General features: G+C 57.1%; 60 protein-coding genes, 2 tRNA genes and 1 pseudogene (2 of these 63 running past the window's edge). 37 read left to right on the top strand and 26 right to left on the bottom strand.

Going from position 1 to position 54820, the window contains the following annotated elements:
* From ASF13_RS22675 to ASF13_RS22660, 4 genes are all read right to left on the bottom strand, one after another.
* A protein-coding gene (locus ASF13_RS22675) for a replication protein (protein WP_072166479.1) crosses the window boundary here: on the bottom strand, positions 1 to 270 show its 5' end (the start). Its footprint begins 546 nt before the window's first position; 270 of the gene's 816 nt are visible here — the first part of the coding sequence; it begins with the start codon at positions 268 to 270; its stop codon lies beyond the left edge, outside the window.
* Positions 267 to 1100 (bottom strand): DNA-binding protein, encoded by an 834-nt coding sequence (locus ASF13_RS22670; protein ID WP_056242260.1) that lies wholly within the window; start codon positions 1098 to 1100, stop codon positions 267 to 269. The genes ASF13_RS22675 and ASF13_RS22670 overlap by 4 nt, the downstream gene beginning before the upstream one ends.
* A gap of 35 nt (positions 1101 to 1135) precedes the next feature.
* On the bottom strand, positions 1136 to 1408 hold the full coding sequence (locus ASF13_RS22665; RefSeq protein ID WP_056242257.1) for a CII family transcriptional regulator: 273 nt from the start codon (positions 1406 to 1408) through the stop codon (positions 1136 to 1138).
* Between the two features lie 135 nt (positions 1409 to 1543).
* Positions 1544 to 1759, bottom strand: a complete 216-nt coding sequence (locus ASF13_RS22660; RefSeq protein WP_056242255.1) for a helix-turn-helix domain-containing protein — start codon at positions 1757 to 1759, stop codon at positions 1544 to 1546.
* Between the two features lie 98 nt (positions 1760 to 1857).
* Here ASF13_RS22660 and ASF13_RS22655 point away from each other — a divergent pair, with 98 nt between their 5' ends.
* From ASF13_RS22655 to ASF13_RS22645, 4 genes are all read left to right on the top strand, one after another.
* Positions 1858 to 2499 carry a LexA family transcriptional regulator gene (locus ASF13_RS22655; protein ID WP_056242252.1) on the top strand — a complete coding sequence of 214 codons (642 nt, stop codon included), beginning with the start codon at positions 1858 to 1860 and terminating at the stop codon, positions 2497 to 2499.
* Between the two features lie 117 nt (positions 2500 to 2616).
* Positions 2617 to 3045, top strand: coding sequence for a hypothetical protein (locus ASF13_RS24580; protein WP_156365646.1), 429 nt, complete (start codon positions 2617 to 2619; stop codon positions 3043 to 3045).
* Positions 3035 to 3487: a helix-turn-helix transcriptional regulator gene (locus ASF13_RS22650; RefSeq protein WP_056242249.1), complete on the top strand. Its 453-nt coding sequence runs from the start codon at positions 3035 to 3037 to the stop codon at positions 3485 to 3487. The genes ASF13_RS24580 and ASF13_RS22650 overlap by 11 nt, the downstream gene beginning before the upstream one ends.
* Positions 3487 to 3987, top strand: a complete 501-nt coding sequence (locus ASF13_RS22645) for a hypothetical protein (protein ID WP_056242246.1) — start codon at positions 3487 to 3489, stop codon at positions 3985 to 3987. The genes ASF13_RS22650 and ASF13_RS22645 overlap by 1 nt, the downstream gene beginning before the upstream one ends.
* 85 nt (positions 3988 to 4072) lie before the next feature.
* Here ASF13_RS22645 and ASF13_RS22640 read toward each other — a convergent pair.
* A pseudogene (locus ASF13_RS22640) lies at positions 4073 to 4276 on the bottom strand (DUF2767 family protein).
* A 382-nt stretch (positions 4277 to 4658) separates the two neighbouring features.
* Here ASF13_RS22640 and ASF13_RS22635 point away from each other — a divergent pair.
* From ASF13_RS22635 to ASF13_RS22550, 18 genes are all read left to right on the top strand, one after another.
* Positions 4659 to 5015 carry a hypothetical protein gene (locus tag ASF13_RS22635; RefSeq protein ID WP_056242243.1) on the top strand — a complete coding sequence of 119 codons (357 nt, stop codon included), beginning with the start codon at positions 4659 to 4661 and terminating at the stop codon, positions 5013 to 5015.
* A gap of 7 nt (positions 5016 to 5022) precedes the next feature.
* Positions 5023 to 5313 (top strand): hypothetical protein, encoded by a 291-nt coding sequence (locus tag ASF13_RS24575; protein WP_156365645.1) that lies wholly within the window; start codon positions 5023 to 5025, stop codon positions 5311 to 5313.
* Positions 5314 to 5885: 572 nt separating this feature from the next.
* Complete coding sequence (locus ASF13_RS22620) at positions 5886 to 6905, top strand: hypothetical protein (protein WP_235515100.1); 1020 nt, start codon at positions 5886 to 5888, stop codon at positions 6903 to 6905.
* Between the two features lie 20 nt (positions 6906 to 6925).
* On the top strand, positions 6926 to 7099 hold the full coding sequence (locus ASF13_RS24820) for a hypothetical protein (protein WP_200929803.1): 174 nt from the start codon (positions 6926 to 6928) through the stop codon (positions 7097 to 7099).
* Positions 7096 to 7383: a host nuclease inhibitor GamL gene (gene gamL / locus ASF13_RS22615; RefSeq protein ID WP_056242233.1), complete on the top strand. Its 288-nt coding sequence runs from the start codon at positions 7096 to 7098 to the stop codon at positions 7381 to 7383. Before ASF13_RS24820 ends, gamL begins: the two co-directional genes overlap by 4 nt.
* Entirely contained in the window at positions 7383 to 8195 is an 813-nt protein-coding gene (locus tag ASF13_RS22610; protein WP_056242230.1) for a PD-(D/E)XK nuclease-like domain-containing protein, read from the top strand. Before gamL ends, ASF13_RS22610 begins: the two co-directional genes overlap by 1 nt.
* Positions 8196 to 8197: 2 nt before the next feature.
* The gene (locus tag ASF13_RS22605) at positions 8198 to 9085 is read left to right on the top strand and encodes a RecT family recombinase (protein WP_056242227.1); all 888 of its coding nucleotides are present in this window, start codon (positions 8198 to 8200) and stop codon (positions 9083 to 9085) included.
* A gap of 82 nt (positions 9086 to 9167) precedes the next feature.
* Positions 9168 to 9689, top strand: coding sequence for a hypothetical protein (locus ASF13_RS22600; protein ID WP_056242224.1), 522 nt, complete (start codon positions 9168 to 9170; stop codon positions 9687 to 9689).
* Positions 9682 to 9966 carry a hypothetical protein gene (locus tag ASF13_RS22595; RefSeq protein ID WP_056242221.1) on the top strand — a complete coding sequence of 95 codons (285 nt, stop codon included), beginning with the start codon at positions 9682 to 9684 and terminating at the stop codon, positions 9964 to 9966. Before ASF13_RS22600 ends, ASF13_RS22595 begins: the two co-directional genes overlap by 8 nt.
* Entirely contained in the window at positions 9959 to 10186 is a 228-nt protein-coding gene (locus ASF13_RS22590; RefSeq protein ID WP_056242217.1) for a hypothetical protein, read from the top strand. Before ASF13_RS22595 ends, ASF13_RS22590 begins: the two co-directional genes overlap by 8 nt.
* A gap of 2 nt (positions 10187 to 10188) precedes the next feature.
* Positions 10189 to 10668 (top strand): class I SAM-dependent methyltransferase, encoded by a 480-nt coding sequence (locus ASF13_RS22585; RefSeq protein ID WP_056242215.1) that lies wholly within the window; start codon positions 10189 to 10191, stop codon positions 10666 to 10668.
* A complete protein-coding gene (locus ASF13_RS22580) occupies positions 10665 to 10859 on the top strand; it encodes a hypothetical protein (protein WP_056242211.1) in 195 nt (64 codons plus the stop codon). The genes ASF13_RS22585 and ASF13_RS22580 overlap by 4 nt, the downstream gene beginning before the upstream one ends.
* Entirely contained in the window at positions 10856 to 11272 is a 417-nt protein-coding gene (locus ASF13_RS22575; protein WP_156365644.1) for a hypothetical protein, read from the top strand. Before ASF13_RS22580 ends, ASF13_RS22575 begins: the two co-directional genes overlap by 4 nt.
* Positions 11262 to 11489 (top strand): hypothetical protein, encoded by a 228-nt coding sequence (locus ASF13_RS22570; protein WP_056242205.1) that lies wholly within the window; start codon positions 11262 to 11264, stop codon positions 11487 to 11489. The genes ASF13_RS22575 and ASF13_RS22570 overlap by 11 nt, the downstream gene beginning before the upstream one ends.
* Entirely contained in the window at positions 11489 to 11821 is a 333-nt protein-coding gene (locus ASF13_RS22565; protein WP_056242200.1) for a hypothetical protein, read from the top strand. The genes ASF13_RS22570 and ASF13_RS22565 overlap by 1 nt, the downstream gene beginning before the upstream one ends.
* Positions 11822 to 11863: 42 nt before the next feature.
* Positions 11864 to 12091 (top strand): hypothetical protein, encoded by a 228-nt coding sequence (locus ASF13_RS22560; RefSeq protein ID WP_056242198.1) that lies wholly within the window; start codon positions 11864 to 11866, stop codon positions 12089 to 12091.
* Between the two features lie 488 nt (positions 12092 to 12579).
* Positions 12580 to 13530, top strand: coding sequence for a phage N-6-adenine-methyltransferase (locus ASF13_RS22555; protein ID WP_056242196.1), 951 nt, complete (start codon positions 12580 to 12582; stop codon positions 13528 to 13530).
* A complete protein-coding gene (locus ASF13_RS22550; protein ID WP_056242193.1) occupies positions 13527 to 15554 on the top strand; it encodes a DNA cytosine methyltransferase in 2028 nt (675 codons plus the stop codon). Before ASF13_RS22555 ends, ASF13_RS22550 begins: the two co-directional genes overlap by 4 nt.
* Positions 15555 to 15760: 206 nt before the next feature.
* Here ASF13_RS22550 and ASF13_RS22545 read toward each other — a convergent pair whose 3' ends face one another.
* Positions 15761 to 16957, bottom strand: a complete 1197-nt coding sequence (locus ASF13_RS22545) for a site-specific integrase (protein ID WP_056242481.1) — start codon at positions 16955 to 16957, stop codon at positions 15761 to 15763.
* A gap of 282 nt (positions 16958 to 17239) precedes the next feature.
* Complete coding sequence (locus tag ASF13_RS24570) at positions 17240 to 17413, bottom strand: YciY family protein (protein ID WP_146005466.1); 174 nt, start codon at positions 17411 to 17413, stop codon at positions 17240 to 17242.
* Between the two features lie 172 nt (positions 17414 to 17585).
* Here ASF13_RS24570 and cls point away from each other — a divergent pair, with 172 nt between their 5' ends.
* Together cls and ASF13_RS22535 are read left to right on the top strand one after the other, a co-directional pair.
* Complete coding sequence (cls, locus tag ASF13_RS22540; RefSeq protein ID WP_056242190.1) at positions 17586 to 19046, top strand: cardiolipin synthase; 1461 nt, start codon at positions 17586 to 17588, stop codon at positions 19044 to 19046.
* 45 nt (positions 19047 to 19091) lie between these two features.
* Positions 19092 to 19415, top strand: coding sequence for an HI1450 family dsDNA-mimic protein (locus tag ASF13_RS22535; protein ID WP_056242186.1), 324 nt, complete (start codon positions 19092 to 19094; stop codon positions 19413 to 19415).
* A gap of 183 nt (positions 19416 to 19598) precedes the next feature.
* Here ASF13_RS22535 and oppF read toward each other — a convergent pair whose 3' ends face one another.
* The 7 genes from oppF to ASF13_RS22500 form a co-directional block, all read right to left on the bottom strand.
* A complete protein-coding gene (oppF, locus tag ASF13_RS22530) occupies positions 19599 to 20600 on the bottom strand; it encodes a murein tripeptide/oligopeptide ABC transporter ATP binding protein OppF (protein ID WP_056242183.1) in 1002 nt (333 codons plus the stop codon).
* Positions 20597 to 21595, bottom strand: coding sequence for an ABC transporter ATP-binding protein (locus ASF13_RS22525; RefSeq protein WP_056242180.1), 999 nt, complete (start codon positions 21593 to 21595; stop codon positions 20597 to 20599). Before ASF13_RS22525 ends, oppF begins: the two co-directional genes overlap by 4 nt.
* A gap of 11 nt (positions 21596 to 21606) precedes the next feature.
* Positions 21607 to 22515 (bottom strand): oligopeptide ABC transporter permease OppC, encoded by a 909-nt coding sequence (gene oppC, locus ASF13_RS22520; protein ID WP_056242176.1) that lies wholly within the window; start codon positions 22513 to 22515, stop codon positions 21607 to 21609.
* 14 nt (positions 22516 to 22529) lie between these two features.
* Positions 22530 to 23450, bottom strand: a complete 921-nt coding sequence (oppB, locus tag ASF13_RS22515; RefSeq protein WP_056242173.1) for an oligopeptide ABC transporter permease OppB — start codon at positions 23448 to 23450, stop codon at positions 22530 to 22532.
* Between the two features lie 83 nt (positions 23451 to 23533).
* Complete coding sequence (gene oppA, locus ASF13_RS22510) at positions 23534 to 25165, bottom strand: oligopeptide ABC transporter substrate-binding protein OppA (RefSeq protein ID WP_056242170.1); 1632 nt, start codon at positions 25163 to 25165, stop codon at positions 23534 to 23536.
* 168 nt (positions 25166 to 25333) lie between these two features.
* Complete coding sequence (locus ASF13_RS22505) at positions 25334 to 26965, bottom strand: ABC transporter substrate-binding protein (RefSeq protein ID WP_056242167.1); 1632 nt, start codon at positions 26963 to 26965, stop codon at positions 25334 to 25336.
* 606 nt (positions 26966 to 27571) lie between these two features.
* The gene (locus ASF13_RS22500) at positions 27572 to 28219 is read right to left on the bottom strand and encodes a YchE family NAAT transporter (RefSeq protein WP_056242164.1); all 648 of its coding nucleotides are present in this window, start codon (positions 28217 to 28219) and stop codon (positions 27572 to 27574) included.
* Between the two features lie 462 nt (positions 28220 to 28681).
* On the opposite strand from ASF13_RS22500, the gene adhE reads away from it, so the two are divergent.
* Positions 28682 to 31360: a bifunctional acetaldehyde-CoA/alcohol dehydrogenase gene (gene adhE, locus ASF13_RS22495; RefSeq protein WP_056242162.1), complete on the top strand. Its 2679-nt coding sequence runs from the start codon at positions 28682 to 28684 to the stop codon at positions 31358 to 31360.
* Between the two features lie 128 nt (positions 31361 to 31488).
* Here adhE and tdk read toward each other — a convergent pair whose 3' ends face one another.
* Complete coding sequence (gene tdk / locus ASF13_RS22490; protein WP_056242158.1) at positions 31489 to 32103, bottom strand: thymidine kinase; 615 nt, start codon at positions 32101 to 32103, stop codon at positions 31489 to 31491.
* Positions 32104 to 32389: 286 nt separating this feature from the next.
* On the opposite strand from tdk, the gene hns reads away from it, so the two are divergent.
* On the top strand, positions 32390 to 32797 hold the full coding sequence (hns, locus tag ASF13_RS22485) for a histone-like nucleoid-structuring protein H-NS (RefSeq protein ID WP_056242155.1): 408 nt from the start codon (positions 32390 to 32392) through the stop codon (positions 32795 to 32797).
* 136 nt (positions 32798 to 32933) lie between these two features.
* Here hns and ASF13_RS22480 read toward each other — a convergent pair whose 3' ends face one another.
* The 5 genes from ASF13_RS22480 to rssA form a co-directional block, all read right to left on the bottom strand.
* Positions 32934 to 33941 carry an NAD-dependent epimerase gene (locus tag ASF13_RS22480; protein ID WP_056242153.1) on the bottom strand — a complete coding sequence of 336 codons (1008 nt, stop codon included), beginning with the start codon at positions 33939 to 33941 and terminating at the stop codon, positions 32934 to 32936.
* Positions 33942 to 33955: 14 nt separating this feature from the next.
* Complete coding sequence (locus ASF13_RS22475) at positions 33956 to 35296, bottom strand: UDP-glucose/GDP-mannose dehydrogenase family protein (protein ID WP_056242150.1); 1341 nt, start codon at positions 35294 to 35296, stop codon at positions 33956 to 33958.
* A 25-nt stretch (positions 35297 to 35321) separates the two neighbouring features.
* Complete coding sequence (gene galU / locus ASF13_RS22470) at positions 35322 to 36230, bottom strand: UTP--glucose-1-phosphate uridylyltransferase GalU (RefSeq protein ID WP_056242148.1); 909 nt, start codon at positions 36228 to 36230, stop codon at positions 35322 to 35324.
* 191 nt (positions 36231 to 36421) lie between these two features.
* A complete protein-coding gene (gene rssB, locus ASF13_RS22465) occupies positions 36422 to 37435 on the bottom strand; it encodes a two-component system response regulator RssB (RefSeq protein ID WP_056242145.1) in 1014 nt (337 codons plus the stop codon).
* Positions 37436 to 37530: 95 nt separating this feature from the next.
* On the bottom strand, positions 37531 to 38430 hold the full coding sequence (rssA, locus tag ASF13_RS22460; protein ID WP_056242141.1) for a patatin-like phospholipase RssA: 900 nt from the start codon (positions 38428 to 38430) through the stop codon (positions 37531 to 37533).
* A gap of 96 nt (positions 38431 to 38526) precedes the next feature.
* Between rssA and ASF13_RS22455 the strand changes: the two genes are divergently transcribed.
* The 5 genes from ASF13_RS22455 (at position 38527) to xthA (ending at position 41332) form a co-directional block, all read left to right on the top strand.
* Entirely contained in the window at positions 38527 to 38988 is a 462-nt protein-coding gene (locus ASF13_RS22455) for a YchJ family protein (RefSeq protein WP_056242138.1), read from the top strand.
* A 40-nt stretch (positions 38989 to 39028) separates the two neighbouring features.
* On the top strand, positions 39029 to 39877 hold the full coding sequence (purU, locus tag ASF13_RS22450) for a formyltetrahydrofolate deformylase (protein WP_056242134.1): 849 nt from the start codon (positions 39029 to 39031) through the stop codon (positions 39875 to 39877).
* 147 nt (positions 39878 to 40024) lie between these two features.
* Positions 40025 to 40109 (top strand) — tRNA-Tyr (locus ASF13_RS22445).
* Between the two features lie 130 nt (positions 40110 to 40239).
* Positions 40240 to 40324: transfer RNA gene (locus tag ASF13_RS22440), tRNA-Tyr, on the top strand.
* A 201-nt stretch (positions 40325 to 40525) separates the two neighbouring features.
* Positions 40526 to 41332 carry an exodeoxyribonuclease III gene (xthA, locus tag ASF13_RS22435; RefSeq protein ID WP_056242131.1) on the top strand — a complete coding sequence of 269 codons (807 nt, stop codon included), beginning with the start codon at positions 40526 to 40528 and terminating at the stop codon, positions 41330 to 41332.
* 8 nt (positions 41333 to 41340) lie between these two features.
* Here the strand turns inward: xthA and ASF13_RS22430 are convergent, their stop codons facing one another.
* The 3 genes from ASF13_RS22430 to ASF13_RS22420 are packed head-to-tail and all read right to left on the bottom strand — an operon-like array spanning position 41341 to position 44126.
* Positions 41341 to 41643, bottom strand: coding sequence for a DUF1496 domain-containing protein (locus tag ASF13_RS22430; protein ID WP_056242129.1), 303 nt, complete (start codon positions 41641 to 41643; stop codon positions 41341 to 41343).
* On the bottom strand, positions 41640 to 43562 hold the full coding sequence (locus tag ASF13_RS22425) for a DNA topoisomerase III (protein WP_056242125.1): 1923 nt from the start codon (positions 43560 to 43562) through the stop codon (positions 41640 to 41642). Before ASF13_RS22425 ends, ASF13_RS22430 begins: the two co-directional genes overlap by 4 nt.
* Before the next feature lie 12 nt (positions 43563 to 43574).
* Positions 43575 to 44126, bottom strand: a complete 552-nt coding sequence (locus ASF13_RS22420; RefSeq protein ID WP_056242122.1) for an NAD(P)H nitroreductase — start codon at positions 44124 to 44126, stop codon at positions 43575 to 43577.
* 188 nt (positions 44127 to 44314) lie between these two features.
* On the opposite strand from ASF13_RS22420, the gene sppA reads away from it, so the two are divergent.
* Positions 44315 to 46177 carry a signal peptide peptidase SppA gene (gene sppA / locus ASF13_RS22415; RefSeq protein ID WP_056242119.1) on the top strand — a complete coding sequence of 621 codons (1863 nt, stop codon included), beginning with the start codon at positions 44315 to 44317 and terminating at the stop codon, positions 46175 to 46177.
* Between the two features lie 92 nt (positions 46178 to 46269).
* The gene (ansA, locus tag ASF13_RS22410; protein WP_056242117.1) at positions 46270 to 47283 is read left to right on the top strand and encodes an asparaginase; all 1014 of its coding nucleotides are present in this window, start codon (positions 46270 to 46272) and stop codon (positions 47281 to 47283) included.
* Positions 47284 to 47382: 99 nt separating this feature from the next.
* Here the strand turns inward: ansA and ASF13_RS22405 are convergent, their stop codons facing one another.
* Positions 47383 to 47661 carry a YeaC family protein gene (locus ASF13_RS22405; protein ID WP_056242114.1) on the bottom strand — a complete coding sequence of 93 codons (279 nt, stop codon included), beginning with the start codon at positions 47659 to 47661 and terminating at the stop codon, positions 47383 to 47385.
* Positions 47662 to 47671: 10 nt separating this feature from the next.
* Complete coding sequence (msrB, locus tag ASF13_RS22400) at positions 47672 to 48082, bottom strand: peptide-methionine (R)-S-oxide reductase MsrB (RefSeq protein WP_056242111.1); 411 nt, start codon at positions 48080 to 48082, stop codon at positions 47672 to 47674.
* 340 nt (positions 48083 to 48422) lie between these two features.
* Between msrB and gapA the strand changes: the two genes are divergently transcribed.
* A complete protein-coding gene (gene gapA / locus ASF13_RS22395) occupies positions 48423 to 49421 on the top strand; it encodes a glyceraldehyde-3-phosphate dehydrogenase (protein WP_056242109.1) in 999 nt (332 codons plus the stop codon).
* A gap of 68 nt (positions 49422 to 49489) precedes the next feature.
* On the top strand, positions 49490 to 50380 hold the full coding sequence (locus ASF13_RS22390) for a D-hexose-6-phosphate mutarotase (protein WP_056242105.1): 891 nt from the start codon (positions 49490 to 49492) through the stop codon (positions 50378 to 50380).
* A 156-nt stretch (positions 50381 to 50536) separates the two neighbouring features.
* Here the strand turns inward: ASF13_RS22390 and ASF13_RS22385 are convergent, their stop codons facing one another.
* Complete coding sequence (locus ASF13_RS22385) at positions 50537 to 51262, bottom strand: MipA/OmpV family protein (protein WP_369814412.1); 726 nt, start codon at positions 51260 to 51262, stop codon at positions 50537 to 50539.
* A 560-nt stretch (positions 51263 to 51822) separates the two neighbouring features.
* Here ASF13_RS22385 and yeaG point away from each other — a divergent pair.
* Together yeaG and ASF13_RS22375 are read left to right on the top strand one after the other, a co-directional pair.
* Complete coding sequence (gene yeaG, locus ASF13_RS22380; protein ID WP_056242098.1) at positions 51823 to 53757, top strand: protein kinase YeaG; 1935 nt, start codon at positions 51823 to 51825, stop codon at positions 53755 to 53757.
* 84 nt (positions 53758 to 53841) lie between these two features.
* On the top strand, positions 53842 to 54820 hold the 5' portion of the coding sequence (locus ASF13_RS22375) for a YeaH/YhbH family protein (RefSeq protein ID WP_056242095.1). 302 nt of this gene lie beyond the right edge of the window; only the first 979 of its 1281 coding nucleotides appear in the window; it begins with the start codon at positions 53842 to 53844; its stop codon lies beyond the right edge, outside the window.

Here is a 54820-nt window from a genome sequence, read left to right as displayed (position 1 = left end):
CTTAGCCGAGCAAACGTGAGTGTGATGAATCCCTGTCATCGCCGCTATCTGCGTGTTTGTAATGCGATCCATTGGCTTGTTAAATCCGTAGGTTTTACGCATGACAGCCAGCATTATTTTCATCTGGCGGATGGTTAAATCCGCCATCAGGATGCTGTCTGTAAGCTCATTGGCTACGCGCATGAAACCATCATCGGTATCGGCCACGCGTTGCTCCACGGCCCGGAGATCGGGCCTTAAGGGTGTTACGTTGTCATAGGCGAGGTTCATGATTCTCCCCCGTCTGCATTGGTGCTGATGCCAGAACGGTATTCAGCGAGAATGCTGTTTATTTCTTCAGAAGTATCCATGTACAGCAGCAGATGATCGCCATCGCCATCACGGTGAAATTCCGAGTCAACCAGCAACTCCACCAGACGCCGAGCTTTACGGGCGCTGAACTGCTGCATGGCCGCGGATTTGGTCAGCTTCGACTTGCCGGCAGCTTTGGCTTTTGCCAGCCCCTCTGCAGCCACTGAGGCAGCTTTGGGACCGTGCTCACGCGACAGCGCGACGGCGGTACTTGCGGCCACTTCGCCAGACTCAACCATGCCGATCAACACCTCTCCAGACGACAGCAGCTGCAGGTGCGATTCAACATCAGCAACCGAACGTCCGAACGCCTTAGCGATTTCCGCTGAGGTGTGCCCCTGGTTGCGGGCACGGTTGTATGCGCCGGCGCGCTGAATTGGCGTGATCGGCTTACCCTGTGACGATTTCGCCATGTGGGCCAGCTTATCCAGCTCGGTACCCACGAAGTCTTTGCACTCGATACGCGGGATGCTGTGCCCCATAGCGATAGCCAGCTGCGCGCCGATAAAGCGGTGCTGGCCGTCGATCACCTTGATGCCCTTCTCCGTCACTTCAACCGACAGCGGCGGCAAATCAGACCCGTCAATCCAGCAGTCACGCATGTATTCTGCGTGCTCCTGGTCAACGGAACGGATGTTGCTGCCCTCTTCCAGGAAAATCTCACCAATCGGCACCATGTAGGTTTTTTTGGTGGTCATGTCGCTGCCGATTTTGTCTTTTTGCTTGTACCGCTGGGAAAGCGTTGTCATAATTACCCCTGTGAATTGATCCAGTCTTTTCGCAATCAGGCCTCGAAGCTGTTCGCGCAGCTCGGGGCCTTTTCTTTGGTCATTACCGCCTCAACCGCCTGGCGGGCCACTTCGGCGATCAGGCTGGTCTCCCACACCTTCTCCAGCAGCACGAAAACCGTCGCCATATCTCGCAGGTTCAGGCGGCTAACCTTCGATTCGTGCCAGCCAGCTTCAGCGGCCAGAACGCGCTGCCCTTTGTGGGTCAGGCGTGAACGCAGTTCGGTTTCCACCTGGTTAATCAACTTGCTGTTGTTTGCAGTTTCCATAGTTAACACTTGTCCTTATTGATTAGTTATTTAGACGTGACAAAGCCGTAGCGAGTGCCACGTTTAGTAATGGTTTTTTATGAAATTCGCTTTTCAGCGACGTAGGCGGGTGCCGTTTTAGAGAGCGGGTGTTGATTATGCGGCGTGTGTACTGCCGCTGCCGTATTGCAGCCAGACAGGATCACAGTGAAGAGCTTTGGCGATCTCAAACAGGAAGCGTGGGCGTTTGGTAATGCCTGCTTCAATCTGCTGAATTGACTGCTGTTTCACCCCAGCTCTGGTTGCGAGCTCCGACTGAGTTAGATTCAGTTCGGAACGCTTCTGTTTCAGGCGGTCAGAGATAGTTTGCATATAGCCTCCTTGACAAACTTTCTTGTATTTTAAATACAATTTAGTTTGTTTGTCAAATACAGCTTTTCTTGTAAACATCTCAGTAAATGAGGTGAGAAATGACGATAGCAGCCCGTGTGTTAGCCAAGAGAACTGAGCTGGGTTTAACCCAGACAGAACTGGCAGAGAGAACAGGGACGACGCAGCAGGCGATTGTCCAGCTTGAGAGCGGTAAAACCAAACGCCCACGCTACCTGCCGGAACTGGCCAAGGTATTGGGTTGCGATATCGACTGGTTACTCGACGGGAAAGAAGCCATCATTGGCGATAACGTTGGGGGTTATCGCCCTTACACCCCAGGCAACAAATACCCGGTAATCAGTCGCGTTCAAGCTGGGTCATGGGCTGAAGCATGTGAACCCTACACGCTAAAAGATATTGATTTATGGCTTGAGTCCGACGCTCACACGCAAGGTGAAGCTTTCTGGCTGCTGGTAGATGGTGAATCGATGACCTCGCCAGTCGGTCTCAGCATCCCGGAAGGCACTTTCGTGCTTTTCGATACGGGACGTGAGCCGGTGAACGGCAGCCTGGTGGTTGCGAAGCTGATCGATGACAACGAAGCCACGTTTAAGAAGCTGGTGATCGACGGCAGCCAGAAGTACCTGCGCGGGCTAAACCCGCAGTGGCCTATGGTGCCGATCAACGGTAACTGCAAGATTATTGGTGTGGCGATTGAAACTAAGCTGAGGCTGGTTTAGCGTATAAAATGAGCTTTTTGTGGCAGTTGGTTTGTGCATAACGTGCTTTTGACTTTGGATGCAACTTGCGTCTTGACATGATTAAGTTAACATATATATTAACCGCCGAGGTGAAGATTGGAGCCATCTACTGAGGATGTAGTTTGCCCTAACGAGATTACTGGTCAAAAGCTAACAATTGTTCACTGCCTTGGGGCTTGGGATACTTTTACTGAATCTCTAAACAGTGTAAAGGTCTCTAGGAGAGAGTCGATTAAGCACCAGATGGATTCGCTGGTTAAGCGTCTATCGAATGGTTCAAGACTATCTAAAGACTCTTTTCCTCCTGAAGGCCCCCTTCCAAGCTTAGCTGGCAGGCCTTCAAAGCAATTTTATGCTTTTAAAAAGATACCGATCAGAGCTTATGGTTGGTTTTCGGAAACGAAGCCAAGAAAATTTTTTATCAGTCACTACACTTACAAAAACACCGGAAAGTTATCTAAAAGTGACACCACAATCGTTCAAGCTAATTGGACAAGAATAGAGGTAAACGGCGATGAGAAATGAAAGCCTATACTTTACTGAAGTTGAATCATCTACGGATGACCATGCTCGGGTTGCTGCTGGCGAAGAGCTCACGTTCGATGTTACTGAAGATATCCTTATAATTATGGAAGATAAGGATATCTCGAAAAAAGAACTTGCAGATAAACTTGGAAAAACTAAAGCATATGTTTCTCAGCTTCTGAGTGGTTCCAAGAACATGACCTTGAGAACTTTATCAGATGTGTGCCATGCAATTGGAATAAAACCAGCTGTACACTTTCAAGATAATAATGAAGATATTATCTCTGACAATATGTCCGCAAGGCTGTTTAATTGTGATTGGCAAGAATATTTTACCTTGGATGACCGAGACACTATGAGCGATACTGCATCCGATGTCGTTACAAAATCCAACGTGATTTATAAAACTGAAAAAGCTCACTGGCAGAAGGTTGCAGCTTAATGAATGAAGATTTGAAAGAGGCCCAACGGCTACTTAATATATCTGAAGTTCATACGCGTGAGGCATTGCTAAAAATTCATGCCGATGAAAATTTCATGTCAATCAGCAAGATAAAGAAAATTCTACAATCTTATCGTTCAATGGTGAAGATTGAAGAGATCGCGATATCAGCTGAGGATGGGTCTAATAAACGATACCATTACATCTTTACATATGCTCTTGGTATCAGGCTAATCCGGGAGGAAGATAAAGATAATGAAAGCTCCGAATCATTAGTTGTTATAGAGGCTGAATTTGACGCTTGTTATTTATCAAAACATGAAGTAACAAAAGATCAACTTGATGCATTTTCTCAAAACAATGTAGGTTATCACATCTGGCCTTACTGGAGAGAATTCGTACAATCATCTTGTAGTCGAGCTGGCCTGTCACCTATTAGGGTTCCTTTCTATAAAATGAATGATGAAAAAGTCAAGTGCATCGAGCGTGGTGAAGCATAAACTTCTACTATTGCTCTTAAAGAATTAAAAAAATTTAACTCGTTAAATTTGAGCCCGCCAGCGTCATTCGCGGGCTTTTTTGTGCCTACTGATCCAGCATCTTAACTGCAGCCTCCATCGGTTTCACCAACAGCTCTGAATGCTCAGGGCTATTACCAGCCAGTGCCGTTCGTAATGCATCCGCTATCACCACCTGCTTCTACTCCACACCAAAATCATGCAGCGTGAACATCATATCACCTACCACCCTGCACATCTCATCGTACAGTTCATCTGATTCTGTAGACATAACCACTCCTTTGTTGAAAATTCATACTAACAAACGTGCCAGGCTCAAGCTCGCGGAAAAATAAATCACCTTTAAAAACAAACAAGTGAGTAATTCATGCATTAAATTACAATATAAATTGTTTACTGATTACAAACTTTATTGTAATTTGATTCTACGGCAGGAAGCTGGAGCAACACGAAACGGAGATCAGCAGTACCTACAACGGTGATGGATCACCTACGTGGCTGAAAAGCCAGATTAGTACCAAAGCGTGAGTTTTGGGATGGCGACTAAGTGGAGCCAAGGACCGGGTAATGCCGCTGGACTGAGAAGCTTAGCGAGAGCGCCTGACTTGAAATAGGTCAGGCCGCCATCACCAAAATTCACTCAGGAGGTATCTATGACACGCAGAACGGTATTTGCAGGTTCCGCAGCTGGCCGCCGCCGTGAGCGTCGCGCTCATCTGCAGAGTGAGGCCAGCATCAGCTCAGAAGTATTGCACCGCCCTACTCCAAGCCGGGTAACGCTCAGCTTAAAGCGCGCTGACTACACGCCATCAACCCTTAATGCGGTGGCAACCAAAGCGGCTAAGCAGGTGAAGGAGTATCGAAACCAGATCATCCGCGCCACCTACCTGTTTAACCATGAGTTCAAACGGAAACCGGTGCTGGAAGGTGCAATGTGCCTGCCCGAAGTGGCGATTTTCGCAGCCGGGCATCGCACTGGCCGTAAAGGCGCAGCCCACATTGTTAAGTGAGGGATTGATGAGTGAAACCGGAAAATTAGTGGTGTCGATTGAATTGGACACCACCGAGTTAATGAGTCAGCTGTCGCAGCTGGGGTGTTTACTTAAATCCTTTGAATGTATCCCTGATAATCTCGTCAGCGCGCTTAATAGTCACCTGCCTGCTGTGCTCAATGATATCGTCTTTGCTGATGGGTCTGCTGCAATCGGCGCAGGATTCAACATTGTCCATCGTGTACGGCTTGGCACTAAATACGAACGATTCACTGCCGCAATCCGGGCAGGAAAACTGGATACGAATTTTCTCTGACATGGCAATTCCTAATTGTCTGTGGAATGACCAAATTATCAGTTTCCTTTGTCTGTGGAAAGCAGGGAAACCACGCGCCGGGCGTGGCTAAATATCCCGGCACATACATCAATCAGGTCGCTCAGGCGGCCTTTTTTATTGGGGCACACCATGAGCTATCGGGGTCGTGTATGGCTGGCGATGTTGGTTATCAGCTGCCTGTTTTGGTTGGGTGTGGGGATGGGTGTTTATTGGGGGATTTATGGGGCAGGAATTTGAGTATTTCGTTATGGACGCACGAGCCGGATTTGATACTGAGCGTGCAGCAGTTTTCGAAGCGCTGGGAAGAACGCTGCCGCAGGCATGGAAGTTGAGGCGAGACTGGGGCGGCATGGACGCGGTTCTGGTAAGAGCACCGGTGCTATCTGATTTGACGGACGGGGGCAGCTCTTGTGGTGATTTTGAGTATGTCCATGACATTGAGTGACACCGCAATGCCGTTATACGTGACGGCATGACGATGTTAGTCATCCATGAGTGAAGTGATTCGCCCTCTCCGGAGGGCTTTTTTATGCCCTGAGTAAGGAGAGGAAATGAGCGAAGAAAGCACGGAGTTAGCGCTTTACAGCCTGCCATCGGCACCGGCTGAGCTGGAAGCGGCATTCATCAGCGACGATTACGTTGATCGGCTGATCGAGAGCATTCGCGCCAAATCAAAATCGGTGGTTGGCGACCTGAACACGGTTAAAGGTCGGAAAGTTTACATCAGTCTGGCGGCCAGCATTCGCAGCTCAAAGGTTGCGATTGACGATGCCGGGAAGAACCTGGTCGCTGAGATGAAAAAGCGCCCTGCCCTGGTCGATGCCAGCCGCCGGAAAATTCGCGAGGCTCTGGACGAGCTGACGATAGAGGTTCGTAAGCCGGTCACTGACTGGGAGGCAGAGCAGGACCGCATTAAAGCTGAACAGCAGATGCTGGACTGGCACACCGAAGCTCTGGCCGATAACGAGGCGTGGGATAAGACGCTTGCCGAGCGCTTCGAATCCGATCACGAAATTGCCCTGCTGCTGAACGATAAGTTCGACCGGGATGCAGCCGAGAAGAAAGCGGAGGCCGAGCGCCAGCGCGTTGCCCATGAGCAGGAAATCGCGCGTCAGGCAGCAGAGCAGGCCCGCAAGGAAGCCGAAGAGGCGCAGCGCATCGAGCGTGAAGCAGCTGCCCACCGTGAGGCAGCGTTAATAGCTCAGAAGGAGCAGGCCGAGCGTGACCGTGTGGCAGCTCAGGAACGCGCAGAGCGTGAAGCCCGCGAAGCGCTGGAGCGTACCGCCCTGCTGGCGCAGCAGGCGCGTGAGCAGGCAGAGCGTGAGAAGCAGGAAGCTATCGCCGCCGAACGTCTTCGTGCTGAACAGGCCGAAGCTGCCCGCCTGGCGGAAGAGAAGCGGATCGCCGATGAAGCAGCTGAGCGTGCAGCGAACGAAACGCACCGTAAGCAGATCGGCACTGCGGTGGTAAACGCCCTGATGTCGAATGCCGGCCTCACCCGTGAACAGGCTATCGCCACCCTGACAGCCCTGAAAGACAACCGCATCCCGCACGCCAGCATCACCTACTAATTCAAACTGAGGAAACACCCATGCAATTAGCAACTGCAGGGGCTGCCCGCGTGGGTGGCTCCGGCTTTGACGCGTTTAAATCTATCCAGTTTCACCCTGCCAACATACTGACCGGCGCCAGCTTTTCGCCGCCGCCACCGAAATCACCGTGGCAGCGACTGATCGAGTTTCTGAACCGGAGTATTCAGCCATGAGGCGATTCCTTAATTTTGACCGCGTGGAACAGCTACGCAACGATGCCGCTGCAGTCGATGCTAAGCGCAAAGAGTGGATTTGCGACAAAGCGGATCAGCTGGCCCGCCAGTTCCCGGAGTGCGCGATGGACTTTTATCGCACCTCCCTGGCCATGTCCCCCTATGACGTTGGTCTGCACACCGACAAAGCACAGGATGCCTACGCGGTATTCGTCGAAACGGTCTGCCTGGCTCAGGCGGAGAAACTTTACAGCGATAAATATTTTTTAGGTGAGGTGGCCTGATGGAACCCGGACTGTATCTGGATATCAGCAACGAAGATTATCACGCTGGCGCTGGCGTCAGTAAATCACAGCTGGACGACATCGCCACAAACCCGGCGATCTTCAAATGGCGCAAAGCTGCCCCGGTCGATACCGAAAAGCTGAAAGCGCTGGACATGGGCACCGCCCTGCACTGCCTGCTGCTTGAGCCGCTGGAGTTCGATAAACGCTTTATTGTTGCGCCTGAATTCAACCGTCGCACCAACGCCGGGAAAGAGGATGAAGCGCGTTTCCTGAAAGACTGTGAAGGCATCGGCATGACGGTGATGGACGCCGAGCAGGATCGAAAGCTAAAGCTGATGCGTGAGAGCGCGCTGGCGCACCCGGCAGCCCGGTGGTTGCTGGAAGCAGACGGCCACTGTGAAGGTTCCATTTACTGGAAGGATGCCGAAACCGAAGAGCTGTGCCGCATCCGGCCAGACAAATTCCTGACTGGTCAGCCGATCATCGTCGACGTGAAAAAAGTGGCCGACATGGATCGCTTCCCGCGCCACATCGAAGAGTTCCGCTATCACATGCAGGATGCCATGTACCGCGAAGGATACCTGCGGCACTTCGGCGAAGACCCGATGTTTATTTTCCTCTGCGTCAGCGAAACCATCGACTGCGGTCGCTACCCGGTGCGCACTTTCCAAATCAAACCGGAAGATACCGACGCGGGTTATGAGCTGTTCCGCAGCAGCCTGAACACCTATCACGAATGCCGGGTCAGCGACAGCTGGGGCGGTATCGAAGAAATCACCCGCCCCGCCTGGGCGAAGAAAAAGGACTGATTATGACCACCGAGATCACCCATCACAGCCAGGGCGAAGCCGACACGAAAGCGGCCATCTTCAGCCCGTCCGGCCTGCAGAAGCTGCAGGCATTTGCTGAAATCATGGCTCAGGGCAAAGCTACCGTTCCGGCACACCTGTCTGGCAAGCCAGCTGATTGCCTGGCTATCGCGCTGCAGGCGGCTCAGTGGGGAATGAATCCCTACGCCGTGGCGCAGAAAACACATCTGGTCAACGGCACGCTGGGTTACGAGGCGCAGCTGGTGAATGCGGTGATCACCAGCTCCACCGCTGTGCAGGGGCGCTTCAAGTATGAGTACGGCGGCAGCTGGGAAACCTTCCGGCCCGGAGACAAAAACGCGAGTGGTGAAAAAGGCCTGTGCGTTCGTGTGGGCGCAGTGCTGCGCGGTGAAACGGAAATCACCTGGGGCGAATGGCTTTACATGGAGTTCGTCACCACCCGTAACTCCCCGCTCTGGAAAACGGCACCGAAGCAGCAACTGGCATATCTGGCCGTGAAGTACTGGGCGCGCCTGTATTGCCCCGACGTCATTCTCGGCGTCTACACCCCGGACGAGTTCGACCAGCAGCGTTCCGAGCGCGATGTCACACCTGCCCGCACCCGGCAGGAGCTCAACAACCTTATCAACCAGAAGCCAAGCGAAAACGAGGTAGTCGGCACGACCACCGAATCAACGCCTCTTGAATCCCGATCGCTGGATGAGCTGCTGGCCGATTTTACCGTGGCTGCAGGCAATGCAAAGAGCACAGCTGATCTGGATAAGGCCTACCGTTACGCCGCCCATAAACTGGCTGCAAACACCGACCTTCTGGACAAGGCCACCGACATTTACAACATCCGCACCGATGAAATGACTGCGGCGGAGTAACCGAAATTCAACTGCCGGCCACCGGGTCGGCACTGGCTGACTACGGTCGGCACTGGCTGACTACGGTCGGCAGGAGAGAGATATGAGCAAAAATACCGAAGGCTTGACGCTGGGACAACTCGGCGAAATCAACGCAGGGCTGCATGCAGAGGTGGCGCGGCTGAATGAGCAGGTGCGGGCGCTGGCGGCGGATAATGTGGCTCTGATAAATTCTTCAGTGCGTACTCTACAAGACGGTCGGCCCCCACATGGGTTTTACGAAAGCGAGTGGTTTATTGCCAAGCTGAAAAATGGTCAGTTCGCCGCGTTGAAAGCATTGCCGGAAAAATATTCCCACGATTATAGCACCAATGACGGCACCTATTACACCAAGGACTGGGTAGTTGGGTGGATGCAGACCCCGGACACTGAGTATCGGCCAAACGTAGAAACCCCAGCCACCGAAGCCACCCTGAACGAAGTGCGGGCGCAGGGGGTGGACATGTATGCTGAGCATTTGACCAGAAAAGCCATAGAAAGCGGTGAGAATAAAAATCATGCTTACGCATACTTAGCCGCTAACTTCGCCGCCCGCATCCGCGCCGGGGAGGTACCAGATGTCTAACGCACCTGATGCCCACTTAACCGACGAAGTGATTGTCGCAGCGTTTGGGGGCTGTAATTTTGGCCGCACTGACTATCGCACTATCCTGGCTGAAACTGTCCTGAAGCGTGCCGCCGGCTACCACTCTGGCTGGACGGCGACCACAATCTGCATGAACCTCGGACTGCTCTCCATGAGGACCCAGGCGGCAACCAAACTTGGGCTGGTATTCGCCTTCCATCACTACTATCAGCCGAAAGTGCGAGCTGCGTTCACGGCGGAGGTGCCGGATGCCTAAATCACAAATGAAATTGGCCAACCGCGCCTGGCGAACCGAAACGAAAGACCTCGGCTGGCATACCGGCTGGAAGTGTGGCCGAAAAGAGTGGAAAGCGTTCTGTCGCCACAACGCTGCAATCACCGTTGAGGAGCGACAGCGCAGCGGTGAGCCTGCCTTTGAGGATCAATACGATGCTAACTGGCACGTAGCCGAAGAACTTACCTACTGGACGCCGTAGCCATGCAGAAAACCATCCTCGATATGTGCTGCGGCAGCCGCATGTTTTGGTTCGACCGCGCTGATCCCCGTGTAATGTTCTGCGACATACGCCGAGAGCAGCACATCTTATGCGACGGTCGCGGGTTAGTTATCGACCCCGACATGATCGCCGACTTCCGTGACCTGCCGTTTGAGCATGAGACGTTTAACCTGGTGGTGTTCGACCCACCGCATCTGGAGTATGCCGGTGAAACAAGCTGGCTACGCGCTAAATATGGCGTGCTGAACAAAGCCACCTGGCGCGACGACCTCGCTGCTGGTTTTCGCGAAGCCTTCCGAGTGCTGCGCCCCGGCGGTACGCTCATCTTTAAGTGGAACGAAACGCAGATTGCTACGCGGGAAATTCTGGCTCTGACGCCAGAGAAACCGGCCTTTGGGCACCCGTCGGGCAAGCGCGCCAACACGCACTGGATCGCTTTCATTAAGGAGGAGGCAGCATGACCACCCTCACCTTTGTTTACCTGATTCTGGCCTCCCCGGTGCGCGACGGCAGCGCCTGGAGCATCACACCTATGCCGTCTATGGCCGTCTGCCAGCAGGTGCTGGCGGATGTTCGCTCGCACACCGGCAGCTGGAGCGACGATTCCCCTCGCGCGCCGGCGGCCTCTTACTGCAAAGAGGTGAAGCAGTGAAAAATATGATTGGGCAGTTCAGCCGGGAGCGGCTGGAGGCGTTGATTGATGACGAAGACTGCCGGGCTACGGTATCCGAGCAGGAAACGTTTGCAGAAATCGTGCTGGCGCTACAGAACGCACCCGGCAAAATTTACCAGATACGTAAGCTCGACGGCAGCGAAGAGTGGCAGCAGTGGGAAGAGGTCGATGAAGGTGAGTATCACGCCAGCGTCAACTATGAAGGCTGGGGTCGTCGGGTTCTGTACGGTGCGCCAGCGACCAGCGCGCCGGATGGTTGGAAGCTGGTGCCGGTTGACGCGACAAGGAAAATGATTGACGCGGCCAAGTGCATCGAGGAAGACGGTTACGATGCCATGCATAAAGCCATGTTGGCAGCTGCGCCAATTCCGGGAGGTAGTGATGCAAACTAAACAGCAGATTTTCGATCAAATCGCCCAGCTGGCTACAGCATGCCATGAGCACGCCTGCTCGATCGATGTTGGCCCCGAACGCACGCAGATGTTCTCGGTTTACGGGGTGCTTCACAACCTTGGTCGTAACGGTTATGCCGAGCAGGTCGAGTTTGCCATGAACCCGCTGCTGTCCGGCGGCGATGATGACGACGATTGGGATGAGGATGACGACTGATGCCTAAATCCCCAGCAGAACGTAAAGCCGCACAGCGCGCCCGCCAGTCGGCCAGCGGCACCCGGAAAATTGAGCTGCAACTCGACCAGCAGGAGCTAGTAATGCTGGAGCAGAACTGCGCCGCCCGGCGGCCCGGTCGCGAACCGTATGAGTTGAGCGAGTACTTGACCATGCTGATCCGCAGGGATAACGCAGAGCTGCAAGACCTACTAAAAATGGTAGGTAACTGCGGCAAATGTGGCGACAAAGCACCGGTTATCAGCTGTCCGTGCGCCGGCGACTCGGCGTGCTGGGTAACAAACGGGTGGCAGGGGTTGAAACTAGTGATATAACTATTGTGACATGTCACGACAGTTAAAATAGGGACTAATTAGATGAGCAAAAAAGTTATAGCGTTCTTACCGCATGACAAGGTAGAGGTTTTTTTCGTTGAGGAAAACTTAAATTATCTTACGATAAATATCGGTGGTGAGAATGGCAGCATTTCAAGTATGGGAATGCCTATTGAAAAGTATACTCTCGGTGAAAAATATCATTATATTGCTCTCTGCCACTCAAATATCCCCACCGAAAATATAGAAAAAGAGCTCATAAAACACTGATAGTTAGAGATTCATACCGCCGCCAAATTGGCGGTTTTTTTTGCCCTCTCCCCATGAAAACCAGACTCCGGCGGCACTTCTCCCGCCACCAAATCTTCTATGCCAGCATCCGCCCGGCGGCCGTGCTGATCCTGCTGCTTATAGCGGCGTTAACTGCGGAGATTTATCTCCAGTAAGGCAAGGTCATGAAAACACAAACTCATGCGGGAAAGCGTACTGGGACGGCAGGCAGGTTACATGCAACTGTCCCGCGTATGACTTCCCGCACCGGTTCGGCGGTGGCGGCTGCAATGGCTACCACATGGCGAAGAACTGCTTTGAAAACCGGCTCAGCTGCATGCAGTGCAACTGCCTCCATGCTGGCGGGTGTGACGTTGTAAACGAGACCGAAGCGCCAGCCGAGTGCCCCTACGTTTTAGACTTTTGCTCCTACTACCAGATCACCATTTCCCGCAGACCAAAGCACTGACCTCCGAGGCACCAATAAAATGACCGATCACACCATTAACCCTTACTGCGCGGCGCTGGATGCCCTGCGCGCAGACCCCACGCACAAGCTGAAGGAAGTCGGCGACCAGTGGCGATCGCCGGAGGCTATCTGGTGGGGCATCAACGCGATGTTCGGCCCTTTCGTGCTCGACCTGTTCGCCGACGCCAGCAACGCGAAGTGCGAGGCGTTCTACAGCGCCGAGGATAATGCGCTCACGCAGGACTGGAGCGCTCGCCTGGCGGAGCTGCGCGGTGCGGCCTATGCCAACCCGCCCTATTCCCGCGCCAGCCAGCACGAAGGCCAGTACATCACCGGCATGCGGCAAATCATGGCGCACACGCTGGCGATGCGCGAGCTGGGCGGCCGGTACGTGTTTCTGATTAAGGCCGCCACCGGCGAGGTGTGGTGGCCGGAGAATGCGGATCACGTTTCGTTTATCCGCGGGCGTATCAGCTTTGACCTGCCGGAGTGGTACCGGCCAGCGCCCGGCCAGCCGTCGGAATCATCGGCAGGGTTCGGTGCGGCGATCGCCGTGTTCGATAAGACCTGGCGGGGCGAACGGTTCGGCTACACCAGCCGGGACGAGCTGGAAGAGCGCGGCGCGGTTCTCCAGCGACAGATAGAACTGGCAGCGGCGCGCCTGCACCTGCCGGTGGCAGCCACTCCTGCACCGCCTGCAGAGTTGTGTGCCTCCTGCAGTCACCCAGCAGCGCCAGCAGCGCCAGCAGCGCCAGCAGCGCCAGCAGCGCCAGCAGCGGAGAATGACGTGTGGCCGATCGAAGTCAACCGCCTGGCCGGACAAATTGAGCATCTTGCCGATCTGGAGCCGGAGCACCAGCGCAAAGTGAAGCACCACATCAACACCCTGCTGCTCGAGCGTGCGCCATCCGGCGTAATCACCGCTACCGCGCAGGCCCTCACCAACACTTTCGGGAACATTCCAGCATGAGAGAAATTATCGTCGACAACTTCGCCGGCGGCGGCGGTGCCAGTACCGGCATCGAGGCGGCAATTGGCCGCAGCGTGGATATCGCCATCAACCACGACCCGAACGCGATTGCCATGCACAGCACCAACCACCCGGAGACGCTGCACTACTGCGAATCGGTCTTTGACATCAACCCGGTGACGGCCACCGCCGGCGCGCCGGTCGCGCTCGCATGGTTCTCGCCGGACTGCCGGCACTTCAGCAAGGCCAAAGGCAGCACCCCGGTGAAGAAGGAAATCAGAGGGCTGGCGTGGATCGTACTGCGCTGGGCGCTGGCAACACGGCCGCGGGTGATAAAACTGGAAAATGTTGAGGAGTTCAAAGGCTGGGGACCTTTAATCGAATTCCCGCCTAAACCAGACCTGCCTGAGGGGCTGATTACTAATTTTATCGGCCCGGTCTACCCCGGTTATAGCCGTCCAGACCCCGCGCGCTTCAGCGAAACCTTCACCGCATTTGTCGGTATGCTCAGCACCGGCGTGCCAGTTGACCATCCGGCGCTCGATGAGGCGTGCCACTTCCTGCAGATTGACAGGAACGGGCCGGAGGCGCAGCGGCTGACCGCCGGTCTCGGTTACACAGTCGAACACCGCGAGCTGCGCGCTTGCGATTACGGCGCGCCGACGATCCGCAAACGCTTCTTCATGGTGATGCGCTGCGACGGGCGGCCGGTGGTGTGGCCGGACGCTACCCACGGCGATCCGAAAAGCCTTGCGGTGCAGAGCGGCCAGCTCAAACCCTGGCGCACCGCGGCGGAGTGTATTGACTGGGAAATCCCCTGCCCGTCCATCTTTGGCCGTAAGAAGTCGCTGGCGGAGAACACCATGCGGCGCATCGCCCGCGGCATCCAGCGCTTCGTGATCGACAACCCGACGCCGTTTATCGTGAAGTGCAATCACACCAGCAACCGAACCAAATACGAATGCTTCCGGGGCCAGTCGCTTTATGACCCGCTGCACACCATTACCAAAACACACGGCTTTGCGGTCGCTTCGCCAGTCATCGCTCCGGTATTCGCTGGCACGGGCGGTTCAGCTTTTCAGATGAAGCCGCGCCCAGTAGATAAGCCCTTTTTCACGTTGATGACGCAGAACCGTACCAATGTCATCTGCCCGTTACTGGCCCCGCTGGTTGCCCGGCAGTTCGGCAGCAGCATCGGTCACGCGGTGGATCAGCCCAGCGGCACCATTACCGCAGGCGGCGGCGGCAAGAGCCAGCTGGTCAGCCCGACGCTGATCCAGATGGGCTACGGCGAACGGCTGGGACAGGCACCCCGGGTGCTGGATATCCATAAGCCTGTGGGCACGGTAACCGCCGGCGGCAATAAGTTTGCCATCGCCAGCGCGTTTCTGGCCAAACATTTCGGCGGGAACTACACCGGCCCCGGCGCACCGCTGGACGGCCCGGCCCACACGGTCACCACCACGGATCACCACGCACTGGTGACGGCGCAGATTATCGGTTGCGGTGGCCGGGCCGGGCAAAGCCGACCGCGCGATGCATCCGAGCCACTGCAGACCGTCACGGCGAAGGCTGACAGCGCGGTAGTGACCTCTCACCTGGTAAAGCTGCGCGGCACCTGCAAAGACGGCCAGCGCACCGACCAGCCGATGCCAACCATTACGGCCGGCGGCCAGCACGTCGGCGAGGTACGCACCTGCCTGGCGGTTCACGACTACGACGAGGAGCGTGCGGCGCTGGCGGCGGAGTTCCTGCACCAGCACGGCATGAGCGAGTTTGTTCAGGTGGAGGGCGTGACATACCGGATCGTCGACATTGGTATGCGCATGCTGCAGCCGAAAGAGCTCTACGCCGCGCAGGGCTTCCCGTCCTGGTATGTCATCGACCGCGATTACCGCGGCAACACGTATTCGAAGGATAAGCAGGTAGCGCGCTGCGGCAACGCCGTGCCGCCGCAGTTCGCCGAGGCGCTGGTGCGGGCCAACCTGCCAGAGCTTTGTATGAAAAAATTAACAGCTGCATGAGGATAAACTATGCAAGACCATTACATGCTTACCCCCGATGTTTTGAAGAGGTTTAAGATCTCCAGAAAGACACTATTTCAGTGGCGGCACAGCGACAAGATGCCAAAGAGTTTCATTTGCCCATTCCCTGAACCGGATTTGCCAGGAAACCCGAACCGCTGGAGGTCATCAACAATTGAGGCATGGGAGAATAAAAGCATCTCAAATCATTGACCAAACTCCTCTCCAACAATCTCCGACAACTTATCCTCCCAAACCTTCACCCAGTGCTTCTGGTCATCCATGTAGTCGTGCAGGTTATAGTGCACCATCACGCCAGCCATCTGATGACCGAGTAACTTTTCGACGACGTAAGGCGGACAACCCAGCGCAGACATCATGGTTGCTAATGTCCGCCTTAAGTCGTGGAGCGACCATTCTTCCATTTTTGCCCCCATTTTGATGCTTTTGGCATAATTCGCTGCAACCTGGGCGTTTAACGGACGGTCACTTTCTCGACCTGCGAATACTCTCGGAGAGGTCAGAACGTGCGCTGTATCGACAGATTTGCGTCTTTTTTGAAGCATTTTCACAGCTGCCGGGCAAAGTGCCCGCCGGACCGATTTTCTGGTTTTATAGTGGGCTGAAGGAACCGTCCATACCCCGCCTTCCATATCGAACCAATCCCATGTGGCCTGTCTGATTTCCGCAGTTCTACACCCGGTCAGCATGACAAATTTGACCAGGAATTTTGCCTCCTCCGTCTGCCTGAAACGTAACCAGTCATAGATGGTTTTTAACTCACCCGGTTCCAGCATTCTGTCTTTTATTCTGGGCTTTTGGCCTACATCGCGGGGGTTTAATTTTTCAAGTGGGTTGGCTTTTATTGCATCCCTGTTGAGGCAAAATCGGAAGGCCCTCTTACAAAGAGAGAAGATATGATGGGCCATCACACGACTTTCCATTTTGTCGAAGAGGTTTACCCAGTGCTCCCGAGTGGTATTGTCAATTTTCACATCCCCCAGGATCGGGGCTATATGCTTGGCAAAAATTTGACGGTTGTATGCTACCTTCACGATTCCCGCAGGCACGCAGTATCGCTCGATCCAGTACTCGAAAGCCTCACTGACGGTTAGAGCCTCAGTTCTTGAAATCAGTTGAAGTTTTAGCTTCTCGCGCGGATCGAAACCATTCTCAATCCAGTTGCGTAGCGTCTGTCTCTTCTCTCTGGCTTGCAAGATCGACATTGCGGGGTAGTTGCCGATGGTCAGCTTGACCGGCTTGTCGCGCCAGCGGTAACGGTAAATGAAGCTGATCTTCCCTGTCTTCGATATTTTCGCATTCAGGCCGTGGGAATCCGATATAATCTCTTCAGTCTCACGCTCTCGCCCTAGCGCCTTTCTCAGTTTCGTATCAGTGAGCATCCTGGGTACACTTTTATCTCTTGGGTGCGCAAAAGAGTACACAAAAACTCATGGACAAAGATACACGAAAGGTAACAGTAGGTGGCAGAATTAGGCAGGGAGCCTGATAAGCAACTGAATATGAAGGGTGGCAAGGTTACAGAAGCACACGAAGGGAATCTGAACGAAACGGCTTGTTAAGCTCTTCAAACGGGTGTTCTGACCCGTGGCGCGCGGTCGGCTTTGCCGCCCACGCTCACCCATCGGGTCAACCGGGCGCGTCTGTCGCCCGGTCACTCACGCTCAGGGGATCTGGGTAATAAACAGGATCGAACGGCGCTGCTGCTGGGCCACCTGGTGGCGGAAGGAGTGCATACGGCCATAGCGGCGGGACTGCCCTTCTAACCAGCGCGACCGGCGGCGGTGCACCTGCCGCATCATGCGCCAGCGCGCGACTTCATTCCTGCTCTTCCTCATGACACCCTCTCTCGGATTTGTGGACCGGCAAAACCTGCGGCGCGAGTATAGCCTTTTTTTCCGCCGTACCCAATCAGACCTGTTAAATCGGTGAATACTTTCGAAAAGGTTCCCTGCGCTGTCATCTGCACGTAAACTCTGAGCACCCGGGCGCGAACAGGATTTCCACTTAATGACCACTTTTTACACCGTGATGAGCTGGCTGCTGGTTTTCGGATACTGGCTGCTGATCGCCAGCGTGACGCTGCGCATCCTGATGAAACGCCGCGCCGTGACCTCGGCGATGGCCTGGCTGCTGGTAATCTACATTCTGCCGCTGGTCGGCATTATCGCCTATCTGTCGTTTGGCGAACTGCATCTTGGCAAGCGCCGGGCCGAACGTGCCCGCACCATGTGGCCGTTTACCGCCCGCTGGCTCAACGAGCTGAAGTCAACCCGGGCGATTTTTGCCGAGGGCAACAGCGATGTAGCCCGCCCGCTGTTTCAGCTGTGTGAACACCGCCAGGGCATTGGCGGGGTTAAGGGCAACCAGCTGCAGCTGCTGACCAGCACCGATGAGACGCTGCAGGCGCTGATCCGCGATATCCGGCTGGCGCGGCACAACATCGAGATGGTGTTTTACATCTGGAATCCGGGCGGTCTGGCGGATGAGGTGGCCGAAGCGCTGATGGCCGCCGCCCGGCGCGGCGTGCACTGCCGCCTGATGCTGGACTCGGCCGGCAGCGTGGCCTTTTTCCGCAGCCCGTGGGCGGCGATGATGCGGAACGCCGGCGTCGACGTGGTGGAAGCGCTGAAGGTCAGCCTGCTGCGCGTGTTCCTGCGCCGTATGGACCTGCGCCAGCACCGTAAGATGGTGCTGATCGACAACGCCATCTCCTACACCGGCAGCATGAATATGGTTGACCCGCGCTTCTTTAAACAGGACGCGGGCGTCGGCCAGTGGGTGGATCTGATGGCGCGTATGGAAGGCCCGGTGACCACCACCATGGGCATTATCTACGCCTGTGACTGGGAGATTGAAACCGGCAAGCGTATCCTGCCGCCGCCGCCGGACGCCAATATGATGCCGTTTGAAGCCGAAAGCGGCCATACCACCCAGACCATCGCCTCCGGGCCGGGCTTCCCCGAGGATATGATCCACCAGGCGCTGCTGACCGCCATCTATTCGGCGCGCGAACAGCTGATTATGACCACCCCCTACTTCGTGCCCAGCGACGATCTGCTGCACGCCATCTGCACCGCCGCCTGGCGCGGCGTCGAGGTGAGCATTATCGTACCGCGCCACAACGACTCGCTGCTGGTCGGCTGGGCCAGCCGCGCCTTCTTCGCCGAGCTGCTGGAGGCCGGGGTGAAGATCTATCAGTTTGAGGGCGGGTTGCTGCACACTAAAAGCGTGCTGGTCGACGGCCAGCTCAGCCTGGTCGGCACCGTCAACCTCGATATGCGCAGCCTGTGGCTGAACTTTGAGGTGACGCTGGTGGTGGACGATGATGGTTTCGGAACCGATCTGGCCTGCGTGCAGGCCGATTATATCGCCCGCTCCCGGCTGTTGGACGCCAGCCGCTGGAACCGCCGCGCATGGTGGCAGCGCATCGTCGAACGTCTGTTTTACTTCTTCAGCCCTTTGCTGTAAAACGGGCGAAGTTGTTCACCAGCCCGCGGGCTTACAGGAAATGTTATGGATTTAAACAACCGCCTTACCGAAGATGAAACGCTGGAACAGGCTTACGATATTTTTCTTGAGCTGGCCGTCGATAACCTCGATCCGGCCGATGTGATTCTGTTCAACCTGCAGTTTGAGGAGCGCGGCGGCGCGGAGCTGTTTGACCCGGCCGAAGACTGGGCCGAGCACGTTGATTTCGATCTCAACCCGGACTTCTTCGCCGAAGTGGTGATTGGGCTGGGTGAAGCCGACGGTGAGCCGATCACCGACGTGTTTGCCCGCGTGCTGCTGTGCCGCGAGAAAGACCACAAGCTGTGCCATATTCTGTGGCGTGAGTAGGCCGCTGCCAGAGCAGTGAGGCAGGCTGTCTGCAGGATGTAACCGACGGTCTCACCCTCTCTGCCAGACGATTAAAAAACGGCTACCGGACAACGGTAGCCGTTTTTTATTGCCTGTCGCGCAGCAAAACAGATGCCCGTTGAAGCGGGTGGTGACAGACGCCACCACCCGCCTGGCGCGGTATTACAGCGGGTCGACCTTCAGGCAGGAGACCGCGTGACGGAAGCTGCCCTCGAGCAGCGGCCGGGTGATGGCGCACTCCGGCCCGGCCACCGGGCAGCGGGTGCGGAACACGCAGCCGGACGGCGGGTTGATCGGCGAAGGCAGCTCCCCCTCCAGCAGCTGCAGGGTTTTATTCCGCTCCCGATCCGGATCCGGCACCGGCACCGCCGACATCAGCGCCCGGGTATAAGGGTGCTGCGGGTTCTGGTACACCTCGCTGTAGGTGCCGAGCTCCACCGCGTGGCCAAGGTACATCACCAGCACGCGGTCGGAGATATGCTTCACCACCGCCAGATCGTGGGCGATGAAGATCAGCGACAGGCCCATCTCGCGCTGCAGCTTTTGCAGCAGGTTAACCACCTGCGCCTGGATCGATACGTCGAGCGCCGAGACCGGTTCATCGCAGATAATCAGCTTCGGCTCAAGGATCAGCGCGCGGGCGATGCCGATGCGCTGACACTGGCCGCCGGAGAACTCGTGCGGGTAGCGGTTGACGAGGTTGGGCAGCAGGCCGACCTTCTGCATCATGGTGCGCACCTTCTCCGTCACCTGCGCCCGGGTCAGCTCCGGGTGGTAGGTGCGCAGCGGCTCGGCGATGATGTCACCGATGGTCATGCGCGGGTTGAGCGAAGCCAGCGGATCCTGGAAAATCATCTGGATATCGCTGCGCGCCTCGCGCCACTGCTCCGCGCTCTGCCCCAGCAGATCGCGCCCCAGCCAGGCCACCCGCCCTTCGGTCGCCTTGACCAGCCCGATGATCGCCCGCGCCAGCGTCGACTTGCCGCAGCCGGACTCGCCGACCACGCCGAGGGTTTCGCCCTCGTAGAGCCGCAGGCTGACGCCGTCGACCGCCTTAAGCGTTTTCGGCGGCTGCCAGAACCACTGGCGCCCGTCTTTTATCTCAAAGTGCACCTTCAGATCGGCGATCTCCAGCAGCACCTTCTTCTCAGCAGGCAGCGTCATACCAGTGCCTCCGGTGATTTAAAGCAGGCGCGCAGGCGGCCCTGACCAAACGGGCTGAGCGGCGGCGTGTCGGCACAGCGCTCGGTGGCGTGGGCGCAGCGCGGCTGGAACGGGCAGCCTTTCGGCAGGCGCAGCAGGTTGGGCGGGTTACCTGGAATAGTCACCAGCGTGTCGTTTTCGTCGGCGTCCAGCCGCGGCACCGCGTTAAGCAGGCCGATCGAGTAAGGGTGCGACGGCTGATAGAACACGTCGCGCGCGCTGCCGTACTCCATGGTGCGCCCGGCGTACATTACCAGCACCCGATCGCAGATCCCGGCCACCACCCCCAGATCGTGGGTGATCATAATAATCGCGGTGTTGAACTCGCGCTTCAGTTCGTTCAGCAGGGTCATAATCTGCGCCTGGACGGTGACGTCCAGCGCGGTGGTCGGTTCATCGGCGATCAGCAGCTTTGGCCGGCACAGCAGCGCCATGGCGATCATCACGCGCTGGCGCATGCCGCCGGAGAATTCGTGCGGGAACATGCGCATGCGCTTGCGGGCTTCCGGCATTTTCACCGCATCCAGCATGCGTACCGACTCTTCAAACGCCTGCGCGCTGCTGAGGCCGTTGTGTAGCTTCAGTACCTCCATCAGCTGTTCGCCGACGCGCATGTAAGGATTCAGCGAGGTCATCGGGTCCTGGAAGATCATCGCCATCTGCTGCGCGCGCAGCGTATTCAGCTGCTTTTCCGGCAGGTTGAGGATCTGCTGGCCGTTAAAGCGCGCCGAGCCGCCGGTGACGCCGTTGGCGGCCAGCAGCCCCATCAGCGCAAAGGCGGTCTGCGATTTGCCGGAGCCGGACTCGCCGACGATGCCCAGCGTCTCACCGGCGCTGAGGCTGAAGTTCAGGTCGTTAACGGCGGTGACGTCACCGTCCGGGGTACGGAAGGTGACGCGCAGGTCGCTGACTTCCAGCAGGCGGGGTTCAGCCGCCGTCGTTTCTGTGTTGTTCATCAGCACTTTCCTTAACGATCTTTCGGGTCGAGGGCATCACGCAGGCCATCGCCGATAAAGTTGAAACAAAACAATGTCACCACCAGGAAGCCGGCAGGCCAGAGCAGCAGCCACGGCGAGACCTCCATCGAGTTGGCGCCGTCGCTGAGCAGCGCGCCCCAGCTGCTCAGCGGCTCCTGGGTGCCAAGGCCGAGGAAGCTGAGGAAAGACTCAAACAGGATCATCCCCGGCACCAGCAGCGAGGCGTAAACCACTACCACGCCAAGCACGTTAGGCACGATGTGGCGCATCACGATGGCAAAGGTGGAGACGCCGCCGACTTCGGCCGCTTCGATAAACTCTTTGCGCTTCAGGCTCAGCGTCTGCCCGCGCACGATACGCGCCATATCCAGCCACGACACCATGCCGATGGCGATAAATATCAGCAGGATGTTCTGACCAAACAGCGTCACCAGCAGGATCACAAAGAACATAAACGGGAAGGAGTTGAGGATCTCCAGCAGGCGCATCATCACCGCGTCGGTTTTACCGCCGAGGTAGCCCGCCAGCGTGCCGTACAGGGTGCCGACCACCACCGCCACCAGCGCGGCGGCGAGGCCGACCATCAGCGAGATGCGTCCGCCGATCGCCACCCGCACCAGCAGGTCGCGCCCCGAGGAGTCGGTGCCAAAATAGTGGCCGCTGCTGAGATCCGGCGCGGCCGACATCATCACCCAGTCGGTATCATCGTAGGTGAACGGCGACAGCAGCGGGGCCAGTACTACGAACAGCGCGATCAGCAGCAGCAGGACCAGGCTGGCGATCGCCGCGCGGTTGTGCATAAAGCGCCGGCGGGCGTCCTGCCACAGGCTGCGCCCTTCCACCTCCAGCTTTTCGCTGAAGTTCTCCATGGTCTGGCTGTTTTTTTTACTTAAAATCATTATCCGCCCCCTGCTCAGTAACGGATTTTCGGATCGATCACGGCGTACAGCACGTCAACAATCGCGTTAAACAGGATAGTCAGCCCCCCGACCAGGATGGTCAGGCTGAGTACCAGCGAATAGTCCCGGTTCAGCGCGCCGTTAACGAACAGCTGGCCGATGCCCGGCAGGCCGTAGATGGTTTCAATCACCATCGAGCCGGTAATGATGCCGACAAAGGCCGGGCCGAGATAGGAGAGCACCGGCAGCAGCGCCGGCTTCAGCGCGTGGCGCAGGATGATGCGGCGCATCGGCAGCCCCTTGGCGCGCGCGGTGCGGATAAAGTTGGAGTGCAGCACCTCAATCATCGACCCGCGGGTGATACGGGCGATGCTGGCAATATAGGCCAGCGACAGCGCTACCATCGGCAGGATCATATATTTCAGCGCCCCGCCATTCCAGCCGCCGCCGGGCAGCCACTTGAGGGTAATCGAGAACAGCAGCACCAGCAGTGGTGCTACCACAAAGCCGGGAATGACGATGCCGGTCATGGCGACCCCCATCACCGCGTAGTCCCAGCGGGTGTTCTGCTTCAGCGCCGCAATGGTGCCTGCGGTCACGCCGATCACCAGCGCAAACAGGAAGGCCGCCGCACCGAGTTTAGCGGACACCGGGAACGAGGTGGCAAGCAGATCGTTGACCGAATAGTCTTTGTACTTAAACGACGGGCCAAAGTCGCCGTGGGCCAGCTGGCCGAGGTAGCTGAGGTACTGCTTCCACATCGGATCGTTGAGGTGGTATTTGGCCTCGATGTTGGCCATCACCTCCGGGCTGAGCACCCGCTCGCCGGTAAACGGGCTGCCGGGTGCCAGCCGCATCATAAAGAACGAGATGGTGATCAGAATAAACAGCGTCGGGATCGCTTCAAGGAAGCGTCGTAGAATAAATTTTAACATTGCCGTACCTGCTGGCTGATGCCGCAGCGCACAGGCGCTGCGGCGACATTGCTTAAAAGGGGCAACCCGGTTACCCGCGCTTCTTAATGTTTAATGATGTACAGATTCTTATCGCGGATATTATCCAGCGGATCTTTACCGGTGTAGCCACCGACGTACGGTTTCACCAGGCGGATGTTTTTGTAGTAATAGACCGGGGCAATCGCAGAGTCGTTATCGAGAATTTTCTCGGCGCGGGCATAGACTTCAGCACGCTTGCCTTCGTCCGCCACCGTCAGCGCTTCGGCCAGCGTTTTGTCAAACTCCGCGCTCTTATAGTGCGAGGTGTTACTGCTGCTGTCCGACTGCATGATGTTCAGGAAGGTGCTCGGTTCGTTGTAGTCGGCACACCAGGCGGCACGCGCGACGTCAAAGTTGCCCTGATGGCGGGTATCGAGGAAGGTTTTCCACTCCTGGTTCTGTAGCTTAACGTTGACGCCGAGGTTCTTTTTCCAGATCGAGGCGGCGGCGATCGCCAGCTTTTTATGCAGATCGGAGGTGTTGTACAGCAGGTCGAAGGTCAGCGGTTTATCCGCCGTATAACCCGCTTCGGCCAGCAGCTTTTTCGCTTCCTCGTTACGTTTTTCCTGGGTCCAGGTGGTCCACTCCGGCGCCTGCAGCTTGATGTCGTCAATGTACGGCGGGGTGAAGCTCCAGGCCGGATCTTCATCCTGCGCCTTGACCTTCTTGACCATGATGTCGCGATCCAGGCCCAGCTTCAGCGCGGTACGCACGCGCACGTCGTTAAACGGTGGCTTCTGGTTGTTGATCTCATAGTAGTAGGTGCAGAGGTAAGGCTCGGCGCGGATCTCCTGCGGGATCTCTTTTTTCAGCTTCTGGTACAGCTCAATGGGCAGGTAGTTGTAGGTCATATCGCTGCTGCCGCTGCGGTAGCGGTTGGTGTCGGTAACCTCAGACGGGATCGGCAGGAAGGTGACTTTATTCAGCACAGTGTGGGCGTTATCCCAGTACTGCGGATTGCGCTCCAGCACGATGCGCTCATTCACCACCCACTCTTTTGGTTTAAACGCGCCGTTGCCGACGAAATTAGCCGGCTGGGTCCACTTCTCACCGAACTTGTCGATCACCGGCTGATACAGCGGTGACATCGGCGGGTGGATCACCAGCTTGTCGAAGTACGGCACCGCTTCGCTCAGCGTCACTTCCAGCGTATGGTCATCCAGCGCTTTTACGCCCAGCGTATCCGGGGCAGCTTTACCATCAATAATCTGATCGACGTTCAGCAGGTGACCGTACTGCAGGTAGCTGGCGTAAGGCGAGGCGGTTTTCGGGTCGGCCAGTCGTCGCCAGCTGTAGACAAAGTCTTTCGCGGTCACCGGCTCGCCGTTTGACCATTTGGCGGTGTTGCGCAGGTGGAAAATCCACACCTTGCCGCCCTCTTTGCTCTCCCAGCTTTCGGCCACGCCCGGTGCCAGCTTGCCGCTTTCATCGGTAATCACCAGCCCTTCCAGCACGTCGCGGCTGACGTTTGACTCCGGCACGCCCTCAATTTTATGCGGATCCATCGACTGGATTTCGGCGCCGTTACCCCTGACCAGCTCCTGCTTTTCCGCCAGCTGTACTCCTGCCGGTACGACCGCCGCCTGCGCCGCCGTGCCCGCCAGCGCGGTAAGGATGCCTGCCGCAATCAGACTTTTTTTCGTGATGTTGATCATTGTCCTACTCCAGTTATGGTCATGACCCGTGAGGGCGTCGAACGGCCCCCTTAGCGGGATACTGTCTGCGGGCGACGAACGATGCCGCCCGGTGCTTCCTGTTATCGTGTTACTGCTTATTATTGTGGTACTGCTGCTATCACCCCGCCCCACGGCAACGCCCCAGGGTCAGTGTTGGGTCAGATAATAGTATTTCAGGTTGGTCAGATCGGCCGGGTCGCGGCCGGTAAAGCCGCCGACCCAGGGTTTAATCAGCCGTGCGCTGACCCGGTAGTAGACCGGCACCAGCGCAGAGTCGTTATCCAGCTGGCGTTCGGCCTGCTGGTAGATCGCCGCACGGGCGGCGTCATCGCCGGCGGTCAGCGACTGCTGCATCAGCTGGTCAAACGCCGGGCTGCGATAGAAAAAGGTGTTGCTGGACGAGTGGCTGAGCATCATGGTCAGAAAGCTGGCGGGGTCGTTATAGTCGCCGCACCAGGTGGCGCGCGCCGCGTCATACTGCCCCTGTCGCACGGTGTCCAGCGAGGTTTTCCACTCCTGGTTCTGCAGCGTGACCTCGGCGCCGAGGTTCTTTTTCCACATCGAGGCCGCCGCAATCGCCTGCTTCTGATTCACGTCGGAGGTGTTGTAAAGCAGCGAGAAGCGCAGCGGATTGGCCGCGCCGTAGCCGGCTTCCGCCAGCAGCGCACGCGCCTGCTGATTACGCTCTGCCTGGCTCAGCCCGAACCAGGCCGGCGGGCTTAGGCTGGCGCCGCGGGTGAACGGCGGCGTCAGCGAGTACGCCGGGATCTGCCCCTGGCCCATAATCCTGTTGGCGATAACGTCGCGATCCAGCGTCATCTTCACCGCCGTACGTACCCGTTGGTCGTTAAACGGTGGCCGGCCGCTGTTCAGCTGATAGAGGAAAGTGCAGAGCAGCGGATTGACGTGTACCTGGCTACCGAGATCTTTTTTCAGCTGTGCAAAGCGCTCCGGCGGCTGCGCCCCTTCGGTCATGTCGATTTCACCGCTCAGGTAGCGGTTAATGGCGCTGGATGATGAGGCGATCGGCAGAAAGGTGCCCTGCTCAATTACCGTAGTGGCGTTGTTCCAGTAGTGGGGGTTGCGGGTCACCACGATTTTTTCGTTAACCACCCACTGGCTGAGCCGGTAGGCACCATTGCCAACGTAATGCTCAGGCAGCGTCCACTTATCGCCCCACTGCTCCACGGTTTTACGGTGTACCGGGCTGAGCGCGGTGTTGGCCGCCATCGCCAGGAACCAGGGCACCGGCGCACTCAGGGTTACCTGCAGGTGGCGGTCGTCCAGCGCCTTCATCCCCAGCTCGCTGACCGGCAGCTTGCCGGCGATGACCGCGTCGGCGTTCAGCAGATGCGCGTCATGCAGCAGGCTGGCATAGGGCGAGGCGGTTTTAGGATCGCCGAGGCGCTGCCAGCTCCAGACGAAGTCGGCGGCGGTGACCGGGTCGCCGTTGCTCCATTTAGCATCGTCGCGCAGCGTAAAAGTCCAGACTTTAAACTGCTGCTGTTGCCAGCTCTCCGCCACGCCCGGCACCAGCCGCCCCTGATTGTCGGTGCCGACCAGCGACTCCAGCAGGTTAACCATCACGTTACTCTCGGGCACGCCCTGATTCTTTTGCGGGTCGAGGGTCGCCACCTCGGTGCCGTTATTGATCACCATCTGCTGTGCAGGGTTAAGCGTGACCCCGGCGGGAACCTGCGCCGCCGTCACCGGCAGCGCAGCGGACGCCAGCAGCAGCACACCGCTGCCTGCGGCACCGGCTGACAAAAACTGGTTCATTATGAATCCCTCCATCGACTTACCTCAGGCTTTGGCAGCCGAGTCCGTTGTGATACTGCACATCCGGTGCCAGTTGTTGCACCTTTTGGAAAAAACTAGCAGAGCGGAGGCCTTTTCCCTAAGACCATTTAACAAAAATGTTAACCATTTCTCTTTTATCCGCATCAATGCCGGGGACACTTACTTATTTTTTGACGGAAAATATCATATAACTCATTGATATGTAATAACAAAAACATAATGAAGTGCATTTTTACCGCAGAAAGACTAATTCAAGGGAAAAATTTATTCAACATCGCCAGAGAAGTGCAAAACAGCGCAAAAATCAGCATTGCTATTTTTAACCAGACAATAATGCTGCATTTGTGAATTTTTAAGGAATAACAAAAAGGTGAGAGAGATCACATGCCGCCATAACGACCTGCGATGAAAAGTCATTTTCATTAAAACAACTAATTCAGAGGTGGGTTAAATAAGAAAATCAGATAACGATCCTAAAATGGTGCAAATAATCCCTTTTATGCACCGTTATGGTGCATCAAATTCAACGCATAAAAAAAAAAGCGCATATTATGCGCCTTTTACATCTTACACAGGATAATCCGTTCAGGCTGACAGGCCGGGGAACAGCGCCTTCACCCCGGTGACGACAAACTCAATCCCCAGAGCCATAAGCAGTAACCCCATTATGCGCGTCACCACGTTGATGCCGGTCTGCCCCAGCAGCCGCACCATTAAGGGGGCGGCACGGAACACCAGCCAGCAGCAGAAGGCAAATAGCGCGATCGCCAGGCTGAAGCCCAGCAGGTTCTGCCAGTTGTGATAACGGCTGCTCCAGACGATGGTCGAGCTGATGGCACCCGGCCCGGCCATCAGCGGCAGCGCCAGCGGCACCACGCCGATACTTTCGCGGATCGCCGTCTCCGACTTCTCCTGTTTATTCTGTTTATCCTCCCCCAGCTTGCCGCTGATCATCGACATGGCAATGGTCACCACCAGGATGCCGCCGGCAATACGGAACGAGTCGATGGAGATACCGAATACGCGCAGAATGGCGTCGCCGAGGAACAGCGAGGTCCACAGAATGATCGCCACCGACAGGTTGGCGGTCAGGTTGGTTTTATTTCTGGCGGCAGGCGGTTGATAGCTGGTCATACTGATAAACACCGGGATGATGCCGATCGGGTTGACCAGGGCAAACAGGCCGATAAAGAATTTGATATAGACGGAGAGGTCTGAAATAGCAGGGTTCACGGCAGCTCCTGAACAAACGTAATAAAATGAGGTAACGCGCTGGCGTAAAGTATATCTGAAGCAGGGACGACACCGTCAGTTATCCTGCAATTTATTGAAATAACGCATTTTCTCACCATGCCTGCTGCTGCCAGCTCTCGGCGTGCAGCGCCCAGGCCCGCTGCACGCCGCTGACGGGTGGGCGTTATTGATCCGGATCGTTTTTTATCCATGCTGAATGGTGTCAGCTTGCACTTTTCATGATCTGCATCAGTATTTCTCCGGGTGGCAGTGACTATGCTTAGGCATCAGATAAATCTAACCTCGACACGGAATACAGGCACTGAGGAGAGCCACAAAGACGCTGTTAGTAAACCGCCCTGACGCCATTTCGCAGACCTTGTCTGAACCGAATGGCCTTTCCCTCTCTCGGGCAGCAGCCGGTTTACTAACAGAGTTTAAACTTCCATCAGGAGAGCTATTATGGCCGTTACTAATGTCGCTGAACTGAATGCGCTCGTCGCCCGGGTCAAACTGGCTCAGCAGCAGTACGCCAGCTTCACCCAGTCTCAGGTAGACAAGATTTTCCGCGCTGCCGCCCTCGCCGCCGCCGATGCGCGTATTCCGCTGGCCAAACTGGCGGTTGCCGAGTCGGGCATGGGCATCGTTGAAGATAAGGTGATCAAAAACCACTTCGCCTCAGAGTATATTTATAACGCCTATAAGGATGAACAGACCTGCGGCGTACTGAGCACCGATGACACCTTTGGCACCATGATTATTGCCGAACCCGTCGGGCTGATCTGCGGCATCGTGCCGACGACTAACCCAACCTCCACCGCGATCTTTAAAGCGCTAATCAGCCTGAAAACCCGCAACGGCATCATCTTCTCCCCGCACCCGCGTGCCAAAGATGCCACCAATAAAGCCGCTGAAATCGTGCTGCGTGCCGCCGTGGCGGCCGGAGCCCCGGCGGATATTATCGGCTGGATCGATGCGCCCACCGTGGATCTCTCTAATCAGTTAATGCACCACCCGGATATCAACCTGATCCTCGCTACCGGTGGCCCGGGGATGGTGAAAGCCGCCTACAGCTCCGGTAAACCGGCCATCGGCGTCGGCGCGGGTAACACGCCGGTGGTGATTGATGAAACCGCCGATATCAAACGTGCCGTGGCGTCGATTCTGATGTCAAAAACCTTCGACAACGGCGTGATCTGCGCCTCCGAGCAGTCGGTGATCGTGGTCGCCAGCGTTTATGATGCGGTGCGCGAACGTTTTGCCAGCCACGGCGGCTACCTGCTGCAGGGCGAAGCCTTAAAGGCGGTGCAGGCGGTGATCCTGAAAAACGGCGCGCTGAACGCGGCGATCGTCGGCCAGTCGGCGGAGCAGATTGCTGCCTTAGCCGGCATCAGCGTGCCGGCCGGCACCAAAATTCTGATCGGTGAAGTACAGCTGATTGATGAGTCTGAACCTTTTGCCCACGAAAAACTGTCGCCGCTGCTGGCGATGTACCGGGCGAAAGACTTCAGCGATGCGGTCGGCAAAGCCGAACAGCTGGTGGCGATGGGCGGCATCGGCCACACCTCCTGCCTGTATACCGACCAGGATAACCAGCGCGAGCGCGTGGGCCTGTTCGGCGAGCGGATGAAAACGGCGCGTATCCTGATCAACACGCCAGCGTCCCAGGGTGGTATCGGCGATCTGTACAACTTCAAGCTGGCACCGTCGCTGACGCTGGGCTGTGGCTCATGGGGGGGCAACTCAATCTCTGAGAACGTTGGCCCGAAACATCTGATCAACAGAAAAACCGTGGCTAAGCGAGCAGAAAATATGTTGTGGCACAAGCTTCCTGAATCCATCTACTTCCGCCGCGGCTCCCTGCCCATCGCGCTGGATGAAGTGGCCAGCGACGGCGCAAAACGCGCGTTTATCGTTACCGACCGTTTCCTGTTTAACAACGGCTATACCGAGCAGGTGACCCGCGTGCTGAAGTCACACGGCGTGGAAACGGACGTGTTCTTCGAAGTGGAAGCCGACCCGACGCTGACCACGGTGCGCAAAGGCGCAGAACAGATGCACGCCTTTAAACCTGACGTGATTATCGCCCTCGGCGGCGGTTCCCCGATGGATGCGGCGAAAATCATGTGGGTCATGTACGAGCACCCGGAAACCCATTTCGAAGAGCTGGCGCTGCGCTTTATGGACATCCGTAAGCGCATCCATAAATTCCCCAAAATGGGCGTGAAAGCCAAAATGGTGGCGATTGCCACTACCTCGGGCACCGGTTCTGAAGTGACGCCGTTTGCGGTGGTGACCGACGATGCCACCGGGCAGAAATACCCGCTGGCCGACTATGCGCTGACCCCGAATATGGCGATTGTCGATGCCAACCTGGTGATGGATATGCCGAAATCACTCTGTGCCTTCGGCGGTATTGATGCGGTTACCCACTCGCTGGAAGCCTACGTGTCGGTACTGGCCAACGAGTTTTCAGACGGCCAGGCGCTGCAGGCGCTGAAACTGCTGCAGGAAAACCTGCCGGCTAGCTACCGTGAAGGGGCGAAAAATCCGCAGGCCAGGGAGCGGGTGCACAATGCCGCGACCATCGCCGGCATCGCGTTTGCCAACGCCTTCCTCGGCGTCTGCCACTCGATGGCACACAAGCTGGGCTCAGAGTTCCATATTCCGCACGGCCTCTCCAACGCCCTGCTGCTGTGTAACGTCATTCGTTATAACGCCAACGATAACCCGACCAAGCAGACCGCGTTCAGCCAGTACGACCGCCCGCAGGCGCGCCGTCGTTACGCCGAGGTCGCTGACCATCTGAACCTCAGCGCACCGGGCGACCGCACCGCGCAGAAAATTGAAAAGCTGCTGGCGTGGCTGGACGAGCTGAAAGTACAGCTGGATATTCCAGCGTCGATTCGCGAGGCTGGCGTACAGGAGGCCGATTTCCTGGCGAAGGTGGATCAGCTGGCGGAAAACGCCTTTGACGACCAGTGTACCGGGGCCAATCCACGTTATCCGCTGATTGCCGAGCTGAAACAGATCCTGCTGGACAGCTATTACGGCCGCAAGTTTAGCGAAGGGGTTAAGCCTGAAGAGGCGCTGGCTGACGCTGAAAGCAACGTCAAAGCATTAAAAAAAGCGAGAAGATAATCGCGCCGTAAGCCGAATAAACCCGCCATGCGGCGGGTTTGTTTTTTTAATTCGTTAGCTGCGCTAATCAACTAAAGACCACCCTGCCGGATCGATACGCCGGTGGACGGTTGGGAATTATTCCAGAATCAGGTTTTTTTGCCGCCGAAAATGGCCTGCGTTGAACCGCCGTTCAGTGCTTCGGTATAATGTTTACGGCACACCGAAACGTAACGTTCATTCCCGCCAATTTGTACCTGCTCCCCTTCGTTAAAGGGCTTACCCTTTTCATCGAGGCGCAGCACCATGCTGGCTTTCCTGCCGCAGTGGCAAATGGTTTTCAGCTCCACCAGCTTATCTGACCAGGCCAGAAGATACTGGCTGCCGGTGAATAACTCACCGCGAAAATCTGTACGCAGGCCGTAACAAAGTACAGGTATATCCAGAATATCCACCACATCTGCCAGCGCCCTGACCTGTTCACGGGTCAGAAACTGACTTTCATCCACCAGCACGCAGTGAACCGGTTCCAGCTGATGCTGCTGACTAATTTCGTCAAATAATGCACTGCTGTTATTATAAAGCCGGGCTGGAGAAGAAAGGCCAATCCGCGAACTGACCGTCCCCACGCCGTAGCGGTTATCAATTTCTGCGGTATACACCAGCGTACGCATCCCCCTCTCCTGATAATTATAGGAAGATTGCAGTAATGCGGTGGATTTACCGGCATTCATCGCCGAGTAATAGAAATATAGCTGAGCCATCAAGCCCCACTCCGGAAGTCAACTGTAGGCCGCCAGTGTATCATGAAGCCGCGGCGAAGGTGGATGCACCACTTTTGGTTTATTGTCTGCCGGCGAGGCGCCGTGGACATCTTCCGTGCCCGCTATTTATAGTCTGTGACTATTTAGCATTGCCATAACCGGGAAAATGCCTGGAAATTAGCAGTTTTTAACTTCTTACAAAATTATCTATTGCAGTTCGCAAACGCCATCACTATTATTGCCAGGACAGAACGATCCCCATCAATATTATTAAGAGAATTGGCCCATGAGCGAAGCGCTTAAAGTATTAAACAATATCCGCACCCTGCGTGCGCAGGCAAGAGAATGCAGCCTGGAAACCCTGGAAGAGATGCTTGAGAAACTGGAAGTGGTGGTTAACGAGCGTCGTGAGGAAGACAGCCACGCCCAGGCTGAAGTTGAAGAACGCACCCGTAAACTGCAGCAGTACCGCGAAATGCTGCTGGCCGACGGTATCGACCCTAACGAATTGCTGAACAGCCTGACCGTTGCGAAAGCTCCGGGTAAAGCGAAACGTGCTGCGCGTCCGGCTAAATATCAGTACACCGAAGAGAACGGCGAAGTGAAAACCTGGACCGGCCAGGGCCGTACCCCAGCCGTGATTAAAAAAGCGATCGAAGAACAAGGTAAACAGCTGGAAGACTTCCTGCTGTAATTGGCGGTAAACCGCTCAGGGCCTGCTTATTATCCCCGTCCCGGATGGGGATTTGGTCCCATTTTTGTTTTGATTTTTATCCAGGCGCAAAAAAAGGAAGCTCAGGCTTCCTTTTTTCTATGGCATCTTTTCGGCATCAGACCCGGTAAAAATCACGGTACCAGTCGACAAAGCGTGCCACACCCTGCTCAACGTCGGTGGCGGGTTTAAATCCGATCGCCTGATACAGCGCACGGGTATCGGCGCTGGTGTCCAGCACGTCCCCCGGCTGCATCGGCAGCATATTTTTTACCGCCACGATACCGAGCGCTTTCTCCAGCGCCTGAATATAGTCCATCAGCTTCACCGGCTGACTGTTACCGATATTATAGACGCGGTAAGGTGCAGAACTGGTCGCCGGGCTGCCGCTCTCTACCGTCCAGTTATTATCCGCTGCGGGAATAACGTCCTGCAGGCGCATAATCGCCTCGGCAATATCATCGATATAGGTAAAGTCGCGCTGCATTTCGCCGTTGTTATAGACGTCGATAGCATCGCCCGCCAGCATCGCTCGGGTAAATTTGAACAGCGCCATATCCGGACGTCCCCACGGGCCGTAAACGGTAAAAAAGCGCAGCCCGGTGGTCGGAATAGCATACAGATGGGAATAGGTGTGCGCCATCAGCTCATTGGCTTTTTTGGTCGCAGCATACAGCGAGACCGGATGGTCTACGGTGTCGTCGGTAGAGAACGGCAGCTTGCGGTTCAGGCCATACACCGAGCTGGAGGAGGCGTACAGCAGGTGTTCAACGCGCTGATGACGGCAGCCTTCCAGGATATTAAGGTGCCCGATCAGATTAGCGTCAGCATAGGCCAGCGGATTCTCCAGCGAATAACGCACCCCGGCCTGGGCAGCCAGGTGGATAACGCGCTGAGGAGCGTGGGTACGAAACAGCGCCGCAATGCCCTCACGGTCGGCAAGGTCGGCTTTAATAAAGATGAAGTCGGGACAGTCGGCGATCAATGCCAGGCGTGCGGTCTTCAGATTAACGTCGTAATAGTCGTTCAGGTTGTCGAGACCGACAACCTGGTGACCGGCGGCAAGCAGACGTTGCGTGACGTGAAAGCCAATAAAACCTGCTGCGCCGGTGACCAGATATTTCATACTCGCCTCAAATATTATGCAATGTTCAGAGATGCTCCGCGGCCGATTGCATAATAAACGAAGCCGCGCTTGCTGATTCTTTCCGGATCATACAGGTTACGACCGTCAAAAATCACGGCTTCTTTCAGTGAATTTTTAATCACGTCAAAGTCCGGAGCGCGGAAGTTCTGCCATTCGGTGCAGATCACCAGGCCATCTGCGCCCTGCAGCGCCGCTTCTTTGGTGCCCATCAGCTTCAGATCGTCACGGTGGCCGTAGACGCGCTGGGCTTCATCCATAGCTTCCGGATCGAACGCCTGCACCGTAGCACCCGCCTGCCACAGCGCTTCCATCAGCACGCGGCTGGAGGCTTCACGCATGTCATCGGTATTCGGCTTAAATGACAGCCCCCACAGCGCAAAGGTTTTGCCCTGCAGATTGTCACCGAAATGATGCTTGATAAAGGTCGGCAGTTTGTTCTTCTGCGCGTCGTTGACGTCTTCCACGGCCTGCAGCAGACGCGGCGTGTAGCCGATCTGCTCTGCGGTGCGGATCAGCGCCTGCACGTCTTTCGGGAAGCAGGATCCACCGTAGCCGCAGCCAGGATAGATAAACGAGTAGCCGATGCGTGAGTCAGAACCGATGCCCTGACGCACTTTTTCGATATCTGCCCCCAGCCGTTCGGCCAGGTTGGAGATTTCGTTCATAAAGCTGATTTTGGTCGCCAGCATGCAGTTCGCGGCGTACTTGGTCAGCTCGGCGCTGCGGATATCCATCAGGATCATGCGATCGTGATTACGGTTAAACGGCTCATACAGCTCGCGTAACAACTCAACGACGTCGTCATTGTCCGTACCGATGACGATGCGCTCAGGACGCATGCAGTCGCTGACGGCGGCACCTTCTTTCAGGAACTCAGGGTTAGACACCACGTCAAAGGTCAGATTCTGACCACGCGCCTGCAGCGTTTCTTCCATCACCTTGCGCACGCGGTCAGCGGTGCCGACCGGCACGGTCGACTTATCCAGCACCACTTTGTGGTCCTGCATATGCTGCGCAATGGTACGGGCGACGGCGGTAACGTACTTCAGGTCCGCAGAGCCGTCTTCATCAGGAGGCGTGCCCACGGCGATAAACTGCATCACGCCGTGGTTAACGCCCTCTTCAGCGTTAGTGGAAAACCTGAGGCGACCGGCCTCATAGTTTTGCATAACCAGCGGCGTCAACCCTGGTTCAAAAATTGGAATGATCCCTTTCTTCAGATTCTCGACCTTGTTAGCGTCGACATCGATACAAAGAACGTCATGGCCGACTTCGGCTAAAACCGCAGCCTGAACCAGACCGACATAGCCGATACCAAATACGGTGACTTTCATTGAGTTGTCCCGGTTAAAATGAAACTTACTTTTTAATGCCGACGGCGCTTTCCAGCCACGCCTTGAAATCATCGCCCAGCGTGCTGTGACGAACGCCGTACTCGACGAAGGCCTGCATGTAGCCCAGCTTGTTTCCGCAGTCGTGACTGACGCCTTTCAGGTGATAGGCTTCGACGGTCTGTTTTTCCATCAGCATGGCGATGGAGTCGGTCAGCTGGATCTCATCACCGGCGCCCGGAGGGGTTTTCGCCAGCAGCGGCCAGATATCGGCAGAGAGAATGTAACGCCCGACCACCGCCAGGTTAGAGGGAGCCTGATCGGCTTTCGGTTTTTCAACCACGCCAACCATCGGTGCGCTCTGGCCCGCCTGCAGCTCAGCGCCCTGGCAGTCGACCACGCCGTAAGCGGTCACGTCCGCAACCGGCTCAACCATAATCTGGCTGTGGCCCGTCTCATCGAAACGCTTCATCATGTCGGCCAGGTTATCTTTGGTCAGATCGGATTCGTACTCATCCAGGATCACGTCCGGCAGGATCACCGCAAACGGCTCGTTGCCAACCACCGGCTGGGCACACATCACCGCGTGGCCAAGGCCTTTGGCCAGACCCTGACGCACCTGCATGATGGTCACGTGCGGTGGGCAGATTGACTGGATCTCTTCCAGCAGCTGACGTTTAACGCGCTTTTCCAGCATCGCTTCCAGCTCGAAGCTGGTATCGAAGTGGTTTTCGATCGAGTTTTTAGACGAGTGGGTAACCAGAACAATTTCGTTGATACCGGCTGCGATGCACTCGTTAACCACGTACTGGATTAACGGCTTGTCCACCAGAGGCAACATCTCTTTCGGGATAGCTTTGGTAGCAGGCAACATACGCGTTCCCAAACCAGCAACCGGGATAACCGCTTTTTTTACTTTAGACTTATAGGCAGACATCAAAATACCTCTCGTTAGGCCGTTCAAGTTATTGCTTGATCTGTCTGGTTAAAAACGAAATGAGTATACCAGCCAAATTCACGCGGATTTATCCTGGATATTCATTTGTGCATAAATTAGGACTTTTACCCAATTGTAAAGGTTATCTTAGGCGCTGTCTGCCCGCGGCGCGACAAATGGCGGCGAACCGCCTACTCCGTAGACAACATCAGCCGCAACCGCCCGCCGGCGCCCCATACCTGGCACTGCCAGCCGTCACAGCGCTGGCTGATCTGGTTAAGGTGGGTGCTGCCCAGCGTGCCCAGCGGCACGCCGTTGCTGAGCTGGATCTGGTGATTGGGAATGGTCAGCGTGGCGTTCAGGCCGGCGGAAACGAGGATCAGATTGCGCAGTTCGCGGTGATAATAGCCGACCAGCAGCGGGAACTGTCCCTGCAGATTAGCCTGCCGCAACAGCAGGTTGACCTGCCTTAACAGCGTATTCAGCTGCGGCAACCGCTGCGACATCCCCGACAGCTGTTCGTGTAGCAGGCTGTTAAACAGCGCGCGCAGTAGCAGCGCGGCCAGCACGCCGTTATCCCCGGCCCGGGTGACGTCAAGGCAGTAAAATGCCAGATCGCGTTCGGACAGCGCGGCCACGTCAAGCACCAGCCCCGGCTGCTCGGCCATGGTCAGCTGACGGTAATTAACGCGACAGCTGGCGAGGGTCTGCTGCACCGGCGGCTGCAGCTGTTGCAGCAGCTTAGCCGCCGCCTGGGGATCGCTGACCAGCGCGTCCCAGTCCTGGAACAGCTGCTCCTCTTCTTCAACCTGCGAGGTAAACATCGACGGATAGAGGCACTCGAACACCGCTTCCCGCAGGCGAGCCAGATCTTTCAGCGGTTTCAGCAGCACGTCCTGCACGCCCAGCCGTAAAACTTTGGCGATATCAGCCATATTTTCGGTGGCCGAGATCACCAGAATCGGTAAAGTATTGCCGGAGCTGCGCAGATGCTCGACCAGCGCCATACCGTTCATACGCGGCATCGCCAGGTCGCAAATCATCAGATCCGGCACGGTATGGTTCAGGCTTTCCAGCGCCTGCAAGCCGTCTTCAGCCAGGCTGGTAACCGCACCCAGCGCCACAAGAAAATTATCCAGCAGGGTGCGGAAAACGGCTTCGTCCTCGACGATTAGAATTCGTTTCCCACTTAACGGTTTTTCCATTGCTCCCCCCGGCATAACAGATACCTATATAGTGGTTCAAAAATTGACATTGTGCCTGTCAGAATTGGCCTAAGTAACAGTCTCATTTGACCACGTTATTGTCTGTCACGAATCAGAGGTAACAGTTCATCCAGTTTTTTCTCCACCGCCAGACGCCCGGCCTCTATGGCTTCGTCCGCGCGGTGGAAGTCCAGCGTCGAGATTTGCGGGCAGAACGGCTGCAGCTGAACGTCCGGCGGATCGCCGGCCATACGGCTACGTTTCAGACGGTTCTCAAGGATCTGGATCGAGGTCGACATGATCTCCATCGCACCCGGCGACTGCACGCTGCGGCGCTGGGTCATGCGGCCCAGCTGCTGACGGAGCCGGCCGCCCCAGCTGCTCGCCTGTGGCGTATCGTCGGGCTGCGGCGTCACCGAGAACAGATCCTGCTGCATCAGGTGCGCGTCGTGCTGCAGATCCACCGCGATGACTATGTCGGCCCCCAGCGCCCGGGTCAGCGACACCGGCACCGGGTTAACCACCGCGCCATCCACCAGCCAGTAGCCGTTCCAGCTGACCGGAGCCAGCAGCCCCGGCATACTGCAGGAAGCGCGAACCGCCTGATGCAGGTCGCCTTCGGTCAGCCACAGCTCGCGGCCGGTACTGAGGTTAGTCGTCACCGCACCAAACGGCAATGCGCAGCCGGCAATTTGATCTTCCGCGATCAGCCGGCGCACGTGGCTGAACACCCGCTCGCCGCGCAGCAGGCCGCCGCGCTGCCAGGAGAAGTCCATCAGCCTTAGCACCTGCCAGTAGCTGAAGGAGCGCACCCATTTTTCCAGTGGTTTCAGCCGGTGGCAGGCATACGCCGCCCCGACCAGCGCGCCAACCGAGCAGCCGGCGACGACGTCAATGCGGATGCCGGCGCGTTCCAGCGCGTGGATCACCCCGATATGTGACCAGCCCTTGGCCGCGCCCGCGCCCAGCGCCAGTCCGATTTTTATCTGTCGCATTCCACCCCTGGTCTTACATAACAAAAATGACATCACCGCATTGCGTCAGTTACCATGCGCCATCCACTTTTACGACCCATATCACCGGAGTCAACCGTGTCTGAACCTTGTCCATGCGGGAGCGGATCGCAGTATAACCTATGTTGCGAGCCGTATCTAAACGGGACGTCCCATCCCGCGACGCCTGAAGCGCTGATGCGCTCGCGCTACAGCGCCTATGTCAGGCAGCAGACGGGCTACCTGGTGGCCAGCTGGCACCCCAGCTGTAACGCCGCCCGTTTCGCCGACAGTATCGAAGAGAGCTACGCGCAGACGCGCTGGCTGGGTTTGCGGGTGATTGAAACCGCCCTGCAGCCCGGCGGCAACGAGGGCTACGTGACGTTCTGCGCGCAATTCCTCGAAAAAGAAGATAAACGCTTTATATATGAACGTTCACGCTTCCTTCGTGAGGATCAACGCTGGTACTATATCGACGGCGTGTTCCCGCCGGTCGGCCGCAACGACCGCTGCCCGTGCGGTTCCGGCAGTAAATATAAGAAGTGCTGTGGTCAGTCTTGACCCCTGATTTCCCTTTTGTATCGACAGGATTACCATCGCAATGCAAGCGCAAACCATGCAACGAAAAGTACTACGCACCATCTGCCCGGATGCTAAAGGGCTGATCGCCAAGATCACCAATATCTGTTACAAGCACGAACTGAACATTGTGCAGAACAATGAATTCGTCGACCACCGCACCGGGCGCTTCTTTATGCGCACCGAGCTGGAAGGCATCTTTAACGACAGCACCCTGCTGGCCGATCTCGACAGCGCCCTGCCGGTCGGTTCCGTACGTGAGCTGCAGCCTGCCGGCCGCCGCCGCATCGTGATTCTGGTGACCAAAGAGGCGCACTGCCTCGGCGACCTGCTGATGAAAAGCGCCTACGGCGGGCTCGACGTGGAGATCGCTGCGGTGATCGGCAACCACGAAACGCTGCGCACGCTGGTCGAACGTTTTGATATTCCGTTCGTGCTGGTCAGTCACGAAGGTCTGACCCGCGACGATCACGACACCAGAATGGCCGCAGAGATTGACCGCTATCAGCCGGACTACGTGGTGCTGGCAAAATATATGCGCGTGCTGACGCCGGGCTTCGTGCAGCGTTATCCGAACCAGATCATCAATATTCACCACTCGTTCCTGCCGGCGTTTATCGGTGCGCGTCCGTATCACCAGGCATATGAGCGCGGCGTGAAGATTATCGGTGCCACCGCGCACTACGTGAATGACAATCTGGATGAAGGCCCGATCATCATGCAGGACGTGATCCACGTCGATCACACCTACACCGCCGAAGATATGATGCGCGCCGGTCGTGACGTGGAGAAAAACGCCCTCAGCCGTGCGCTGTACCAGGTACTGGCGCAGCGGGTGTTTGTCTACGGTAACCGCACCATTATTCTGTAAGCCACATGATGCTGTTTTGGCTGACAAAACAGCATCATGTGCAAAAATCCTGCAAACGGATTCATTTATGCAAATCGGGGCTTTACAGCGTCATCGCATTTGATATGATGCGCCCCGCTTAACACGCACAGCAGCAAGGCCAGTAGTGGTGGGGTTCCCGAGCGGCCAAAGGGAGCAGACTGTAAATCTGCCGTCATCGACTTCGAAGGTTCGAATCCTTCCCCCACCACCATCTTCTTCACCTGACCAGCGGCTGAAGATGGCTTCTCAGATTTATCGCCCGGGCCGGGTTGATAAGACGCTTAAGTCCTGACGGACAGCAGGCACTGATACCGCTGTTGCTGAGTTAACACGCTTCCCCTGGTGGGGTTCCCGAGCGGCCAAAGGGAGCAGACTGTAAATCTGCCGTCATCGACTTCGAAGGTTCGAATCCTTCCCCCACCACCATTTCTGACCGCCCTCTGCGTTACCTTCTTTCACCTGAATCTCTCTGTTTCTCCTTAATCTCCTTGTTCTGTTGTTATCACCCTACCCGACTTTGATTTCTCACTTGCTTTTGTCATCCGCTCTTTCGCTCTGCCCTCATTCATTTTCCGACCAGATTTTGCTACCATTCCCGCCTCAATTGAATGCTATCTGGCCGCCACTATGAAATTTGTCTCTTTTAATATCAATGGGCTGCGCGCCCGTCCGCACCAGCTGCAGGCGCTGGTAGAACAGCACCAGCCGGACGTGATCGGCCTGCAGGAAACCAAGGTCCACGATGATATGTTTCCGCTGGAAGAGGTGGCAAAACTCGGCTACCACGTGTTTTATCACGGGCAGAAAGGCCACTACGGCGTGGCGCTGCTGACCAAAGCCGCGCCGATCGCCGTACGCCGCGGTTTTCCCGGCGATGAAGAAGACGCGCAGCGCCGCATCATCATGGCGGATATCGACAGTCCGCTGGGGCCGCTGACGGTAATTAACGGCTACTTCCCGCAGGGCGAAAGCCGTGACCACCCGACCAAGTTCCCGGCCAAGGAGAAGTTTTATCGCGACCTGCAGGACTATCTGCTGCAGCAGCAGCAGGCCAGCAACCCGGTGCTGATCATGGGCGATATGAATATCAGCAGCAGCGACCTCGACATCGGTATTGGTGAAGAGAACCGCAAGCGCTGGCTGCGCACCGGCAAGTGCTCGTTCCTGCCGGAAGAGCGTGAGTGGATGGACCGTCTGCTCGGCTGGGGGCTGGTCGATACCTGGCGGGTACAGAACGCCGGGGTCAACGACCGTTTCTCCTGGTTTGACTATCGTTCGAAGGGCTTTGACGACAACCGCGGCCTGCGCATCGATCTGCTGCTGGCCAGCCAGTCGCTGGCCGATCGCTGCACGGCGACCGGCATCGACTATGAGATCCGCAGCATGGAAAAACCTTCAGACCATGCGCCGGTGTGGGCAGAGTTCAGCTTCTGATTGCAGGGTTATTTCACTATCCGCCAGATCAGATTACTGGTGCCCAGGCTCTGCTCATCGCGCACGCACTGCAGCAGTACCCCTTCCGTCTTCAGCACCGCACCTTCGCTGTAGCTGCGGTTCTCATAAATGCAGCAGCGCTGGCAGGGGGCCGCGCTGTCGCCGCCGCGGTTAAACACCTCCGGCGGCACGTCAACCACCACCGCACCGCCCTGCTGGCCGTTATGGCCGCTGCTGATATAGCTCTGCTGCGCCTGGGCCGCTGCCGTCAGCGTCGCCAGCAATAATACCGCGTTCACTACACCTTTCATGTCGGGCTCCTCTTCGCTGTGGTCGCTTTACGGCGGGGTTTTTTCGCGGCGGCGGCAGGTGCCGGCAGTCCACGGAAGGCGTGCGCGGCGGGCTGCCGTTTGGCCTGGCCAATCAGGTTATGCAGCGTCTCAACCAGCGGATGCATAAAGTCCTGATAGCGGCACTGCTTCTCGCTGATTTTGGTCAGCGTTGACTCCCACTGCGCGGTCATATCCGGCCGGGCCGCCATCTCCGGCAGCGAGTGGATCAGCGCCCGTCCCGCCGGGCTGGAGTGGATGTAGCGCCCCTGCTTAAACAGGAAGGTGCGGCGGAACAGCAGCTCAATGATACCGGCGCGGGTGGCCTCGGTGCCGAGCCCGTCGGTGGCGCGTAGCACCTTTTTCAGCTCTTTATCCTGCACAAAGCGGGCGATGCCGGTCATCGCCGACAGCAGCGTGGCGTCGGTAAACGGCCGCGGCGGCTGGGTCTGTTTCTCCAGCACCTCGCCGCGCTCGCACAGCAGCTGGTCGCCCTTCGCCACCACCGGCAGCGGCGTGCCGTCGTTCTCCTCGTCGCGCTCTTTGCTGCCCAGCAGCGCGCGCCAGCCCGCTTCGGCCAGGAAGCGCGCTTTTGCCACGAACTTGCCGCCGGCGATCTCCAGCTCGATCACGCACTTGCGGAACACCGCGTCCGGGCAGAACTGCATCAGGTACTGCACGGCGATCAGCCGGTAGATCTGCTGCTCGTTCTCGTTCAGGTTGCAGCGGCTGCTGCGCGCGGTGGGAATAATCGCGTGGTGGGCATCGACCTTGCCGTCATCCCAGCAGCGGTTGCGGCGATCGCTGTCGAAATCGGCCGGCGGCGTCAGCTGCGGCTGATGCACGCTGATGGCGTTCAGCACCGCGTGGCGGCCGGCAAAATGCTCGTCCGGCAGGTAGCGGCTGTCCGAACGCGGGTAGGTAATCAGCTTGTGGGTTTCATAAAGCCGCTGGCAGGTGTCCAGTACCGTCTGCGCGCTCAGGCCAAAGCGTTTGCCCGCTTCGATCTGCAGCGCGGAGAGGGAGAACGGCAGCGGCGCGGTGTCGTTTTCGCGTTTGTCGTTATAGCTGGTGACGTTGGCGGGCTGGCCACCGATGCGTGCCACCACGTGATCGGCGAGATCACGGCGCAGCAAGCGCCCCTCTTCATCCTGATAAGGCTCACAGGCGTCGCTCGGCTGCCACAGCGCCACAAAACGCTCATCCTGCGGCGTGACGATATGCGCTTTGACCTCGAAGTAGTCGCGCGGGATAAAGTTTTCAATCTCTTCATCACGACGCACCACCAGCCCGAGCACCGGCGTCTGCACCCGACCGACCGACAGCACGCCGTCGTAGCCGGCGTTGCGCCCGAGCAGCGTGTAGGCGCGGGTCATATTGATGCCGTACAGCCAGTCGGCGCGCGCGCGGGCCAGCGCCGAGACGCACAACGGGATAAATTCGCGGTTTTCGCGCAGGCGGCCGATAGCACGCTCTACCGCCTGCGGGTTAAGGTCGTTGATCAGGCAGCGCTGCACGCGGCTACGCTTCTCCGCCGGCAGCGTCAGGTAGTCGAGCACCTCATCCACCAGCAGCTGGCCTTCACGGTCCGGGTCACCGGCGTGCACCACCTCGCTGGCCTCCGCCAGCAGCTTTTTAATTACCCCCAGCTGCTTCGCCACCGACGGACGCGGCTTCAGCTGCCACTTCTCGGGCACGATCGGCAGGTCGGCGAGCGACCAGCGGGCAAAGCGGCTGTCGTAGTTGTCAGGCTGCGCCTGCTCTAACAGGTGGCCGACGCACCAGGTGACCACCTGGTCGTTGCCACAGGCAATATAACCGTCACCGCGCCGGTGGGGTTTGGGCAGCACGTCCGCGATGGCACGGGCCAGGCTCGGTTTTTCGGCAATAAACAGACGCATTCAGCTTGCCACTCAGAAATAGCGGACAAACGGCGCGCTGTCGGCCGGCAGCACGGTGGTGGACGACTTCAGTTGCGGGGTGCCGAGATAGAGGAAACCGACGATGGCATCCCCATCGCGGCAGCCGAACGCCTCACGTACCGCCTGATTTTCCGTCCAGGCCCCGCTGCGCCAGATGCCGTTAAAGCCCTGGGCCACGGCGGCCATCTGCATCGCCATCACCGCACAGCCGGCAGAGACCAGCTGCTCCCAGCGCGGCACCTTCGGATGGTCGTCGCAGTGCGCCACCACGGTAATGATCATCGGCGCGCGGAACGGGGCCTGCTGCGCTTTCTCAATCGCCTTATCGTCCTGGCCGCCGTCGCGGGCCACCTGCTCCAGCAGGGCGCTGAAGCGCTCGCGGCCGTCGTTTTCAACGATGATAAAGCGCCACGGCTGCAGCGCGCCGTGGTCCGGGGCGCGCATGCCCGCGCGCAGAATGTTGTCCAGCGCCTCACCTGCCGGTGCCGGCGCCGCTAACCGTGATGCCGAACGGCGATTAACCAGTAATTCCAGAGCGTCCATCACTTTCTCCTGACTTGGGAAACGTTGCGCTGAAACTAGCACAGGATGATGATTTGTTACAGCTTTGCGCTTTTTAATGCTGACAATTCCGCCCCTGCTAATTAGGATGTCTGCATTACTGCCCGCTCTGCGACCTGCGTCCCCTGATGCAGGCGCGGCCGGGTATTCATGGCGACGATGGAGAGCGTATGCGCGTGTTGTGGCGAGTTGTCACTGGCATTTTTAAATGGAGCTGGCGGGTACTGAATTTTATCCGCGAGTTTATCCTCAATCTGTTTCTGATCCTGCTGATCCTGGTCGGTGCCGGGATCTGGGTCCAGCTGCACGGCAGCGACGCGCCGTCAGATGTGCAGAAAGGCGCGCTGACCGTCGATCTGACCGGGGTGGTGGTTGACGACCCGTCGGTCAGCAATAAGTTAAGCAAAATTGGCCGCCAGCTGCTGGGTGCAGGCAGCGACCGCCTGCAGGAGAACTCGCTGTTTGACGTGGTGGATGCGATTCGTCAGGCGAAAAGTGACGATAAGATAACCGGCATGGTGCTGGATCTGCGCAACTTTGCCGGCGCTGACCAGCCTTCGCTGCAGTACATCGGTAAGGCGCTGCGCGAGTTCCGCGACGCGGGCAAGCCGATCTACGCCACCGGGGAGAGCTACAGCCAGGCGCAGTATTATCTCGCCAGCTTCGCGAATAAGATCTATCTGTCGCCGCAGGGCGGCGTCGACCTGCACGGCTTCGCCACCAACAGTCTCTACTACAAAACGCTGCTGGATAAGCTGAAGGTCAGCTCACACGTGTTCCGCGTCGGCACCTACAAATCGGCGGTGGAGCCGTTCCTGCGTGACGATATGTCACCGGCGGCACGCGATGCGGACAGCCGCTGGGTCGGCGAACTGTGGCAGAACTACCTGAACCAGCTGGCCGCTAACCGTCAGCTGACCGCACAGCAGGTGTTCCCGGGCGCGCAGGGGGTTCTCGACAACCTGCAGAAGCTGGGCGGCGATACCGCTCAGTATGCCAAAGAGAACAAGCTGGTCGACGAACTGGCCGGGCCGGCCGCCACCGAACAGCAGCTGGTGAAGGCCTTCGGCTGGGATAAAGACGCAAAGTCTTACGCCGGCACCAGCATTTACAACTATCCGCTGAAGCCCACCGCGACGGCCGACAAAAAAGGCAATATTGCGGTGATCGTGGCCAGCGGCGCGATCATGGACGGTGAAGAGACACCGGGCAGCGTCGGGGGCGACACCACCGCGGCGGAAATCCGCGAAGCGCGTCTGGATAAAGAGATTAAGGCGATCGTCCTCCGGGTCAACAGCCCCGGCGGCAGCGTGACCGCGTCGGAAACCATCCGTGAAGAGCTGGCGGCGGCGAAAGCGGCCGGTAAGCCGGTGGTGGTGTCGATGGGCGGCCTGGCGGCCTCCGGCGGCTACTGGATCTCAACGCCGGCTAACTACATTATCGCCAGCCCGAACACCCTGACCGGTTCGATCGGCATCTTCGGGGTGATCAACACCGTGGAGAACTCGCTGGACAGCATCGGCGTGCATACCGACGGCGTGGCCACCTCTCCGCTGGCGGACATCGCCACCACCAAGGCCCTGCCGCCGGAAGTGCAGCAGATGATGCAGCTGAGCATTGAGTACGGCTATAAGAACTTCCTCGGCCTGGTGGCGGACTCGCGTCATAAAACCCCGGAGCAGATTGATGCGATTGCGCAGGGGCACGTGTGGACCGGTAGCGATGCCAAAGCCAACGGTCTGGTGGACGCGCTGGGCGACTTCGACGACGCGGTGGCTAAGGCCGCCGAGCTGGCGAAAATCAGCCAACCGGAGCTGAACTGGTATCAGGATCAGCCGGGGATGATCGACCTGCTGTTCAGCCAGATGGACGCCTCAGCAAAGGCCGTTCTGCCCGCCGCGCTGCAGGCATGGCTGCCGGCCCCGCTGTATGACGTGATGGCGTCGATGAAGAAGCAACCCGGCCTGCTGGGCAGCCTCAACGACCCGCAGAACCGCTATGCGTACTGTCTGACCTGTGGTGATGTGAAGTAACTCACTATTCCGCCCGGCAACGCGTTGCCGGGCTGTTTTTCCCCGCCAATCCCCTTATACTGCGCGTTTTCGCCAAGCCTGAGTTTTTATCCATGCAAAAAAAATCGATTTATGTCGCCTATACCGGCGGAACCATCGGCATGCAGCGTTCCGAACAGGGTTTTATCCCGGTTTCCGGCCACCTGCAGCAGCAGGTGGCGAACATGCCGGAGTTCCACCGCCCGGAGATGCCGGACTTTACCATCCATGAGTATCAACCGCTGATCGACTCATCAGATATGACGCCGCAGGACTGGCAATCGATTGCGGATGATATCCGCGACAACTACGACCGCTATGATGGCTTTGTGATCCTGCACGGCACCGACACCATGGCCTTCACCGCGTCTGCCCTCTCCTTTATGCTGGAGAACCTGGCTAAACCGGTTATTGTGACCGGGTCACAAATTCCGCTGGAGCAGCTGCGCTCCGACGGTCAGCAGAACCTGCTGAACTCGCTGTTCGTGGCCGCCAACTACCCGATTAACGAAGTGACCCTGTTCTTTAATAACACCCTGTACCGTGGAAACCGCACCACCAAAGCGCACGCAGATGGCTTCAACGCCTTTGACTCCCCGAACCTGGAGCCGCTGCTGGAAGCCGGCATCCACATTCGCCGCCTGAACACCCCGGCGGCACCGGCCGGCCAGGGCGAGCTGATCGTGCACCCTATCACCCCACAGCCGATCGGCGTGGTAACCATTTATCCGGGGATTTCTGCCGAGGTGGTACGTAACTTCCTGCAGCAGCCGGTGAAGGCGCTGATCCTGCGCTCCTACGGCGTCGGTAACGCGCCGCAGAACAAAGAGTTCCTGCAGGAACTGCGGGACGCGTCGGCGCGCGGGATTGTGGTGGTCAACCTGACGCAGTGCATGTCCGGTAAGGTGAATATGGGCGGTTATGCCACCGGCAACGCGCTGGCGCACGCCGGGGTGATCAGCGGGGCCGATCTGACCGTCGAAGCCACGCTGACCAAACTGCACTGGCTGCTGAGCCAGGACCTGAGCAGTGATGAGATCCGCAGGCTGATGCAAACCAACCTGCGCGGTGAGCTGACGGCGGACTAAATTCACCGTCGGCGGCCAGCCAACCTGTTCAGCAATCTGCTGAACAGGTTTAGCGCTTTTCAGGTAAAATTATTCCTGAAGGAATAGATTCAGGAATAATTACTGCAGGCGAATGCGGGTAACGTCGGGATCGCTGATACCGAACTCTTCTTTCAGCTGCTTTTTGCTCTTCATCACCATCTCACCGCCCTTCGCCACGCTCATATGCTGGGGGTTATCATTGTGTTGCGCCTGCCACAACAGCACCAGCTGCAGGCTGTTCTCCTTCTGCTCCGGCGTCAGCGCCACGCCGTCGGCCCACTTGCCGGTTTCCACCGCCGTGGCCAGCCGCTGATAGACCTCTTCGGTCATGCCGGCAATCATCTCGTTAAGTTCCATTGCTGCTCCGTTACCCCTGGGTGGTGTTGCCTTCATCATCGGTAAAACTCAGCGAAGCGGAGTTGACGCAGTAACGTTCGCCGGTCGGCTGCGGTCCGTCCGGGAACACGTGCCCCAGGTGCGAATCGCAGCTGCCGCAGCGGATCTCAACGCGCTGCATGCCGTGCGTATCGTCTTCCAGATAACGAATGGCGTCGTCGCTACAGGGCTGATAGAAGCTCGGCCAGCCGCAGCCTGAATCATATTTGGTGGTCGAATAGAACAGCGGTGCCTTGCAGATCAGGCAGTGGTAAAGGCCTTCGCTTTTATTGTGCAGCAGTTTACCGGAGTATGGCGGTTCGGTGCCGTGCTGCTGGGTCACGTAGCGCTGCATCTCGGTCAGTTCGTTTTCGGGTGAATGAGGGGAAGTGTTATCGGCCATGGTCTGCTCTCTGGCTAGGTTATTCTGTCAATCTGAACCCTGATTCTAACAAAGACATAACAACATCAGGTGAATTTTTCTTGCAGCCCGTGAGCGGAAAACGCTTCTTCGGAAGAAGTGTGAGCCAGATCACCCTTTGACGAAAGAGTTGCTTTCTTTCCGGGAAAAAGCCCCAATATGTAGCACTGGCACGCGCCAGAGGAACGCACATTTTTTGAATTATTCCTGTCTCAAGGTTTGACCTGTCGCAACAATTGACACGATTCCGCTTGACGCCTGGCGCGGTTTTTGTAATTTTACTGCCAACCTTTTATTCACTATCAACAAGCTGGTGGAATATATGACTATCAAAGTAGGTATCAATGGTTTTGGCCGTATCGGCCGCATCGTTTTCCGTGCTGCTCAGGAACGTTCTGATGTAGAAATCGTTGCCATCAACGATCTGCTCGACGCCGAGTACATGGCTTACATGCTGAAATATGACTCCACTCACGGCCGCTTCAAGGGCACCGTGGAAGTCAAAGACGGCCATCTGGTTGTTAACGGCAAAACCATCCGTGTTACCGCTGAGCGCGATCCAGCTAACCTGAAGTGGAACGAAGCGGGCGTTGACGTGGTTGCTGAAGCCACCGGTATCTTCCTGACCGACGACACCGCGCGTAAACACATCGAAGCTGGCGCCAAGAAAGTCGTTCTGACTGGCCCGTCTAAAGATGACACCCCAATGTTCGTTATGGGCGTTAACCACGCGTCATACGCCGGCCAGGATATCGTGTCAAACGCGTCCTGTACCACCAACTGCCTGGCACCGCTGGCTAAAGTCATCAACGACAAGTTCGGCATCGTTGAAGCGCTGATGACCACCGTACACGCCACCACCGCGACTCAGAAAACCGTTGATGGCCCGTCTCACAAAGACTGGCGCGGCGGCCGCGGCGCATCTCAGAACATCATCCCTTCTTCTACCGGTGCAGCTAAAGCGGTAGGTAAAGTGATCCCTGAGCTGAACGGCAAACTGACCGGTATGGCGTTCCGCGTTCCAACCCCTAACGTTTCTGTGGTTGACCTGACCGCGCGTCTGGCTAAGCCTGCGACCTACAAAGAAATTTGTGCCGCGATCAAAGACGCTGCTGAAGGCGAAATGAAAGGCGTGCTGGGCTACACCGAAGACGAAGTGGTTTCTACCGATTTCAACGGTGAAACGCTGACCTCTATCTTCGATGCGAAAGCCGGTATTGCACTGAGCGACACTTTCGTTAAGCTGGTTTCCTGGTACGATAACGAAACCGGTTACTCCAACAAGGTCCTGGACCTGGTTGCTCACATCGCTAAAAAATAAGCGACGTGAACTAAATCTGAGGGCGACTACGGTCGCCCTTTTTTTTTGCTTAACGTCTGAGGATCATCATGAACGAATCCCTTTTTTCACTGCCGGTCATCAATCAGATTAGCCCTTACCTTTCCCAGCGCCAGCTCGGCGAACTGCCGGTGGTGGTGGTCACCCATCCGAAGGTGCGCGCCGCCGTCACCCTACAGGGCGCGCACCTGGTCGCCTGGCAACCCTCCGGCGAACGGCCGGTTATCTGGCTGAGTGAGAAGACCCCGCTGACCGCGGGCAAGGCAATTCGCGGTGGCGTGCCGATCTGCTGGCCATGGTTTGGCCCGGCAGGCGAGCCGGCGCACGGCTTTGCGCGTAATCTGCCCTGGACGCTCTCCGCCCATGATGAAAACGACGAATGTGTGATGCTGACATTCAGCCTGGAAAGCAGCGAGCAGACCAAAAAGCTGTGGCCGCATGACTTTACGCTGCTGGCCCGCTTCCGCCTCGGCGAGCACTGCGAAATTGAACTGGAAGCCCACGGTGACTACCAGGCGACGGCCGCCCTGCACAGCTACTTTGCGGTGGCCGACATCGCCGGCGTCACCGTTAGCGGGCTTGGGCCAGACTATCTGGACAAGGTTAATAACGGCGCGGCGGGCACCGCGACGGACGGCCGTCAGACCTATCCGGGCCGCATTGACCGTGTCTTTACCGCCCCGGCAGACTGCAGCATCATTGACGATGCGCGCGGTGAACGCGTTGTCGAGGTTTATCATCACTATCAAAGTGACGTTGTCACCTGGAACCCCGGCCCGGAACTCTCCTGCAGCATGGGGGATATGGCGAACGAAGGGTATAAAACCATGGTCTGCGTGGAGACCGCGCGCATCTCTGAGCCGCTGCAGAGCGCCGGTGAACAACCCGCCAGGCTGGCGACGACCTTCCGCCTGCGTAAACGTACGGCGGTACAGGGCTAATCGGATGGCTGCACTGCCTCAGATGGCCGGGCACTGAGCCTGGGGTTACGGGTCAGCGTTGAAACGCTGGCCTGTTGAAAAGCCTGTCCTGCTGCAGCAAAAAAAAACAGGGCGCATTAAGCGCCCTGTTTCATGTTGACACGATCTCTCGCCGTATCAGAAGGTGTAGCTGATCCCGGTCCACAGCAGCATCTGGGAACTCTTATCAACCATCGGGCTGTCTTTAATCTCATCGCCCAGGCGCATGTAGCGGCCGGAGACGGTGGCATTCCAGTGCTCGCTGATGCTCCATGCGCCGGTCAGCTCCAGATAGGGGCTCCAGCTGTCATCGGCCTCATAGCGGTTCAGGCCACTACGCTGAGATTCGCCAGACGAGACGCCGTAGTAGTAATCGTTCTGATTTGAACTGTTCCACAGCGCACCGATGCCCGGCGTCAGGCTGAACTGACCGAACTCAAAGCGGTACAGGTAGGTCAAGTCCCAGATGATCCCGTTGCTGTTGTCCAGCATATCGCCGACCAGCGTGGTGCGCACGATACCCCAGTCCGCGCTGTGCCGATAAGCCAGGCCGCCCATCAGCGTCCAGCGGCGCTTGTTCAGCTCGCGCATGTCGCCATCATCAACGTCGTTCGGGTCGAAGTTCTGCGGCGAACCCAGCACCGTCAGCGACAGCTGATTAGTCGGATCTTTCCACAGGTAGTAGCCCGCCTGCAGGCTCTTAAGATAGAAGCTGTCACCGTCGTAGTTGATTACCGGGACCGGATAGTAACGGTCCTGGCCGCTTTTGTACGGGCTTTCGCTGTACAGCAGCGAAGCGCCAAGGGTTAACGGGGCAGCGTGGGCGAAAGAGGACGCCAGGCAGAGCGAAACGGCGCTGCTCAGGACAGAGAGTTTTACGTAGCTCACAAGTAATTCGATCCATAAATAAAAACGACAGACTTAACATTCTAACCAGGAATACGCAGTTGGTAATAAATTTACATCAAATACAGCACTTAGAATCAATTAACCACGCTAATGTCCTGCCGGGATAATTTACCAGGTGATAGTTGCACCCTCCCCTGCGCATTGCCCGATCGCCACAGCGGTAAGCTATGGAATGCGTTAGCTTCTGTGCCATTTTGTGATCGACTCTGGCATACAAGAATTTACCAACCATTGCCGCGGTGGTTATATTCGCATCTTTAAAGCCTGACACCGTCACATTCACCACTCATCTTCTGAATAGTGACATTTTAGCAGTATTTTATGCTAATTCTCGCACAAAATGTGAGCTCCATTCAGATTATGCGTTGCCCGTTAATACTTGATCTTTCGAGGATACACGCTCATAACAATAAGGACCCAGACGCATTTTTGACCTTGATTCGATTGGTTGGCATAACTGAGAAATACAGTTTGACCCTTGTGTTCCCAATGATTCTAACAGGACGGGCATCTCTATGAATATATTCGATCACTATCGTCAGCGCTACGAAGCTGCCAAGGACGAAGAGTTCACACTGCAGGAATATCTTACCATTTGCCGGCAAGATCGCAGTGCTTACGCCAATGCGGCGGAACGACTGTTAATGGCGATTGGTGAGCCAGTGATGGTCGATACTGCCCAGGAGCCGCGTCTTTCCCGTCTGTTTTCCAACCGCGTGATTGCGCGTTATCCGGCGTTTGAAGAGTTCTACGGCATGGAAGAGGCAATTGAACAGATCGTCTCCTACCTCAAACATGCTGCCCAGGGCCTGGAAGAGAAAAAACAGATCCTCTATCTGCTTGGCCCGGTCGGCGGCGGTAAATCCTCGCTGGCAGAACGCCTGAAGTCGCTGATGCAGCGCGTGCCGATCTACGTGCTGAGCGCCGACGGCGAACGAAGCCCGGTTAACGACCATCCTCTGTGCCTGTTTAATCCGCAGGAGGATGCGCAGATTCTGGAAAAAGAGTACAGCGTTCCGCGCCGTTACCTTGGCACCATCATGTCACCGTGGGCCGCTAAACGCCTGCACGACTTCGGCGGCGATATTACCCGCTTCAAAGTAGTGAAGGTCTGGCCGTCAATTCTGGAACAGCTGGCGATTGCCAAAACCGAACCGGGCGATGAAAACAATCAGGATATCTCCGCACTAGTGGGTAAAGTTGACATCCGCAAGCTGGAGAACCACGCGCAGAACGATCCGGACGCCTACGGCTATTCCGGCGCGCTGTGCCGGGCTAACCAGGGGATTATGGAGTTCGTCGAGATGTTTAAAGCGCCGATCAAGGTGCTGCATCCGCTGCTGACCGCCACTCAGGAAGGCAACTATAACGGTACCGAGGGCATCTCCGCCCTGCCGTTTAACGGTATTATCCTTGCGCACTCCAACGAATCGGAGTGGGTGACCTTCCGCAACAACAAGAATAACGAAGCCTTCCTCGACCGCGTCTATATCGTCAAGGTGCCTTACTGCCTGCGCGTGTCTGAAGAGATGAAAATTTACGAGAAGCTGCTGGTCAACAGCGAGCTGACCCATGCACCCTGCGCGCCCGGCACGCTGGAAACGCTGGCCCGCTTCTCAATCCTTTCACGCCTGAAAGAGCCTGAGAACTCCAGCACCTACTCGAAAATGCGCGTGTACGACGGCGAAAGCCTGAAGGATACCGATCCGAAGGCCAAATCATATCAGGAGTATCGCGATTACGCCGGCGTGGATGAAGGGATGAACGGCTTATCCACCCGTTTTGCCTTTAAAATCCTCTCGCGGGTGTTTAACTTCGATCACGCGGAAGTGGCGGCCAACCCGGTGCATCTGTTCTACGTGCTGGAGCAGCAGATCGACCGCGAGCAGTTCCCGCAGGATCAGGCGGAGAAGTATCTGGAACACCTGAAGGGCTACCTGATTCCGAAGTACGCCGAGTTTATCGGCAAGGAGATCCAGACCGCCTACCTGGAGTCGTATTCCGAGTACGGCCAGAACATCTTCGACCGTTACGTCAGCTATGCCGACTTCTGGATCCAGGATCAGGAGTACCGCGACCCGGATACCGGCCAGCTGTTTGACCGCGAAGCGCTGAACGCCGAGCTGGAGAAAATTGAGAAGCCGGCCGGGATCAGTAACCCGAAAGACTTCCGTAATGAGATCGTTAACTTTGTGCTGCGCGCCCGGGCGCACAACAGCGGCCGCAATCCAAACTGGACCAGCTACGAAAAACTGCGCACCGTGATCGAGAAGAAGATGTTTTCCAATACCGAGGAGCTGCTGCCGGTGATCTCGTTTAATGCGAAAACCTCGACCGACGAGCAGAAAAAGCACGATGACTTTGTCGACCGCATGATGGAGAAAGGCTATACGCGTAAACAGGTGCGCCTGCTGTGCGAATGGTATCTGCGGGTAAGAAAATCATCGTAACCGGCGCTATCCTGCACAGGATATGCCTGACAACGGGCCGGGGGTTCACCTCCGGCCCGAGCTGCAACGGTGTTTGGGGGAGCTATGGCCTACTTTATCGACAGGCGACTGAACGGCAAAAACAAAAGCGCGGTTAACCGCCAGCGTTTTTTGCGCCGCTACAAGTCGCAAATTAAACAGTCAATCGCCGGGGCCATTAACAAGCGTTCGGTTACCGACGTTGAGAGCGGCGAGTCCGTCTCGATCCCGATTGAAGACATCAACGAACCGATTTTTCACCAGGGGCGCGGCGGGGAGCGTTACCGCGTGCACCCCGGCAACGACCATTTCGTGCAGAACGATCGCGTAGAGCGGCCACAGGGCGGCGGCGGTGGCGGCGGTGGCGGTCAGGGCCAGGCCGGCAAGGACGGCGAAGGTCAGGATGAATTTGTTTTCCAGATTTCCAAAGATGAGTACCTCGACCTGCTGTTCGAGGACCTGGCGCTGCCGAACCTGAAGCGCAACCAGCATCGTCAGCTTAACGAGTACAAAACCCACCGCGCGGGGTATACCGCCAACGGCGTACCGGCGAATATCAGCGTGGTGCGCTCGCTGCAGAACTCGCTGGCACGGCGTACGGCAATGACCGCCGGCAAGCGACGTCTGCTGCAGGAGCTGGAAGCCGAACTGCAGCTGGCGGAAACCAGCGAGCCGGCGCAGCTGCTGGAAGAGGAGCGGCTGCGCCAGGAGATTGCGGAACTGCGCGCCCGCATTCAGCGGGTGCCGTTTATCGATACCTTTGACCTGCGCTACCGCAACTATGAGAAGCGCCCGGAGCCGTCCAGCCGCGCGGTGATGTTCTGCCTGATGGACGTGTCCGGCTCGATGGATCAGGCCACCAAGGATATGGCCAAACGTTTTTATATCCTGCTCTATCTGTTCCTGAGCCGCACCTACAAGAACGTCGACGTGGTCTATATTCGCCACCATACGCAGGCGAAAGAGGTCGATGAACAGGAGTTTTTCTATTCACAGGAAACCGGAGGCACCATCGTTTCCAGCGCGCTGAAGCTGATGGCGGAGG

Origin of the sequence: Erwinia sp. Leaf53 (assembly GCF_001422605.1) — a bacterium.
In the GTDB taxonomy this organism is placed as follows: Bacteria; Pseudomonadota; Gammaproteobacteria; order Enterobacterales; family Enterobacteriaceae; genus Erwinia.
Note: the sequence above shows the minus strand (reverse complement) of the source record. Positions and strands in the feature narration are given on the sequence as shown.

What these genes read in the sequence shown, in the direction of transcription:
- ASF13_RS22670 (WP_056242260.1), bottom strand. Translation starts at nt 1,100, where the DNA reads ATGACAACGCTTTCCCAGCGGTACAAGCAAAAAGACAAAATCGGCAGC.
- ASF13_RS22665 (WP_056242257.1), bottom strand. Translation starts at nt 1,408, where the DNA reads ATGGAAACTGCAAACAACAGCAAGTTGATTAACCAGGTGGAAACCGAA.
- ASF13_RS22660 (WP_056242255.1), bottom strand. Translation starts at nt 1,759, where the DNA reads ATGCAAACTATCTCTGACCGCCTGAAACAGAAGCGTTCCGAACTGAAT.
- ASF13_RS22655 (WP_056242252.1), top strand. Translation starts at nt 1,858, where the DNA reads ATGACGATAGCAGCCCGTGTGTTAGCCAAGAGAACTGAGCTGGGTTTA.
- ASF13_RS22650 (WP_056242249.1), top strand. Translation starts at nt 3,035, where the DNA reads ATGAGAAATGAAAGCCTATACTTTACTGAAGTTGAATCATCTACGGAT.
- ASF13_RS22645 (WP_056242246.1), top strand. Translation starts at nt 3,487, where the DNA reads ATGAATGAAGATTTGAAAGAGGCCCAACGGCTACTTAATATATCTGAA.
- ASF13_RS22635 (WP_056242243.1), top strand. Translation starts at nt 4,659, where the DNA reads ATGACACGCAGAACGGTATTTGCAGGTTCCGCAGCTGGCCGCCGCCGT.
- ASF13_RS24575 (WP_156365645.1), top strand. Translation starts at nt 5,023, where the DNA reads ATGAGTGAAACCGGAAAATTAGTGGTGTCGATTGAATTGGACACCACC.
- ASF13_RS22620 (WP_235515100.1), top strand. Translation starts at nt 5,886, where the DNA reads ATGAGCGAAGAAAGCACGGAGTTAGCGCTTTACAGCCTGCCATCGGCA.
- ASF13_RS24820 (WP_200929803.1), top strand. Translation starts at nt 6,926, where the DNA reads ATGCAATTAGCAACTGCAGGGGCTGCCCGCGTGGGTGGCTCCGGCTTT.
- gamL (WP_056242233.1), top strand. Translation starts at nt 7,096, where the DNA reads ATGAGGCGATTCCTTAATTTTGACCGCGTGGAACAGCTACGCAACGAT.
- ASF13_RS22610 (WP_056242230.1), top strand. Translation starts at nt 7,383, where the DNA reads ATGGAACCCGGACTGTATCTGGATATCAGCAACGAAGATTATCACGCT.
- ASF13_RS22605 (WP_056242227.1), top strand. Translation starts at nt 8,198, where the DNA reads ATGACCACCGAGATCACCCATCACAGCCAGGGCGAAGCCGACACGAAA.
- ASF13_RS22600 (WP_056242224.1), top strand. Translation starts at nt 9,168, where the DNA reads ATGAGCAAAAATACCGAAGGCTTGACGCTGGGACAACTCGGCGAAATC.
- ASF13_RS22595 (WP_056242221.1), top strand. Translation starts at nt 9,682, where the DNA reads ATGTCTAACGCACCTGATGCCCACTTAACCGACGAAGTGATTGTCGCA.
- ASF13_RS22590 (WP_056242217.1), top strand. Translation starts at nt 9,959, where the DNA reads ATGCCTAAATCACAAATGAAATTGGCCAACCGCGCCTGGCGAACCGAA.
- ASF13_RS22585 (WP_056242215.1), top strand. Translation starts at nt 10,189, where the DNA reads ATGCAGAAAACCATCCTCGATATGTGCTGCGGCAGCCGCATGTTTTGG.
- ASF13_RS22580 (WP_056242211.1), top strand. Translation starts at nt 10,665, where the DNA reads ATGACCACCCTCACCTTTGTTTACCTGATTCTGGCCTCCCCGGTGCGC.
- ASF13_RS22570 (WP_056242205.1), top strand. Translation starts at nt 11,262, where the DNA reads ATGCAAACTAAACAGCAGATTTTCGATCAAATCGCCCAGCTGGCTACA.
- ASF13_RS22565 (WP_056242200.1), top strand. Translation starts at nt 11,489, where the DNA reads ATGCCTAAATCCCCAGCAGAACGTAAAGCCGCACAGCGCGCCCGCCAG.
- ASF13_RS22560 (WP_056242198.1), top strand. Translation starts at nt 11,864, where the DNA reads ATGAGCAAAAAAGTTATAGCGTTCTTACCGCATGACAAGGTAGAGGTT.
- ASF13_RS22555 (WP_056242196.1), top strand. Translation starts at nt 12,580, where the DNA reads ATGACCGATCACACCATTAACCCTTACTGCGCGGCGCTGGATGCCCTG.
- ASF13_RS22550 (WP_056242193.1), top strand. Translation starts at nt 13,527, where the DNA reads ATGAGAGAAATTATCGTCGACAACTTCGCCGGCGGCGGCGGTGCCAGT.
- ASF13_RS22545 (WP_056242481.1), bottom strand. Translation starts at nt 16,957, where the DNA reads ATGCTCACTGATACGAAACTGAGAAAGGCGCTAGGGCGAGAGCGTGAG.
- ASF13_RS24570 (WP_146005466.1), bottom strand. Translation starts at nt 17,413, where the DNA reads ATGAGGAAGAGCAGGAATGAAGTCGCGCGCTGGCGCATGATGCGGCAG.
- cls (WP_056242190.1), top strand. Translation starts at nt 17,586, where the DNA reads ATGACCACTTTTTACACCGTGATGAGCTGGCTGCTGGTTTTCGGATAC.
- ASF13_RS22535 (WP_056242186.1), top strand. Translation starts at nt 19,092, where the DNA reads ATGGATTTAAACAACCGCCTTACCGAAGATGAAACGCTGGAACAGGCT.
- oppF (WP_056242183.1), bottom strand. Translation starts at nt 20,600, where the DNA reads ATGACGCTGCCTGCTGAGAAGAAGGTGCTGCTGGAGATCGCCGATCTG.
- ASF13_RS22525 (WP_056242180.1), bottom strand. Translation starts at nt 21,595, where the DNA reads ATGAACAACACAGAAACGACGGCGGCTGAACCCCGCCTGCTGGAAGTC.
- oppC (WP_056242176.1), bottom strand. Translation starts at nt 22,515, where the DNA reads ATGATTTTAAGTAAAAAAAACAGCCAGACCATGGAGAACTTCAGCGAA.
- oppB (WP_056242173.1), bottom strand. Translation starts at nt 23,450, where the DNA reads ATGTTAAAATTTATTCTACGACGCTTCCTTGAAGCGATCCCGACGCTG.
- oppA (WP_056242170.1), bottom strand. Translation starts at nt 25,165, where the DNA reads ATGATCAACATCACGAAAAAAAGTCTGATTGCGGCAGGCATCCTTACC.
- ASF13_RS22505 (WP_056242167.1), bottom strand. Translation starts at nt 26,965, where the DNA reads ATGAACCAGTTTTTGTCAGCCGGTGCCGCAGGCAGCGGTGTGCTGCTG.
- adhE (WP_056242162.1), top strand. Translation starts at nt 28,682, where the DNA reads ATGGCCGTTACTAATGTCGCTGAACTGAATGCGCTCGTCGCCCGGGTC.
- tdk (WP_056242158.1), bottom strand. Translation starts at nt 32,103, where the DNA reads ATGGCTCAGCTATATTTCTATTACTCGGCGATGAATGCCGGTAAATCC.
- hns (WP_056242155.1), top strand. Translation starts at nt 32,390, where the DNA reads ATGAGCGAAGCGCTTAAAGTATTAAACAATATCCGCACCCTGCGTGCG.
- ASF13_RS22480 (WP_056242153.1), bottom strand. Translation starts at nt 33,941, where the DNA reads ATGAAATATCTGGTCACCGGCGCAGCAGGTTTTATTGGCTTTCACGTC.
- ASF13_RS22475 (WP_056242150.1), bottom strand. Translation starts at nt 35,296, where the DNA reads ATGAAAGTCACCGTATTTGGTATCGGCTATGTCGGTCTGGTTCAGGCT.
- galU (WP_056242148.1), bottom strand. Translation starts at nt 36,230, where the DNA reads ATGTCTGCCTATAAGTCTAAAGTAAAAAAAGCGGTTATCCCGGTTGCT.
- rssB (WP_056242145.1), bottom strand. Translation starts at nt 37,435, where the DNA reads ATGGAAAAACCGTTAAGTGGGAAACGAATTCTAATCGTCGAGGACGAA.
- rssA (WP_056242141.1), bottom strand. Translation starts at nt 38,430, where the DNA reads ATGCGACAGATAAAAATCGGACTGGCGCTGGGCGCGGGCGCGGCCAAG.
- purU (WP_056242134.1), top strand. Translation starts at nt 39,029, where the DNA reads ATGCAAGCGCAAACCATGCAACGAAAAGTACTACGCACCATCTGCCCG.
- xthA (WP_056242131.1), top strand. Translation starts at nt 40,526, where the DNA reads ATGAAATTTGTCTCTTTTAATATCAATGGGCTGCGCGCCCGTCCGCAC.
- ASF13_RS22430 (WP_056242129.1), bottom strand. Translation starts at nt 41,643, where the DNA reads ATGAAAGGTGTAGTGAACGCGGTATTATTGCTGGCGACGCTGACGGCA.
- ASF13_RS22425 (WP_056242125.1), bottom strand. Translation starts at nt 43,562, where the DNA reads ATGCGTCTGTTTATTGCCGAAAAACCGAGCCTGGCCCGTGCCATCGCG.
- ASF13_RS22420 (WP_056242122.1), bottom strand. Translation starts at nt 44,126, where the DNA reads ATGGACGCTCTGGAATTACTGGTTAATCGCCGTTCGGCATCACGGTTA.
- sppA (WP_056242119.1), top strand. Translation starts at nt 44,315, where the DNA reads ATGCGCGTGTTGTGGCGAGTTGTCACTGGCATTTTTAAATGGAGCTGG.
- ansA (WP_056242117.1), top strand. Translation starts at nt 46,270, where the DNA reads ATGCAAAAAAAATCGATTTATGTCGCCTATACCGGCGGAACCATCGGC.
- ASF13_RS22405 (WP_056242114.1), bottom strand. Translation starts at nt 47,661, where the DNA reads ATGGAACTTAACGAGATGATTGCCGGCATGACCGAAGAGGTCTATCAG.
- msrB (WP_056242111.1), bottom strand. Translation starts at nt 48,082, where the DNA reads ATGGCCGATAACACTTCCCCTCATTCACCCGAAAACGAACTGACCGAG.
- gapA (WP_056242109.1), top strand. Translation starts at nt 48,423, where the DNA reads ATGACTATCAAAGTAGGTATCAATGGTTTTGGCCGTATCGGCCGCATC.
- ASF13_RS22390 (WP_056242105.1), top strand. Translation starts at nt 49,490, where the DNA reads ATGAACGAATCCCTTTTTTCACTGCCGGTCATCAATCAGATTAGCCCT.
- yeaG (WP_056242098.1), top strand. Translation starts at nt 51,823, where the DNA reads ATGAATATATTCGATCACTATCGTCAGCGCTACGAAGCTGCCAAGGAC.